The organism is Streptomyces roseicoloratus, from assembly GCF_004117935.1.
In the GTDB taxonomy this organism is placed as follows: domain Bacteria; phylum Actinomycetota; class Actinomycetes; order Streptomycetales; family Streptomycetaceae; genus Streptomyces; species Streptomyces roseicoloratus.
In genome coordinates this window covers 1-47,730 of sequence record NZ_SDOY01000066.1, presented here as the reverse complement: position 1 = coordinate 47,730, position 47,730 = coordinate 1, and the positions used below count along the sequence as shown (strand labels likewise).

Genomic DNA, 47,730 nt, shown 5'->3' with positions numbered 1-47,730 from the left:
CGACCACCCGGATCACCGGCCTCGTCCAAGCCGTGCTCACACTGCATTTGGCCAGCTCAGACCGATGATGGAAAAGCCTCACTGGCTCCGCCTCGGGGATCCGGACGATGAGCCCCGTCTGGCCCGCCTGAAACGCACTGGTGCTGTCATCTGCCATGACACCGCATGGTGTCACCTCTGCCGCAGACAGAACGGCTCCTTTTTCGCTGAACGATCACGTCGATCGCGAGCGGGCCGGCCAAGACTCTGCCGCTATTTCCCGTGAACATCCAGAGTGCCGATGATCACTGAACGCCGCCGGAACCCACGAACAAACGCTGTCGGTTGAAGGTTCTGGCACAGATCTTGGGGAGCCGTCGCAGAGCGTTACCCCGATGCTCGATTGCGAGGAGTCGGCTCGTGCGAGACGGCGTGCGCCTTGCTGTCTGACAGTCGCAACTGACGCGCCATCGGGTTTCTCCCGTTCCCTGCCGTGGTCGGCGGTCGACGGTGATGGTGCTGGTCATGCAGACCGATGCGCCGTTCTGGGACTCGCTGGTCTTCGACGGGATCGACGAGGTGGAGGTCGAGGCGGTCACGGCCGCGTTCGGCACGGTCGAGGTGATGGCGAGAGGTCGCACGGCCGGGGCGGCATGTCCGGACTGCGGCCACTTCTCGGACCGGGTACACGATCGTTACCGGCGCGGACTGAGGGGCCTTCCGCTGGCTGATCAGGGCTTTGTGATCCGGCTGACGGTCAGGCGTTTCATCTGTGGGTCGGGGGCTCCCCGCGCCGGGCGTTTGCCGAGCCGTTCTCCCGGCTGGCCGTCCCGCACGCCCGGTTCACCACGCGTCTCAACCAAGCCCTGGAGCGCGTGGGACTCGCCCTGGCGGGGCGGGCCGGCGCTCGACTGGTGGCCCAGCTGGGCTTCGGTGCGGGACGGATGATCTTGTCACGCAGGGTCATGGCGCTGCCCGATCCGCAGTTCAGACTCCACGCGTGCTGGACGTGGACGACTTCGCGATCCGTCGAGGCCAGACCTACTCCACCGTTTTGACCAGCGTCGAACCGTCGCGTGGTCGACCCTTACCTCGAACGACGATTCACCGAGGGAGGCGCCAGCGCACCCAACTCCACGGCGAACTGGTCGCCGAGCAGGCTCCCGTCACCTACGGCATGGTCCGAGCCCGCATCGCCACCCTTCGCGGGACTCCGTCCGCCGCACCGCCACGGCCGCCGGCGGTACGGCAGGTGACCGGCTGGCTCACCCGCCACCCCGCCACCCCGCCGCCCTGACCGAGGAAGACCGCGTCGGCCTCAAAGGCGTCCTGATCCGCTGCCCCGAACTGGACCCGGCCGCCGGACACGTCCGCGATTTCGGCGAAATGCTCGCCGGCCGCCTCGGCGCCATGCTCCCCGCCTGATCGACGCAGTCGACGCCAGCCGGCTGCCTGGCCTCACCGGCTTCGCACTCCACCTGCGCCGAGACCTTGACGCTGTGACCGCCGGCCTCACCCTGGACTGGAGTTCCGGCAGCATCGAGGGCGCCGTCAACCGCATCAAGAAGATCAAGCGGCAGCTCTACGGCCGAGCTGGCTTCCCTCTGCTCCGGAAAATGATCCTGCTGCAGTAGCCCGGAAGCAGAATCTTGCTGATGCGGGTTCGGCGGGCTAGAACTTCATGTGATCACTTTTGTGTGTGCCGCCTGCGCTCGCCCTCTGACCAGGGCTGTGCAGCTGTCCGAGACCCTGGTCAGGCCCGAGTTCGACGGACGGATCGGACCTGACGGGGACCGTCGGGCCCAGGCCACCATGAACGAGGGGTTCTACGCTCTGGAGCCCGAGCCATGGGGCGCCCCGTTCCTACCCACGGACGAATGCGTCGCAGTATTTCCCGGTGGTCCGGCTGTTGCCGATCCCGACGGAGACGGGTTCCTCACGTCCGCAGGCCCCCGGAATACGATCGTTCTCCATCCCGACGATGCGCCGGACCTGCTGCCCGACCTTGAAGGGGACCACGGAGGCTGCTGCGGGCTGCACGGCCAGGGCGGGCTGAATCGACTGTGCCCGTGCGGCACCGCAGTGGGAACAGAGATCAGCGAGTGCTACACCGCGTACGAACTTCACCTCGACCCAGCACAAGTACATACACGAGACGTGACCATCGGCTGATCACTGTTGGAGGTCGTGGGACAGTCAGCGGATGCAGATCCGAGACTCAGGCTCTCCCGCATTTCGAACACCGTGATGACTCTCCGCGCTGCCTCCCCAAGATCTGTGCCAGAACCCCGTTCTCGTGGACAAGACCAGCTGCGTGGTGAACTCTCGCGGGGTTCGCAGGCAGAGGTCGTGCAGTTCCAGGTGCGCTTGGACGAGGTGACGCACGAAGCGTTCACGTGGGACCTGTGGGCAGCCGCGGACCGGATCCTCGGTGGCTGGTGTTCGGACGACGGGTTCTGCTCCTTCGGCCTGTGGATGGTGGGTCTCGGCCGGGAAGCGTCCTCCCGAGCGGTGGTCCCCGATGCCCTGGCCGATACTCCGGAGGCCCGGCGCCTGGTGGGCCGTCCGCGGGTGGTGTGGGACGACGACTGGCCGGGTTGGGAGTCGCTCGACTATGTCGCCATGGAGGCGTACGGGATCCTGACCGGCGTCGGTGACGAGTGCGCCGAAGCGTTCTACGGGGCCGTCGACGCCGAGCAGAGCGACGAAGAGGGAAGCTCCGGGCCGCTTGGTGAGCGGTGCGACGTGCGCTGCGAGGACGAGGCGGCGCGCAGGCTGCCGAGACTGAGCACGATGTTTCCCCTGCGATCACTCACTCAGAAGGGCAGCTCGCCGGCTTCGGGGAGCGGGGAGTAGTCGCAGGTCCATTGCCCGGGGACGGTCGCGTAGATCGACTCCAGGTCGGCGGCTGTCCTTCCCCGAACGTGCAGCCAGCTGTGGTCACCCTGCCCGTCCAAGCGCAGGAGCTTCCCCGGTGCGGAGAACCAGCGCACGGGGGATTCCTCGGCCCCCGTCCACATCGGGTAGTCGGGCAGGTCGACGTGCGTGTACAGCCCTGGCAGCCCGCGGCTCAGCTGCGCGGGCAGCTCACACGCGTTGTAGAGCGGGTCGCCCCGCAAGAGCGTTTCGCTGAGGACGAGTTCGACCCAGGCGAGGGAGACCCGCTCCAGGAAAGGGATCCAGCCGTCCAGGGATTGGACGAGGACCGGCGGGTCGTCCTGGCGGAGGTCTCGAAGCCGGACGCCCCAGATGGCGCATCCCTGGTTCTCGCTACGGAAGACCAGGACTCCTCCGAGCTCGTCGTGCACGAAGAGCTTGGACGGTGGCAGCAGCGGATCCTGGTTGCCTGTGAGGTCGTGCCGTGTCGCACCGAGGAGCGAGTAGCCCTCGCGCAGCGCCACGGGGAAGCGGAGCCCGAGGGCTGCCTCGGCCCGCTCCAACTCCCGTCCTGGGGTGCCGGAGTCGTCATCCAGCGGTGCCGACCAGGCCGCGGCGAAGTCACGGACAACGTCCCAGGCCTGCCGTCTGTCGCGTATCCCGCCGCGCAGAGCCTGGGCCACGTCCCAAGAGCCGGTCATGTTGCTGGACTCGCCTTCCGCGTCGTCGTGATCGCTGCCGCGTTCCGTCTCAGCAGCCCCGGTTCCTGGTCCGCTCACCGTCCCCGCCCCGGCAGCCCGCTGCCGGCTCCTCCAGGAACGAGGCGGGGCCGCCATTGTCCCCGATCGCGGGGATCGCTCACCGACTGGCCGAGGCGGGCTGGAACGTTGCCTTCACGTATGGGACGCCGTACGACGCGCGCATGGCCTGGGGCATCGAGACCGGCGTCGCGGACACGATCGCAAAGGGCCCCCGGAGCTCTCCTGCGGCCGGGGGCGTGATCTGCGTCGCTGACGTGGAGGGCCGGTGCAGGCACGCTGGGCGCATGAGTGCTGCTTCCCACGCCGTCGCCCGCGTCCGCGCGCGTACCGGCGGTCCCAAGGACGACGGGCCCAAGATCCTCGAGCATCTGCTCGGCTGGACCCTCGTCGTCGTGCTCGCCGTGTTCGTCACCCGGGCCGGCCTGATGTGAGCCGGCCCGGGCCGCGGGTGAGGAGGCGGTCTTACGTGCGGGGCACGTCCTTCACGTAGACGAGGCCGTCGATGTCCGGCAGGTGCGTCGGGTCCAGTGGGGCGTAGCCGAACCAGGGCGATTCGCGCGGTGCCGGCGGGGTGGAACCCAGGGCGGTCGCGAGGCGGTGGGGGTCGACGAGGCCGAGGGGCTCGGGGAGGGCGTACAGGAGGCCTTCGACCGTGTCCGGCGGCGGCGTGTCCACGCCCTGGTGCCGGATCGTGCCGAGGGCCGTGGCCACGAAGCGGTACTCCGCGCCGAGCCGGGTGCTCAGCAGCGCGCCCGCGCTCCACCACTCCAGCGGCGCTCCGCCCATCCGCGTCGTGCTCTTCTCCCGCTGCAGGTGGGAGTTGTGGGCGTAGACGAGGAGGGGACCGCGGTCGGCGAGGGCGAGCAGGTTCTCGGCCATCATCTGACCCCGTATCGCGATCAGGCGGGCCAGCCGCGCCGGTGAGGTGTCGGCCATCCAGTAGTGGTAGCGCAGCAGGCCGAGGGCGGTGCGTGCGTACAGGCGTGCCCGGTGCCCGTCGTCCTCCGAGGCCGTCGCGCGCAGGTGCGGCGCCTGCGCGTCGAGCAGTGCCGCCAGTTCGTCGGCGAGCAGCCGCAGTTCCACGGCGTCGGCCGACCGGCCCACCGACCGGGACGGGTCCCGCATGGCGGCCGGCTCGGTCCAGCGGTCGTCCGCGCCGAGGAGCCGGTCCAGCGTCTCGGCGGTGCACGGCAGCAGACCGGGGTCGCCGTGCATCGCGAGGTGCTGATGGAGGGCCGTGAGGGCCTGCCGGGGGCTCGCGGCGGCGGCGGTCTCCAGCGGGCCGTCGAAACCGGCGAAGCGGACCCGGTCCGATGCGGGGCGGTCGTGGTTGAAGGCTCGCATCCAGCGTACGAGTGCCCGGTTGGCCGCGGATTCGCCCCAGCCGTGGCTGATTCCGCGCGCCACCACCTCATCGAGAGCGCCGGCGCCGGAGGCGACGTGGTCGTCCACGAGGAGACCCGCCAGACAGTCGCTCTCGATCGCGATCGTCCGGTAGCCCTCCTGCTCCACGAGCTCCCGGAAGAGCGCGTTCCGTACGTCGAGCAGGGTGTCCTCGCCGTGGGTCGGCTCGCCCAGGGCGAGCACGCGCGGCCGGGATCCGAGCAGGGCCGTGACGGTGGCCGCGCCCACGGGGCCGACGGTCTGTGCCAGGCCGGCGTCGGGCGTCGCCGTGGGCTTGGTCTTGCGTGCTTCCTTGCGGGGTTCCTTCATCTCAGATGCCATGGTTTCCACCGTATCGTTGAAGGTTCGGTGGAAACTTTTCATGGAGGTGAGCCCTTGTAGAGTGGGATTCATGGGGTCGAACCTTCAAAGCGGTGGTCATCGGCGGCGACTGAGGCCGGTCGACCTCGCTCGTGCGCACGGGCTGTCCACACAGGCGGTCCGGAACTACGAGGAGGCCGGGATCCTGCCGCCCGCCGCCCGAACGCCCCACGGCTATCGCACCTACACCCCGCTGCACTCCCAGGCCCTCGGCACCTTCCTCGCCCTCCTGCCCGGCCACGGCCACCCCACCGCGACGGCGATCATGCGTGCCGTGCACGAGGACGCGGTCGAGGAGGCGTTCCGCCACATCGACGAGAGCCACGCCCAGCTCCTCGACGACCGCCGCACTCTCCGGGCCGTGGAGACCGCCCTGCGAGATCTCGGAGCTGACGGGGAGCGCGTCCCGGGCGGCCTCCTGCCCGCGGCTCCCCGTGGGGCCGCGGACCGCTCCAGGCCCGCAGCTCCGTCCCGGGCCGATGTCCGTCCCTCGGCCGGCGCCCGCTCCGGGGTCGCGGCCGAGGCCGGGTCCGCATCCGGGGCCGACGCCCGTCCCGCGGCCGGGCCCCGTGACACCTTCGTCGGCGCGCTCGCGGCGCAGCTCGGCATCCGGCCCGCCACGCTGCGGACCTGGGAGCGGGCCGGACTGGTGCGGCCGCGCCGCGACCCGCGCACCGGCTACCGCGTGTACGACGCGGACGCCGTACGGGACGCCCGCCTCGCCCATCAGCTCAGACGCGGCGGCTATCTGCTGGAGCAGATCGCCCCGCTCATCGCCCAGGTGCGGTCCGCCGGCGGCCTCGAACCCCTGCGGACCGCCCTCGACGACTGGCACGCCCGCCTGTCCGCCCGCGCCCGCGCGATGCTGACCGGCGCGGCGGAACTGGACGCCTATCTGCGGGAACGGGACGCACACCTACGGGGACGGGAAGCGCACCTGCGGTAACGGGAAACCCACCTGCGGGAAACGGGACGCACACTTACAGGAACGGGAAGCGCACCTGCGGCGACGGGACGCCCACCCGCCTGAACAGGGCAGCTCGGCCGGCGGGTGAGGCGGGGCCGCCGAACGGGCATACTCCTCCCGCCACGGCCCCGCGCCGCGCCCCCGCGCGCCCGCGGCGGGGCAGCATCGGCGCAGTGACCGACCCCGAGAGGGAGGAGTGCCGCCGCATGCCCGACCATGCCCCGCAGCCGCAGCCGCAGCCGCAGCCCGTGGAACGCCGGCTGCCCACCGAGGAGGCCCGCGAGCTGCTCGCCCTCGTACGGGAGATCGCCGAGCGCGAGATCGCGCCCCGTGCCGCCGAGGAGGAGGCCGCCGGGCACTTCCCCCGGGAGCTGTTCTCGCTGCTCTCGGCCTCCGGGCTGCTCGGCCTGCCGTACGACTCCGCCCACGGCGGCGGCGACCAGCCGTACGCCGTCTACCTCCAGGTCCTGGAGGAGCTGGCCGCCGCCCGGCTCACCGTGGCGCTCGGGGTCAGCGTGCACAGCCTGTCCTGCCATGCCCTGGCCGCCTTCGGCACCGAGGAGCAGCGCGCGTCCCACCTGCCCGCGATGCTCGGCGGCGGGCTGCTCGGCGCGTACTGCCTCTCCGAGCCGTCCTCCGGTTCCGACGCCGCCGCGCTGCGCACCCGGGCCGTCCGGGACGGCGACTCGTGGGTGCTCGACGGGACCAAGGCGTGGATCACCCACGGCGGGATCGCCGACTTCTACACCGTCATGGCCCGTACCGGTAGCGACGGCCCGAAGGGCATCACGGCCTTCCTGGTGCCCGGCGACGCGCCGGGGCTCGGTGCCGCCGCGCCCGAACGGAAGATGGGCATGAAGGGCTCACCCACGGCGCAGGTGCACCTCGATGGCGTCCGCGTGTCCGACGCGCGCCGGATCGGCGCGGAGGGGCAGGGCTTCACGATCGCCCTGGCCGCGCTCGATTCCGGGCGGCTCGGCATCGCGGCCTGCGCGGTGGGCGTGGCGCAGGCGGCGCTGGACGCGGCCGTGGGCTACGCGCGGGAGCGCCGCCAGTTCGGCCGGCCCATCGCCGACTTCCAGGGTCTGCGCTTCCTGCTCGCCGACATGGCCACGCAGATCGAGGCGGGCCGGGCGCTGTACCTGGAGGCCGCCCGGCTGCGCGACGAGGGCCGGCCGTTCGGCAAGCAGGCGGCCATGGCGAAGCTGTTCTGCTCGGACGCGGCGATGCGGGTCACGACGGACGCCGTGCAGGTACTCGGCGGCTACGGCTACACCGCGGACTTCCCCGTCGAACGCTTCCTGCGGGAGGCGAAGGTGCTCCAGATCGTCGAGGGCACCAACCAGATCCAGCGGGTGGTCATCGCGCGCCACCTCGCCGGACCAGAGTCCCGTTGACGCGCACGGTGCGGTCCGCCCAGACCGGCCCCGCGGCCAGCCGGCTCCACTCCTGGTCGCGGTGGCCCGGCAGCGTCCTGCCGTGGCTGGCCCAGAGGTCGAGCACCGCTCGGTAGATGGGCGGATCGGCCGGGTGTGTCGGCGCGGGCGCCGGCGGAGTGACGGGGCGCGGCGCCGGAGCCGGCGGGGTGACGGGGTGCGGCGCCGGAGCCGGTGGGAAGGCGGGACGCGGGGCCGGAGCCGGTGGAGCTGCGGAGGCCGGTGAGGAGGCCGGCGCCGGCGCGGGCACGGGGCCCGGCGCGGGCACGGGGCCCGGCGCCGACCCCGGCGGGGCGGCCGGAATCGGAACGGGGGCGGGAATCGCCTGCTGAACCGATTCTTCAGAGTGCGGCTCTGGCTGTCGATGCCGGCCGTATCCGCTGGGTGCCGTATACAGCGTGGTCATGCCCGGACCAACGCTTGGCGCCTGTTTCCGGTCACCGCCGAAACGCGTCGAGCGGAAGTTCGACGCGTCCCCGGGGGCGGGGCGAGGTTCGGCCCGCCGGGCCCCTCGGCCGCACGACTCTGGCCCCCCGTACCGCTTCTGACGTACCGTCAGTTCCTACTCGCCGCCGAGGAGGTCACACGTGTCAGACGACCGGCCCGTCCCGCTCGACGAATACCCCGTGCACCAGGCGCCGCTCTCCATGAAGCACCACGTCAGCGGCGACCGGAACGCCTACGACCGGTGCATCTTCCACGTCCTCGACCACCAGGGCCGCGCTCTGCTCATCGCCGGGCTCGGCGTGTACCCCAACGCCGGCGTGGTCGACGCCTACGCGACCCTGCGCACCGGCGACCGGCTGCACGCCGTCCGGGCCTCCGACGCCCTCGGTGACGACCGGATGGACCTCTCCGTCGGCCCCTTGCGGATCACCGTCGACCAGCCACTCCGGCGGCTCGCGCTGCACTGCGATCCCGACCCGGACGACCCCGACGGGCTCTCCTTCGACCTCCTCTGGACGGGCGACTTCCCCGCCGTCTGGGAGCCGCACCACACCCAGCGCCGCGGCGACCGGCTCACCCTGGAGGGCCGCCGCTTCGTGCAGGCCGGGCACGCCGCCGGCACGATCCGGGCGGGCGGCGAGGAGTTCGCCGTCACGGCGGGGGAGTGGACCGGCACCCGCGACCGCAGCTGGGGCGTGCGTCCGCTGCCCGGCGAAGAGCCGGGCCGCGCCGAGGAGTTCCGGCCCGAGGGCTTCCACTGGCTCTGGATACCGATGCGCTTCGAGGACCGGTTCCTCATGGTCATCGCCCAGGAAGACGCCGACGGCTATCGCACCCTCAACGAGGCCCTGATGGTGCGGAACGGGCGGCGCGACACCCAACTCGGCTGGCCCCGCACCGAGATCACGTACCGCCCCGGCACCCGCGAGCCCGAGCGGGCCGCCGTCCATCTCACCGATCCGGCCGGCAAGGCCCTGGAGGTCGGCGTGGAGATCCTCGCCTCCTCCCCGCTCGCCGTCGGCGCCGGCTACCCGCCCGCCCCCGACTGGCAGCACGGCAGCTGGCAGGGACGCGACTGGACCGACCGCCGTGTCTACGACCTGTCCGACCCGACCGCCCACCCGCTCGCCGCGTACGGCGTCACCGACCACGCCGCCCGCTTCACCCTCGACGGGCACATCGGGTACGGCGTCTTCGAGCACGGCAGCTTCGGCCGCCACGACCCGAGCGGCTTCGCCGACCACACGTCCACCGCCCCGTAGGCAGGCAGCGTCTCCGGCCCCGTCCTTCGGCCGGCCGCTGCGACTTCAGAGGAGGCCCGATGGCCACGGCGCCCCGGCCGCGTACCACCACCCGTGATCCCGAGGAGCTGGGCCGGCGGCTCGGTGTCTGGCTGGCCGGGCGGCTGCCCGGTGCCAGGGTCACCGGGCTCGCCGTGCCCGGCTCCAACGGGATGTCCAGCGAGACCCTGCTCTTCGACCTGGAGCACCCGGACGCGCCGGTGCGCGGCTGCGCGCTCCGGCTCGCCGCCGACCCCGACGCGTACACCGTCTTCCCGGTGTACGACATGGCGCGCCAGCACCGGGTGATGAGCCTGGTCGGCGAGCACACCGACGTGCCCGTGCCGCGGGTGCTGTGGCTGGAGGAGGACCCCGGACCGCTGGGGGCGCCGTTCTTCGTGATGGCGCGCGCCGAGGGCCGGGTCCCGCCGGACGTGATGCCCTACACGTACGAGGGAAACTGGCTGCACGCGGCGAGCGACGCCGAACGGGCGCTCCTGGAAGCCGAGTCGGTGGGCGTGCTGGCACGGCTGCACGACCAGTTTCCGGCGAAGGAGGCCGAGTTCCTGCTGCCCGAGGGCGACGGCAGTCCGCTGCGGCGCCACGTGGACGCCCAACGTGCCTACTACGCCTGGGTGGTGGAGGGACTCGCGCCCTCACCGCTCATCGAGTCGGCCTTCGACTGGCTCGAGGCGCACTGGCCCGCCGACGAGGGTCCCGCCGTGCTCGACTGGGGCGACGCGAGGATCGGGAACATCGTCTACGACGGGTTCACCCCGGTCGCCGTGCTCGACTGGGAGATGGCGGCCTGCGCCCCGCGCGAGGTCGACCTCGGCTGGACGGTCTACCTGCACCGCTTCTTCCAGGACCTCACGGTGGGCTTCGGCCAGCCCGGCCTGCCGGACTTCCTGCGCCGCGACGCGATCGAGCGGCGGTACGCCGAACTCACCGGGCACACCCCGCGGGACATGGAGTTCCACACCCTGTACGCGGCGCTGCGGCACGCGATCGTCATGCTGCGGATCGCGTACCGCCAGGCGCACTTCGGCGAGGTGCGGGTGCCCGGGAACGCCGAGGACGTCGACCGCCTGATCCTGCACCACGCCACGCTGGCGGCGATGGTGCAGGGGCGCTACTGGTGAGCGGGCGACGGCCGGCGGCCGCAGGGCGCTCGTAGCTCAGGGCGGGCGCCGCGAGCAGGGTGTTCGGGGCCTCGGGGCGGGCGCCGCCTCGGGGCGCGCGCAGCGTGAGGCGGCGTCAGGCGGCGCGGCGCAGCTGGACCGGCTTGATCGGGGCCGGCTTGATCGGGCGCGAGCCCGGGCCGCCCACGTGCGAGAACGGCTGCATCCGCCAGTCCAGGCCCTGAGGAAGCGTCAGGAGCAGGGCGGTGTCCTGCTCCTGCGCCTCCAGGGTCTCGTCGGCGGGGCCGGCGTCGGCCGCGGGCCGGCCGGTGCCGGTGCAGACCGTGAGGACGAAGGGATTCCACGGCGTCGGGCACAGCGCGTGCTCCGGCAGGGCGTCCTCGTCCGCCAGCAGCGCGATCGGCTGCTCGCAGTCCGGGCAGATCACCCGGTACATCTCAAAGGTGTCGTACGCGTCGAGCTCGTCGGCGGTGTCGACGGAATCAACAGGCTCCTGCATGGAGAATCTCCCCCTCGGACGGGTCGGCCGGATCTGAGTGGCCGCGACCACAGCAAGCAATTCCCATACGGCCGACCGCATAACCGTGAGGTCACGCCCGAGAGTCCGGTATGCCTGTGGCGTTCGTCACATGCCCGGCGTAAGTGCCCCGCAGATGCGCCGGAGATGCCTCCAAAGGCGCCGCGCACGCCCGTTCGCGCGCCCCGGCACCGGCGCACGAGCCGCCCCGGCTGTGCTCCGGGACCGCCGGGGCAATAGGGTCACCGCATGGAGGAGCTGGATCGTCAGATCGTCGAGTTGCTCGTCAAGGACGGGCGCATGAGCTACACCGACCTGGGCAAGGCCACCGGCCTGTCCACCTCGGCCGTGCATCAGCGCGTCCGCCGCCTTGAACAGCGCGGCGTCATCCGCGGCTATGCCGCCGTCGTCGACCCGGAGGCCGTCGGGCTCCCGCTCACCGCTTTCATCTCGGTGAAACCCTTCGACCCCAGCGCCCCCGACGACACCCCCGACCGGCTCGCCGACATCCCCGAGATCGAGGCCTGCCACAGCGTCGCGGGCGACGAGAACTACATCCTCAAGGTGCGCGTCGCCACCCCGCTGGAGCTGGAGCACCTGCTCAGCCGCATCCGCTCGCAGGCCCACGTCTCCAGCCGCACCACGGTGGTCCTCTCCACCCCGTACGAGGCCCGGCCGCCGCGCGTCTAGGACACGTCCGGCCCGCCCGGCCGTGAACCCTCCCCGCGCCGGGGGCGCCCGGGTGACCCGCCGGTAAGGAGTGCGCCCGGTACGCCCTAGCCTGGAGGGATGAGCGCGAACGAACACCGCACCGTGCTGCTGCGCGGTGGAGAAGTCCACAGCCCCGCCGACCCCTTCGCCACCGCCATGGTGGTGGAGCGCGGGCACGTCGCCTGGGTCGGCTCGGAGGGTGCGGCCGACGCCTTCGCCTCCGGTGTGGACGAGGTGGTCGACCTGGAGGGCGCGCTCGTCACCCCGGCGTTCGTCGACGCCCATGTGCACACCACCGCGACCGGTCTCGCGCTGACCGGCCTCGACCTGTCCGCCGCCGCCTCGCTCGCCGAGGCGGCCGACCGGATCCGCGCGTACGCCGCCGCCCGCCCCGCCGACCGGATCCTCATCGGCCATGGCTGGGACGCCGCCCGCTGGCCCGAGCGCCGGCCGCTCACCCGCGCCGAGCTCGACGAGCTCACCGGCGCCCGCCCGCTCTACCTCACCCGCATCGACGTCCACTCGTGCGTCGTCACCACCGCACTCCTCGACCTGGTGCCCGGCATCCGCGAGCTCGACGGCTTCCACGACGGGCAGCAGCCGCTCACCGGCGACGCCCACCACGCCGTCCGTGCCGCCGCGTACGCCGCGCTCTCCCCGCAGCAGCGCACCGAGGCCCAGCGGGCCGCCCGCGGCCACGCCGCCTCGCTCGGCATCGGCACCCTGCACGAGTGCGGCGGGCCCGAGATCTCCTCCGAGGACGACTTCACCGGCCTGCTGGACCTCGCCCGCAGCGAGCCCGGCCCCCGCGTCGTCGGCTACTGGGCCGACCTCGACATCGAGCGGGCCCGCGCCCTCGGCGCCCTCGGCGCGGCCGGCGACCTGTTCGCCGACGGTTCCCTCGGTTCGCACACCGCCTGCCTCCACGAGCGCTACGCCGACCACTCCGGCACCGGCAGCGCCCACCTCGACGCGGCGGCCGTCGCCGCCCATGTCGTCGGCTGCACCGAGGCCGGGCTCCAGGCCGGTTTCCACGCCATCGGCGACGCCGCCGTCGACGCGGTCGTCGAGGGCATGCGGGCCGCCGCCGAGAAGCTGGGCCTGGCCCGGATCCGCGCCGCCCGGCACCGTGTCGAGCACGCCGAGATGCTCAGCCCCGAGGCCATCGCGGGCTTCGCCGAGCTGGGCCTCACCGCGTCCGTGCAGCCGGCCTTCGACGCGTACTGGGGCGGCGACGGGGGCATGTACGCCGACCGCCTCGGCGTCGAGCGGGCCCGCGCCCTCAACCCGTACGCCGCACTGCTGCGCGCCGGTGTGCCGCTCGCCTTCGGCTCGGACAGCCCGGTCACCCCGCTCGACCCGTGGGGCACCCTGCGCGCCGCCGCCTTCCACCGCACGCCCGAGCACCGGGTCTCGGTACGGGCCGCCTTCACCGCGCACACCCGGGGCGGCTGGCGGGCCGTCGGCCGCGACGACGCGGGCACCCTGGTGCCCGGCGCGCCGGCCGACTACGCGGTCTGGCGCACCGGCGAGCTGCTCGTTCAGGCGCCCGACGACCGGGTGGCCCGCTGGTCGACCGATCCGCGCTCGGGGACGCCCGGTCTGCCCGATCTGACCCCCGGTGGCGATCTCCCGGTCTGCCTCGAGACGGTCGTCTCCGGTCAAACGGTGTTCGTGCGGCCGAACGAGTGATGACGGGACATTTCGATCACTCGGTCGCACTCCGGAGGCTTCGCCCGCGACCTGCGGATCTTCCCCGCTGTCCTGCAGAGACGGTTCATCACCGCAGGTCAAACGGGTGTTGACAGCGGGCCGCCACGGGCCGGTAGGTTCGGCGCGTCCACCACGGACGTCCGACCGGTTGCAAACCTCCACGCAGGCACCGAACGCCGCCCGCGCCTCGGGGGCGAGGGAAGGTTTTTCCGGCGGAGGGTGCGACCCGGGTGGGGCCCCGGCGTTCAGTAGACAACGGCCTCGGCCGGTCCGCAGCCAGCGGATCCCCGGGTCGGCCCGAAGGACGCCGGGCCCCGATCCCGCATCCCGTGCGCACGGCTCGCTATGGTGGGGGCTCGCGTATGTATCCGAAGGGGCAGTAGTGAACGACGGTGGCCAGAGGCGTTACGGCCCGCTCGGCAAGGCCTTGGTGATCATCCCCACGTACAACGAGGCGGAGAACATCAAGCCGATCGTCGCGCGGGTGCGGGAAGCCGTCCCCGAGGCGCACGTTCTCGTCGCCGACGACAACAGCCCCGACGGCACGGGCAAGTTCGCCGACGAGCTCGCCGCCGACGACGACCACGTCCACGTCCTGCACCGCAAGGGCAAGGAAGGGCTCGGCGCCGCCTACCTCGCCGGCTTCCGCTGGGGCATCGACCAGGGCTACGACGTCCTGATCGAGATGGACGCCGACGGCTCCCACCAGCCCGAGGAGCTGCCGCGGCTGCTCACCGCGCTCAAGGGCGCCGACCTGGTGCTCGGCTCCCGCTGGGTGCCCGGCGGCCGGATCGTGAACTGGCCCAAGTCCCGCGAGTTCATCTCGCGCGGGGGCAGCCTCTACTCCCGGCTCATGCTCGACGTGCCGATCCGTGACGTCACCGGCGGCTACCGGGCCTTCCGCAAGGAGACCCTGCTCGGCCTCGGCCTCGACGACGTGGCCTCGGCCGGCTACTGCTTCCAGGTCGACCTGGCCCGGCGCGCGGTGGCCGCCGGCTTCCACGTCGTGGAGGTGCCCATCACCTTCGTCGAGCGCGAGATCGGCGACTCCAAGATGAGCCGGAACATCGTCGTCGAGGCGCTGTGGCGGGTCACCGGCTGGGGCCTCACGGCCCGGGCGCAGAAGGTCGGCAAGCTCCTGGGCCGCAAGTAGCCCTGCCGCCCTCCCCCCGCCGTCCTGCCGGCCGTCCTGATCCTTCCTTTACGACGTTCCCACGGGCGGCCAGGCACACTGGGGGGCATGACGACCGGCGCACCGCCTCCCCTCGCCCCCAAGCGCTCCCGCGCGCGCACGTTCCTCCCGCTGGGCCTCGCGGTCTGGCTGGTCCTGGAGATCTGGCTGCTCACCGCCGTGGCGAACGCGGCCGGCGGGTTCACCGTGCTCCTGCTGCTCGTGGGCGGGGGCGTGCTCGGCGCCGCCGTGATCAAGCGGGCGGGCCGGCGGGCCTTCGCCAACCTCACCGGGACCTTCCAGCGGGCCCAGGAGGCGGCGCAGCGCGGCGAGATGCCGACGGAGCCCGACAAGGCCGCCACGGCGGACCGCAACGGCTTCCTGATGCTCGGCGGTCTGCTCCTGATGATCCCCGGACTCATCTCCGACGCGATCGGCCTGCTGCTGCTCGTCCCGCCGGTGCGCGCCGCCGTCGGGCGGCTCGCGGAGCGCGTGGTGGAGCGCCGGATGGCCGCCGCGCCGCCCGGCAGCCTCCAGGGCGCCTTTCAGCAGGCCCGTATGCGGATGCCGGACGGCAAGGTCGTGCAGGGCGAGGTCATCCGCGAGGACGCGCCTCAGGACCCGCCGTGGCCCCGGGAGTCCCGCCCGCCGCTGACACCCTGAGCCGACGGCGCCGACGCTGATTGACGCCGACGCTGATTGACGCCGACGTCGACGGGGTCGGTACCCGCGCACGCTGCGGGTGCCGGCCCCGTACGCGTACGGCAGGAGCGCCAGGAGCACCAGGAGCACCAGGAGCGCCGGGCGGGCACCGAGAGCCGCCGGAGCGCCAGGGGCAGGCCGCATACGCGCCGGAGCGCGCGAACGCCGCGGGGCCCGGTACACGATGGGTGTACCGGGCCCCGCGGCGTTGCTCCGTCAGGCCGTGCGGCCGCCGGTCGTCCGTCAGGCGGACTTGCGGCTGTCGCGCGGATGTACGGCGATGTTCATGGCGCCGGACCGGAGAACCGCCAGCCGCTCGGCCAGCACCTCCTCCAGCTCTTCGCGGGTACGCCGCTCCATGAGCATGTCCCAGTGCGTACGCGCCGGCTTGCCCTTCTTCTCCTCGGGGCCGTCCCCGTCCACCAGGAGTGCCTGCATGCCGCAGACCTTGCACTCCCACTCCGGCGGAATTTCCGCTTCCACGGAGAAGGGCATCTCAAAACGATGGCCCTTCTCGCATGCGTACTCCACGGCCTGGCGCGGGGCCAGATCGATGCCGCGGTCGGTCTCGTAGCTGGTCACCACGAGGCGCGTGCCGCGAAGAGCTCGCTCACTCATGAATCGTGCCTCCCGGGCTTGTCGCCCACAGGACAGGTGTCGCTGTCGTCGTCATCCGGTCAACGTCCGGTCGGCGGTAAAGATTCCCGTTCCGGGTCATGCGTCGCCCGTCGTGCCGCCCCTTTTTGTACCCACCAGTGCCCGTTTTGTCACATCTGGCAGCAGATGTCACCTAACGTCTTCACCAAGTCAGCACGCAGTAACGGTCCGCCTGGCAGGCCAAACGCGTACACTACCGCCCTTTCACTCCCGCGTCTAAATCCGGGCAGGTACGGGGTTGCCCGCGGCGGCCACCGCGGCCCGTACCGGCACCCTCGCCAGGAGCACGAAGCCGACTCCGAAGAAGATCACCAAGGAGATGATGGCATCCCGGTAGCTCCCGGTCAGCTGATACGCGAGACCGAACACCAAAGGACCCAGCCAGCTCAGTCCGCGGTCGCTCATCTCGTACGCCGAGAAGTACTCCGCCTCCTTGCCGCGCGGCACCAGGTGCGAGAACAGGGACCGCGACAGCGCCTGGCTGCCGCCCAGGACCAGACCGATCGCCGCCGCCAGCAGGTAGAAGAAGAGCGGCGCGCCGGCCGGCAGGAAGTAGCCGGCCGCCAGGATGGCCGTCCACAGTGCCAGCGAGGCCAGGATCGTCCGCTTCGCGCCGTACACCCGCGCCATCCGGCCCATTCCGAGCGCCCCCGCCACCGCCAGGACCTGCACGAGGAGGACCGCGGTGATCAGCGTCGTCTGGTCGAGGCCCAGCTCCTCGGAGCCGTAGACCGAGGCCTGCGAGATCACCGTCTGCACGCCGTCGTTGTAGATCAGGTACGCGAGCAGGAAGGACAGCGTCAGCGGATGGCGGCGCATGTCCCGCAGGGTGGCCCGCAGCTGCTTCCAGCCGCTGCCGACCGCGCCCTCGCCCGCCGCGCCGCCGGTGCGCGCGATCCGCCGGTCGCGCAGCCTGCGCAGCGGCACCAGCGTGAAGGCGCCCCACCACAGGCCGGCCGAGGCCAGACAGATCCGCACGGCCATGCCCTCGGACAGGCCGAAGGAGTCGTGCCCCGAGTACAGGACCAGGTTGAGCACCAGGACCAGCGCGCCCGAGGTGTAGCCGAAGGCCCAGCCGCGCGAGGAGACCTCGTCCCGCTCGTCCGGCTCGGCGATCTGCGGCAGGTACGCGTTGTACAGCACCATCGAGACCGACAGCGAGGCGTTCGCCACGATCAGCAGGAAGGTGCCGAGCAGATAGCGCTCGCCCGCCAGGAAGAACATGCCCGTCGTCGCCGCCGCGCCCGTGTAGGCCGCCGCCGCGAGCAGCGGCTTCTTCCGGCCCGTACGGTCCGCCACCGCGCCCACCAGCGGCATCGCGAGCACCGCGACGACGATCGAGGCCGACACGGCGTACGCGAACAGGGAACCCGCCCGCACCGGCACGCCCAGCGGGTGCACGAACCCCTCGGCGTCCGCCGCGGCCTTCGCCACCGACGTCAGATACGGCCCCAGGAACACGGTCACGACGCTCGTGGAGTAGACCGAGCACGCGAAGTCGTAGAAGTACCAGCCGCGCTGCTCGCGCCGGCGTTCCGCCGGATCGGCGGCGTGGCCGTCCGGCTGCTCGGTGGTGTCGACATCGGTCAAGGCCGCGCCCCCTCGTTCGTCCCCGTGGTGGTCCCGCGCGCGGTTCCCGTCCGGAGTTCTCGGCCGGACGGGAACCGGGGAGTGGCTAGACCCACGTCCCCCGGTCGGTCAGGACATCGCGCAGCGTCTCCAGATGATCGGTCATGATGCCGTCCACGCCAAGGTCCAGCAGGGCATGCATCCGATCCGGTTCGTTCACCGTCCACACGTGGACCTGGAGGCCGCGCGCGTGCGCCTCGCGCACGAAGCGCCGGTCCACCACCGGCAGACCGGCCTGCCGCTCCGGGACCTGCGCGGCCACCGCGCCCGCGCGCAGCGCCGCCGGGATGCCCAGCGAGCGCAACCGCAGCCCGAGCACACCCGTCACGCCGTACGAGGTGGCCAGCCGCGGACCGGCGAGTCTGTGCGCCCGGGCGATGCGTCCCTCGGTGAAGGAACTCACACAGACCCGGTCCCACGCGCCGGTCCTCCGGATGAGGTCGACCAGCGGCACGAGCGCCGACTCGGTCTTCAGGTCCACGTTCCAGCGGGCCTCCGGGAACTCCTCCAGGAGGTCCTCGAAGAGCGGCAGCGGCTCCTTGCCTGCCACCCGGGCCTCCTGGACCGCCGCCCACGGCAGGTCCCGGATCCGGCCGCCGGTGTCCGTGACCCGGTCGAGGGTCGCGTCGTGGAAGGCGACGAGCCGGCCGTCCGCGGTCGTGTGGACGTCGGTCTCGAAGTACCGGTATCCGGCCGCGGCGGCCCGCCGGAAGGCGGCGGCGGTGTTCTCCAGGCCATCCGCCGTGCCGCCGCGGTGGGCGAAGGGGAGGGGCGCCGGGTGGTCGAGGTAGGGGTGGCGTACGCGAGTCACCGCCGCAGTATGGCCTGCTCGGGCTTCTTCGCGGCTATGACGGTGCTCACCCGGTCCGGCTCGGGGACGGCGAAGAGGCGCAGGAAGAACTGGGCGAGCGGGCCGATCGCGATCGCGTAGAGCACCGTGCCGACGCCGACCGAGCCGCCGAGCAGGAAGCCGCTCGCGACCACGAGCACCTCGATCGCCGTGCGCACCAGGCGGATCGAGCGGCCGGTCAGCCGGTGCAGGCCGGTCATCAGACCGTCGCGCGGGCCGGGGCCGAAACGCGCCGCGATGTAGAGACCGGTCGCGACGCCGTTCAGGACGATGCCCGCCGCCATCGTCGCGATCCGCGCGGGCAGCCCGTGCACCTCCGGGAGCACGGCCAGCGAGAGGTCCATCGCCGCGCCGATGACCAGGACGTTGGAGATGGTGCCCAGGCCGGGCCGCTGCCGGATCGGGATCCAGACCAGCAGGATCAGGGCGCCGAGGACGGTCGTCACCACGCCGATGCTCAGCCCGGTCCGCCCGGCGAGACCCTGGTGGAGGACGTTCCACGGTTCGAGGCCGAGGCCGCTGCGCAGCAGCAGGATCGAGCTGAAGCCGTACAGCGCCAGTCCCGCGTAGAGCTGGACGAGCCGGCGGGGCAGGTGCCGGCCGCGGAGACCGGAGGCGATGGACAAGGAACTGCCCTCCTGGGTGACGGCCCGGACGGGGGCCTGGGGGTGGTGCGCCGGGGCGGCCCGGACGGGCCGGTGGTCCCAGGCGGCGGCCCGGATGGGGCCTGGTGCTGAGGGTGCGGATGGGCGGCCCCGACAGGGGCCGGGTGGTGCAGGTGGACTGGCTCATGCCACTCTGTGGCGGGGGACTCCAGGCCAACCATGGCCAATTCGCGGAAGGTGGACTGATTTCCATGGCCCAGTGGACTTCGGCCGTGGGCCCTGCCCAGCTCGCCCGGCAGCTCCAGGCCCAGCAGACCCGGCCCGCCGCATCCGGCGCCCGCAAGCCGCCCGCGTACCGCGCCCTCGCCGACGGCATCCGGCTGCTCGTCCTGGAGGGCCGCGTTCCGGTCGCCGCCCGGCTGCCCGCCGAACGCGAACTGGCCCTCGCCCTCACCGTCAGCCGCACCACCGTCGCCGCCGCCTACGAGGCGCTGCGCGCCGAGGGCTTCCTGGAGTCCCGGCGCGGCGCCGGCAGCTGGACCGCCGTCCCGGCGGGCAACCCGCTGCCCGCCCGCGGCCTGGAACCGCTGCCGCCCGAGTCGCTCGGCTCCATGATCGACCTGGGCTGCGCGGCGCTGCCCGCGCCCGAGCCCTGGCTGACCCGCGCCATACAGGGCGCGCTGGAGGAGCTGCCGCCGTACGCCCACACCCACGGCGACTACCCGGCCGGCCTGCCCGCGCTGCGGCAGATGCTCGCCGACCGGTACACCGAGCGCGGCATCCCCACCATGCCCGAACAGATCATGGTCACCACCGGTGCGATGGGCGCCATCGACGCGATCTGCCACCTCTTCGCGGGCCGCGGCGAGCGGATCGCCGTCGAGTCGCCCTCGTACGCCAACATCCTCCAGCTGATGCGCGAGGCCGGCGCCCGGCTCGTGCCCGTCGCCATGGCCGAGGCGCTCGGCGGCTGGGACCTGCCGCGCTGGCGCCAGGTGCTGCGCGACGCGGCGCCCCGCCTCGCGTACGTCGTCGCCGACTTCCACAACCCCACCGGCGCGCTCGCGAGCGAGGACCAGCGGCGGCAGCTCGTGGAGGCGGCCCGCTCGGCCGGCACCGTCCTCGTCGTCGACGAGACGATGACCGAACTGTTCCTCGACGACGACCTGGAGATGCCCCGCAGGGTCTGCGCCTTCGACCCGGCCGGCGCCACCGTCCTCACCGTCGGCTCGGCGAGCAAGGCCTTCTGGGCCGGCATGCGGATCGGCTGGGTGCGCGCCGCGCCCGACGTCATCCGCTCCCTGGTCGCCGCCCGCGCCTACGCCGACCTCGGCACTCCCGTCCTGGAGCAGCTGGGCGTCAACTGGCTGATGCGCACCGGCGGCTGGGAGGAGGCCGTCGGGCTGCGGCGCGCCCAGGCCCGCGAGAACCGCGACGCGCTGGTGACCGCCGTCCGCAGGGAGCTGCCGGCCTGGGAGTTCGAGGTGCCGCGCGGCGGGCTCACGCTCTGGGTCCGCACCGGCGGGCTGTCCGGCTCGCGCCTCGCCGAGGTCGGCGAGCGCGTCGGCGTCCGGGTCCCCTCGGGGCCGCGCTTCGGCGTGGACGGCGCCTTCGAGGGCTACGTCCGGCTGCCCTTCACCGTCAGCGGCCCGGTCGCCGAGGAAGCCGCCGCCCGGCTGGCCGCCGCGGCCCGCCTGGTGGAGTCGGGCGCGGGGACGGGCGGCGAGGGCCCGCGGTCGTTCGTGGCGTAGCCGCGTACGACGACGCGTGCCGACGGTCGCGTACGACGAGGGCCGGCCGGGACAACGCGAAAGGGCGGTCGCACCCGTGGGTGTGGCCGCCCTTTCGCGTGTACGGGACTCCGGGCGCTCAGCCCTCCGCCGGGACCGGTGACGGGACCGGGGCGGGGCCCGGGTCCTTGTGGTGCGTCGGGGCGATGTCCGTGTCCGGGTCCGGCGCGAAGCCGGGCTCCGGGGCCGGGGCGGGGGCCGCGGTGGGGGCCGGCTCGATCGCGGCGATCGTCGCCGTACGGCGCTCCGGCAGCAGCTCCAGGACGGCGCGGCGGTGTGCCTCGCTGGTGGCGTCGTCGTACGGGTCCGGTGTCGCCGGGACCTGGAGGCGCAGCACCTGGCCGGTGCCGAGGCGGGCGTAACCGCGGCCGGGCGGGACGTCGGGCACGGGCGTGGTGTGGGGTCCGGCGCCCAGGACCGCGGCGATCTGCTGCGGCGCGGCGGGCCCGAGCGCGACCCGGGCCCGGGTGTGGCTCCGTACCGTCTCGCCGAGCGCGTCCAGGCTGTCGAACTGCTCCGCGACCACGACCGTCACGGACGCGGCCCGGCCGTGCCGCAGCGGCACCTGGAGCAGGTCCTGCGGGTCGGGACGGCCGTCGGCGGCGGCCAGGTGGCCGAGCACGCTCGGCCGGTCGAGCAGGATCCACAGCGGGCGGCGGGTGTCCTCGGGCGCGGGACGGCCCGACTGACGGGCGCGGTTGGCGGCGATCAGCCGTCGCTCGGTCTCGTGCGCGGCCCATTCCAGGCTGGCGAGGGCGCCGGAGAGCCCACACTCGACGGCGAGCACGCCGTCCCGGCCGACCAGGCACGCGTACTCGCCGGTGCCGGCGCCCTCGACGATCAGCACGTCGCCGTGCGGCAGCGCCTGGAGGGCGATCGAGCGCAGCAGGGAGCTGGTGCCGCTGCCCGGCTGGCCGACGGCCAGCAGGTGCTGCTCGGTGGAGCGGGGGCCGGTGCGCCACACCACGGCCGGCGCGTCCTCGGTGCCGTCCACGGCGCGGACCGGGACGGTCCGCTGCACGGCGTCCGCGTCGGTGAAGCCGAGCACGGTCTCGCCGGGCACGGTGACGAAGCGCTGGGCGGCGATGGTCGTGGGCAGCGCGGGCAGCACGCGCATGGTGAGCCGGTTGCCCTCCTCGTCCCAGTCGAAGCGGTACTCGCGGCCCCGGCCCGACTTGGCGTGCAGCAGCTGCTCGATCCGGGCCCGGGCGGCCGGCTCGCCGTCGGTGAAGTAGGGAGGGTAGGAGATCCGCAGCCGCGTGATCCGGCCGTCCTCGTCGAAGGCGTGGTCCCCGAAGGCGGCACTCCAGTCGCCGCCGTGGGCGTAGAGCGGCTCGGGGTCGTCCGGCAGCGAGAGGTACGGCACCAGGGCCTCGTAGAGGCCCTTGAGCCGGGCGATCTCCGCGTCGTCGGGCCCGGTCTTCACGACCGGGCGCTCACGGCCCTGCCAGGCGGCCGCCGCCATCAGCGCGACGAGCGCGAGGAGCGGGCCGTACGGCACGAGGGCGACGACCAGGACGCAGGCCGCGACCAGGAACAGCGTAGGACCGCGCCGTTCCTTGGGGGTCGCGGCCCACTTGGCGCGCGCGGTCGCGGCCAGCTTCCGCAGACCACGCGAGATGGTGATCAGCGGGTGGAGCACGTCGGTGGCGCTGTCGGCGGCCGTGCGCGCGATCTCTCGGCTGCGAGCGATCTGTGCGCTGCCGCTGCTCAGAATGCGGGGGAGTGGTCGCCGGGCCACGTCGTACTCCTGAGGTGGTGGAAGGGATGGAGGGCCGTCAGAACTTGATCCCGCCCAAGAGACTGGCGAGGCTCTGGCCGCCGGCCGTGATGCTGGGGGCGATCGCGGTGCCCGCGAGGTAGAAGCCGAAGAGCGCGCAGACGAGGGCGTGCGAGGCCTTGAGTCCGTCCTTCTTGAAGAACAGGAAGCAGATGATGCCGAGCAAGACCACGCCTGAGATGGACAGGATCATGAGGTGTTCTCCTGGTTGAGGGGACAGTCACCTTGAGTCCTTCCAGGTTCACAGCAAGTATCTATATGATTAAAGGTGCATATGGGTGAATCGCTGGTGATTTCACTTGACCGGCGGACGCGGGGTGTCCCTCCGGGTGGCGAAACGCGCCCGGTGCGGTAGTGCACCGGTCAGGGGGCCGGGCGCGGTTGATCCTTGCCGCCGGAGAGCCCCCTCATGTCGTCCGACGGGCAGTACCCTGTCGATTCACTCGTACGGCCGCGCCTGCCGTGCGGGCCGCGCACGAAGGGTTGTGAACGATGAGCGAGAACGAGACGCCGGACCCCGAGGTCGTCGAGCTGGCCTCCAAGGTCTTCGACCTGGCGCGTGCGGGCGACGCGGTGACCCTGGCCGCCTACCTCGACGCGGGCGTCCCGGCGAACCTCACCAACGAGAAGGGCGACTCGCTCGTCATGCTCGCCGCCTACCACGGCCACGCCGAGGCCGTCACCGCCCTGCTCACCCGCGGCGCCGACGCGGACCGCGCCAACGACCGCGGCCAGACCCCGCTCGCGGGCGCCGTCTTCAAGGGCGAGGACGCGGTCGTCCGCGCCCTCCTCTCCGGCGGCGCGAATCCGGAAGCGGGAACTCCGTCCGCCGTGGATACCGCGCGGATGTTCGGGAAGACGGAACTCCTGGAGCTCTTCGGAGTTCGCTGACATCCCTGGTGAACGGCGGGCGAACCCCAGGTGAGACGACGCCGTAAATGTGGTCGCGGTGGCGAAATGGGTGGGTCATCATGACGCCAAGGCCCACAGGGGGCCACCGACGAGAGGCAGAGGAAGATGGTCACGTACAAGCGCAGGACGACGGGCGGCCCGACATGTTGCCGCACGGCCTGACTCCCGGTTCATCCCGGATTCCCCCCGGTCGTGTCGACAGCTTGATGTGAGGCGTCTTCCATGTTCGATCCAGTCATAGCGCCGAGCGGCACCCTGCTCGGTCTGCTGCAGAGGGGCCGCGGCGACGGCACCCTCCACGCGCTCGCCGCACCTCGTGCCGAGGCCCTCGCGGCCCTCCACCACTGCGTGCTCACCGACCCACGCCACGACTGGCGGGTCGAGAACCGCTCCCTGTACTACGCCCGGCTCTACCTGGACCTCCACGGAGGCCTGGAGGAGATCGAGGCGCATCTCTTCTCGGCCGAGGACCACCTCGACGAGGAGGAGTCCAGGACCGGGCTCGCGCTCGCCGTCCTCGGCCACCTCGCGTCCTACGGACGCCATGACGCCCTGCTCCTCCTGCGGCGCTACGCCGCCGGCGGCGCCAACTGGGCCTGGGCCCTCGACGAGCTCGCACTGCGCGACGACGACGCCGGCCTGCGCGCCCTCGCCGAGCCCGTGCTCGCCCGCTTCCCGGCCACACCCGAGGGCGAGGCCGAGCTCGCCGCCACCGTCCGCGACGCCTTCGAGCCGCGGCCCTGGCGCCTGTGGGCCGAGGATCCCCGCGAGTCCGTCGGCGCCCGCGTCCGGGCCGCCCGCGAGCAGGGTTCCTTCGACCGCTGGCAGCGGCAGTTGCGCCCCACAGGGCCCCGGCCCGGCTGGAGCGTCCAGGCCGTCCTCGACTGGGCCCAGGAAGGACACGAGCGCGGTGCCGAGATGCACGGACCCGCCGCCCGCTGCCTGGTCGCCGTCGCCGGACCCGAAGACCGCGACACGATCCTCACGGCCGCCCGCAGCGGCCCGGACGGCGCCCGGTGCGCCGCCCTGCACTATCTCGCCGAGGCAAGCGACCCCGCCGTCCTCGACCTCGTCGAACGCGCCGTGGGCGACGGCTCCCGCGTCGTCGCCGACGCCGCCGTCGCCGCGTACCGGCGGATGAGCGGCGAGGCCGCCGTCGACCGCGCCCGCGGCTGGATCCACCGCCCCGACGAGCTCGGCGCCGCCGCCGCCGGGACGCTCGCCTGCCGCGGCGGCTCCGAGGACTCCCCCCTCGTCCTCGGCGCCCTCCGCGAGACGGTCCGCTCCCAGGGCCCCGACGCCCCCGCCCTCTACTCCCTCGTCGACGGCGCCGGACGCCTCGGCATCGTCTGCGCCGCGCCCGTGCTGCGCCACGTCTACCGCGAGACCGCCTCCTCCCACCTCCGCGGCCGCACCGCCCGTGCCCTCGCCGCCACCGACTCCGGCTTCGCGACCGGCTTCGCCGTCGAGTGCCTGTGGGACTGCGAGGAGACCACCCGCGAGGTGGCCGCACAGCACGCCGAGACGGGCGACGTGCGCGTCGCCGAGCGCCTGCGCAGGCTGGCCGCCGATCCCGCCGAGGAGGCGGAGGTCCAGGACGCGGTACGCAACCGGATAGGGCCGGACCTCGACCTCCAGGTCTGACCGAGCCGGCACGGGGGAGAGGGCGGCCCACAGCGGCCGCCCTCCCGCGTCCTCGCGGCCACAATGAGGACATGACCGGACGCTGGGAGTTCTGGATCGACCGGGGCGGCACCTTCACGGACGTCGTCGGGCGACGGCCCGACGGCCGGCTGGTCACCCGCAAGCTGCTCTCGCACGACCCTGCCCGACCCCACGACGCCGCCGTCGCCGGCATCCGGCTCCTCCTCGGCCTCGCACCCGGCGAACCGGTCCCCGCCGAGCGGATCGCCGTGGTCAAGATGGGCACCACCGTCGCCACCAACGCCCTCCTGGAGCGCCGCGGCGAGCCCACCCTCCTGCTCGTCACCGCCGGCTTCCGTGACGCCCTGCGCATCGCCTACCAGAACCGCCCCCGCATCTTCGACCGCCACATCGTGCTGCCCGAGGCGGTGTACGCGCGCGTGGCCGAGGTTCCCGAACGGGTCGACGCCCGCGGCGACGTCGTCACCCCGCTCGACGAGGCCGCGGTCGTCACCGCCCTGGCCGCCGCCCACCGCGACGGGCTGCGCTCCGCCGCCGTCGTCCTGCTCCACGCCTACCGGCGTCCCGACCACGAACTCCGGGTCGCCGAACTCGCCCGCGCCGCCGGCTTCACCCAGGTCAGCTGCTCCCACGAGGTCAGCCCGCTGATCAAGCTCGTCCCGCGCGGCGACACCACCGTCGTCGACGCCTACCTCTCGCCGATCCTGCGCCGGTACGTCGACGAGGTCGCCCGCGAACTCGCCGGCATCCGCCTGATGTTCCTGCAGTCCAACGGCGGGCTGCGGGAGGCCGCGCACTTCCGCGGCAAGGACGCCGTGCTGTCCGGCCCGGCGGGCGGGGTCGTCGGGATGGCCCGGACCTCGCGGCAGGCCGGGCACGAACGGGTCATCGGCTTCGACATGGGCGGCACGTCCACCGACGTCTCGCACTACGCGGGCGAGTTCGAGCGCGAACTCGGCACCCAGGTCGCCGGGGTGCGGATGCGGGCCCCGATGATGAGCATCCACACCGTCGCCGCCGGCGGCGGCTCCGTGCTCCACTACGACGGCCGGCGCTACCGCGTCGGTCCCGACTCCGCCGGCGCCGTTCCCGGCCCCGCCTGCTACCGCCGCGGCGGCCCGCTCACGGTGACCGACGCCAACGTGATGCTCGGCCGCATCCAGCCCGCGCACTTCCCGGCCGTGTTCGGCGAACACGGGGACCAGCCGCTCGACGCCGGGATCGTCCGCGAGCGCTTCACCGCCCTCGCCGCCGAGACCGGCGGCGACCGCACCCCCGAGCAGGTCGCGGCCGGCTTCCTGGAGATCGCCGTCCTCAACATGGCGAACGCGGTCAGGAAGATCTCCGTGCAGCGCGGCCACGACGTCACCCGCTACGCCCTCACCAGCTTCGGCGGCGCCGGCGGCCAGCACGCCTGCGCCGTCGCCGACGCGCTGGGCATCGGCACCGTCCTCGTACCCCCGCTCGCCGGCGTCCTCTCCGCGTACGGGATCGGGCTCGCCGACGCCACCGCCATGCGCGAGCGGTCCGTCGAGGCCGCGCTCGACGCCCCGGACACCGCGGAGACCGTCACCCGGCTCCGCGACGAACTCGCCGGCCACACCCGCGAGGACCTGCGCGCCGACGGACTGCCCGACGAAGCGATCACCACCCACGCGCGCGTGCTGCTGCGTTACGCCGGCACCGACGCCGGCCTCGCGGTGCCGCTCACCACGCCGGAAGAGATGAAAACCGCGTTCACAGCCCTTCACCGGAAGCGCTACGGCTTCACCACGGACGCGCCGCTCGTCGTCGAGGCCGTCTCCGTGGAGGCCGTCGGCAGAGCGGGACCACACGGGCCCGTCGTCGTCCCGCGAGGCGCACGAGAGGGCGGCCTCACGCCCCGGGACACGGTCACCGCGTACAGCGAGGGAGCACCCGCCCCGACACCGCTGCACCGCCGCGAGGACCTGCGCCCCGGTGACGCCGTCGACGGCCCCGCGATCCTCGCCGAGGCCGACGCCACCACCGTCGTCGAACCGGGCTGGCGGGCCACCGCCACGGACACCGGCCACCTCCTGCTGCGGCGCGTCACGCCCCGCCCCGCGCGCACGGCCGCCGGCACCGACGTCGACCCCGTCCTGCTGGAGGTCTTCGACAACCTCTTCATGGCGATCGCCGAGCAGATGGGCGTGCGCCTGGAGAACACCGCCCGCTCCGTCAACATCAAGGAGCGGCTCGACTTCTCCTGCGCCGTCTTCGACCCCGACGGCAACCTCATCGCCAACGCGCCCCACATCCCCGTCCACCTCGGCTCCATGGGCGAGTCCATCAAGGAGGTGCTGCGGCGCAACGAGGGAGAGCTGCGCGCCGGCGACGTGTACGCCATCAACGATCCCTACCACGGCGGCACCCACCTGCCCGACGTCACCGTCGTCACCCCGGTCTTCGACGACACCGGAACCCGGCTGCTGTTCCTCGTCGCCTCGCGCGGTCACCACGCGGAGATCGGCGGCATCACCCCCGGATCCATGCCCGCCTTCAGCCGCACCGTCGACGAGGAGGGCGTCCTGTTCGACAACTGGCTGCTCGTCCGCGACGGACGGCTCCGCGAGGCCGAGACCCGCGCCCTGCTCACGGGCGCCCCGTACCCCTCGCGCGACCCCGACACCAACATCGCCGACCTGCGCGCCCAGATCGCCGCCAACGAGAAGGGCATCGAGGAACTCCGCGGGACGGTGGACCAGTTCGGCCTCGACGTCGTCCACGCCTACATGCGGCACGTGCGTGCCAACGCCGAGGAGTCCGTCCGCCGCATCGTCGCCGGCCTGCGCGACGGCTCCTGCCGCTACGAGACCGACGACGGCTCCGTCATCCAGGTGACCGTCACCGTGGACCGCGAACGGCGCGCCGCCGTCCTCGACTTCACCGGCACCTCCCCGCAGCGCCCCGGCAACACCAACGCGCCGACGTCCGTGGTCATGGCCGCCGTCCTGTACGTGTTCCGCACCCTCGTCGACGACGACATCCCGCTCAACAGCGGCTGCCTGGAACCCCTCGACGTGCGCGTCCCGCCCGGCTCGATGCTCGCGCCCGTCCACCCCGCCGCGACGGTCGCCGGCAACGTGGAGACCTCCCAGGCCGTCACCGGGGCCCTCTACGCGGCCCTCCGCGTCCAGGCCGAGGGCTCCGGCACGATGAACAACCTCACCTTCGGCAACGACCGCGTGCAGTACTACGAGACGATCGCCAGCGGCTCCGGTGCCGGCGAGGGCTTCGACGGCGCCGACGCCGTGCAGACCCACATGACCAACTCCCGGCTCACCGACCCCGAGATCCTGGAGTGGCGCCACCCGGTCCGGATCGACGCGTTCACGATCCGGGAGAACAGCGGCGGCAGGGGCCGCCGGCACGGCGGCGCGGGCGTCGAACGCCGCATCCGCTTCCTCGAACCCATGACGGTGACCCTGCTCGCCGGCCACCGCCGCGTCCCGCCCTACGGCATGGCGGGCGGCGAACCGGGCGCGCTCGGCGCCGACGCCGTCGAGCGCGCCGACGGCACCGTCGACCGCCTCGCGGGCGTGGACACCACGGACGTCGGCCCGGGCGACGTCCTCGTCGTCCGCACCCCCGGCGGCGGAGGCTACGGCCCGCCGCCCCTGTGAACCGGGTTGTCAGCCGTGCATCCCGTCGTCAGCCGGACGGCTCGTCAGCGGCTCGTCAACGGCTCGTCAGCGGAACGGGACGAAACGCACCGGCGTTCCCGGCACCGCCTGCGCCGCTGCCGCCAGGTCCCGCTCACGGACGACGGCCACGACCGGATAGCCGCCGGTCGTGGGATGGTCGGCGAGGAAGACCACCGGCCGGCCGTCCGGCGGCACCTGCACCGCGCCCAGGGACATGCCCTCGCTGGGCAGTTCACCCGCCACGGCACGCTCCAGGGCGGGCCCCTCGGTGCGCAGCCCGATGCGGTTGCTCGCCGGGGACACCCGCCACACGCGCGTGGCGAACGCTTCCAGCGCGCCCGGCGTGAACCAGCCGTCGCGCGGACCGAGCCGGACACGCAGGACCAGTTCGTCCGGCGGCCCCGGCCAGGGCGGGGCGTCGACCGCTCCCCGTACGACCGGGGCCGCTCCCAGCGGCAGCACCGCCCCGTCCGCCAGCGGCTCCGGCCCCAGCCCGGACAGCAGGTCGGTGGAGCGGCTGCCGAGCACCGGTTCGACGGCGATCCCGCCGCCGAACCCCACGTACGAGCGCAGCCCGCGGACGGCCGCGCCCACCTCCAGGAGCCGTCCGGCGCCCATCCGCACCGCAGCGCCCCAGGCCACGGGCCGGCCGTCCACCCGTACCGGACACGGCGCGCCGCCCACCGCCACCGTCACCGCGCGGCGCGGCCGCACCGCGCACCCGGTCAGCGTGGTCTCCAGGACGGCGGCACCCTCGTCGTTGCCGAGCAGCCGGTTGACGAGCCGGACCGCACCCGGGTCCAGCGCCCCCGAGCGCGGCACGCCCAGATGGGCGTGGCCCGGCCGCCCCAGGTCCTGCACGGTGGTCAGCGCCCCGGCCCGGACGACCGCGACGGCACGGTCGGTCATCGGTCCACCGCCGTGAACCGCACCCGTGTCCCGGGCGACAGCAGCGCGGCGGGCTCGCGGCCGGTGTCCCACAGCACCGCGTCCGTCGTGCCGACCAGCTGCCAGCCACCCGGCGAGGACCGCGGGTACACCCCGGTGTACGGGCCCGCCAGGGCGACCGAACCGGCCGGCACCGCGGTGCGCGGGGTGGCCCGGCGCGGCACCTCGTACCGCGGGCCGAGACCGGTCAGATAGCCGAAGCCCGGGGCGAAGCCGCAGAACGCCACCCGGAACTCGGTGGCCGCGTGGATCCGCACGGCCGCCTCCACCGACACGCCCCACAGCGCGGCGACCCCGGCCAGGTCGGGGCCGTCGTAGCGCACCGGCAGCTCCACGGCCGCCGCCACGCGCGCGTGGAGCTCCGGAACGTCCCAGGAGCGCAGCTCGGCCGCCAGCCTGCCCGGGTCGGCCACTCCGTCGAGCAGCACCGTCCGCGCCGCCGGCACGATCTCCCGGACGACGGGCAGCGTGCCCGCCTCGCGGCGGCGCAGCAGCTCCGCGTGGAAGGCCTCCGTCGCCTCACCGCTCCCCAGCTCGACGAGCAGCCCGTGCTCGCCGGCCCGGAACACCTCGCGGGCGTTCACGCGAACGCCTCGACCCGGATACCGGCCGACTCCAGACCGGAACGCACCCGGCGGGCGAGGTCCACGGCGCCGGGCGTGTCGCCGTGCAGACACAGCGAGCGGGCCCGTACCGGCACCGGCCGTCCGCAGTGCGCGGTCACGACACCGGACCGGGCCATGGAAACCGACCGCTCCACCACCTCGTCCGGCTCGTGCAGGACGGCGCCCTCCTGCCCGCGCGGCAGCAGGCTGCCGTCCGACCGGTACGCCCGGTCGCCGAACGCCTCGCCGACGACGGGCAGCCCGGCCTTCCCCGCGGCCTCGTGCAGCCGCGAACCGGGCAGACCGAGCACCGGGAGACCGGCCGACGCCAGCAGCACCCCGGCCACGACCGCCGCCGCCTGATCCTCGTCGTGCACGACCCGGTTGTAGAGGGCGCCGTGCGGTTTGACGTACGCCACGGCGGCGCCGGCCGCGCGGGCGAACACCTCCAGGGCGCCGATCTGGTACGCGACCTCCGCGGCCAGCTCGTCCGCCGGCACGTCCATGGCACGCCGCCCGAAGCCCGCCAGGTCACGGTAGGAGACCTGGGCCCCGATCCGTACCCCGCGCTCCGCCGCGAGCGCGCACACCCGCCGCATCGTCGCCGCGTCTCCCGCGTGGAAGCCGCAGGCCACGTTGGCGCTGGTCACCACGGACAGCAGCCGCTCGTCGTCGGTGAGCGTCCAGCGTCCGAAGCCCTCGCCGAGGTCGGCGTTGAGGTCCATGGAGACCAGGGTCATGAGGGGTCGTCCTTCCGTGTCCCGCGCGGTGGGGCGGCGCGGCGTCGTTCAATGTAGGGATCGTCCGACCATCCGACAACGCCGTCGTCCACGCCCTGGGACGAGCCGTACCTCAGAAGGAACCGGGAGATCCCGGACAGGGAACCCGGGAGCTTCCGGTCGCCCCGTGGGAGGGGCGGCGGCACACCGCCGTCGGCGCGTGCGAAGCCGCGCGCCGAGGACCGCGCGCCGAGGACCGCGCGCCGAGGACCGCGCGGCAGAGGGAAGCGGCAGGGCGTGTGAAGGCGGTCGTATTGGCGCCGTTTCGACCGGTGTCAGTGCGAGGACCTACTCTGTGCACCGTGACTTCGCCTGCCTCGACGGACCTCGCTCCGCCCCAGCTCAGCGCGGGGCCGCGCCCCGCGCAGGGCCCGGCCGCCGACGAGGGGCTCGCGCGGCGGCTTCGCGCGCTCGCGTGCACCGCCCCGCTGCACGACCTCGACGCGCGCAAGGCCAACCTGGCCGGCGAGTACTCGGTCTACGCGATGGCCGAGGTCGCCCTCGCCGCGATCGACCTGGTCACCCTCAACATGGACTTCGACACCGGCGCCGACAGCGAGCAGATAATCGCCAGGCTGCTGCCCCGCGTCGCCGCCCAGGCCCCCGAGCGCCCCGCCGCCGAGCACGAGCGGGTCGCCCGCTGGGTCCTGGAGAACCTGATCAACGTCGGCAGCGTCGACCGCGGCTTCCGCGCCGTCTACGGCACCTTCGGCACCGACGGCGTCTACACGCGTCGCGACTACGACTTCAAACTCATCGAAGAGGTCCCCGGCTACGGGGGCGGCATCTACCTGCGCACCACCGACGAGGCCGTCAACGTCCTCGTCGGCGCCCTCGACACCGACGTCACCAGCGCCCAGATCGCCGCCGAGGTGAAGCTGGAGGTCCTGATCAGCCGCGGCCGCCTCGCCGACGCGCAGCTCGCCGCCGAGCAGGCCCGCTACCGGACCGTGCAGTACGCGGAGACCCTCCGCAAGACCCTGGAGGCCACCCGGCGCAACGTCCGCGCCGTCGACTGGCTCCAGACCGTCCCCGACATGATCGCCGAGGCGCTCGACCACGTCGCCGACCGCTACCGCCACGAGAACGCGATCCTCACCAACATCCGCAAGGCACGCGACGAGGCCGAGGCCGCCACCGACGCCAAGACCGCCGAGCACAAGCGCCGCGCCGCCGAGCTCGTCGACATCGTCAAGGACTGCATCCGGCGCCACACCCAGCTCCAGTCCCGCCTCCTGGAGGCCGGGCCGCTCTTCCGCGCCGAGCAGGACCGCCAGGCCTTCGCCGCACCCACCTCGTACACCGGCCTCGACCTGTACGGGCAGCTGGTCGCCCCCCTCCTGCCGCTCCCCGTCGAGCAGGCCACCAAGGTCACCGACGCCTTCTTCGCCCACGGCACCGGACTGCGCACCCCCGCCTCCGTCCGCGTCGGCGACCTCGTCGACCTGCTCCTCACCCCGCCCGTGGAGCGCCAGCACCTCGGCGCCGAGATGCCCGAACCCGACCTCATCGCCACCCCCGACGACAGCCGCTTCAGCGAGGAACAGCTGGCCGCCGCCATGGAGCTGCTCGATCTCGAACACGACGCCCCGCGACGGCTCTCCGGCCTCCTCGCCGAAGCCCGCCGCGGCGGCGACCCCGACCTCGCCTACCTCGTCACCCTGCTCGCCGTCCACGCCGCCAGCCCGCCGGTCGGCACCGCCTACCGGCAGGGCGAGGAGCGGCTGCTGTTCGCCGTCGACGACGGCACGCCCCTCGACGACCCCGAGTTCGGCGGCGCCGACCTCATCGTGGGCACCGCCCTCCTGGACGCCCAGGGCATGGCGGCCGACCGCACGGAGGCCTCGTGACGGCCCCGAGCTCCCCGGCGACCGGCCCCGCCGACGAGGCGGAACCGCCGACCGCCGTGCCACCGGCACGGCGCGGCGACGACACCGGCCCCGCCGCCGACGCGGCCCCCGGCCGGGCACCCGGCCCCCGCGTCGCGCGGGTCACCGTGGCACGGCCGGCCGTCGAGGCCCAGGAGCCGGCCGCCGACGGACCCCGCGTGGGCACCGTCGAGACCGGCGCTCCCGCGCCCGCGGACCCGAGACGGCCGTTCGTCCGGGCCGTGCCGCTGCCCGGGAGCGGACGGCCCGCCGCCGCGCCCGAGCCCGTCGCGCCTGCCGCGGTCGCCGCGCCGGCCCTCGCCGTCACCCCCGTACGCCTGCCCCTGTCCCCGCCCGACCCCGCCGCACCGACGCAGCAGCACCGCCCCGAGGAGCCCCAGCCGTGAGCGAACACCACGTCGAGCACACCGACGCGTGGAGCGAGCCCGAGGCCCCGCGGGCGGCGGCGCCCACCGCCCTCACGCCCGCCGACGCCGCCGACGCCGCGCGGCTCGTGTCCTTCGGCCTCCAGCCCAAGCTGCTGCCCGCCCGCGACGCCGAGTACGCGGAGCTGCTCCGCCGCTACCGCGAGGACCCCGGCTTCGCGCGGCTCGCCGACGCCGTCGCCACCGGTCTCGGCCTCGTCGTCCTGGAGGTCTCGCCGCGGGCCGGCATGGCCGTGACCGCCGGCGAGGACTCCGTCTTCGCCGTCCGCATGGGCGACTACGCCCGCCGCGCCTCCACCGACTCCGCCGACCGCTTCCTGCACGGCCTCGCCCACCTCGCCGTCGCCGCCATGGCCTTCCCCCGCCCGGAGGACCTCGCCGACGACGGCTACATCGGCCGCCTCACCGTGAACGGCGTCGACGCCTTCGTACGGCAGGCCTGCCGCCGCCTGGAGGAGCGCGCCGAGGAGCAGGGCGAGAACACCGACCCGGAGACCGACGCGCCCGGCCTGGAGGCCGCCTGGCGGATCTACGCCCGCCGCAGCGCCACCGGCGCCACCAAGGACGCCCGCCGCCTCGCCGGCTCCACCACCGGCATCGTGGGCAAGGCCGTGGCCTTCCTCACCGACTCCGGTTTCCTCCAGCGCACCGGCGACGAGTCCGGCGGTTCCTACCGCACCACCGCCCGCTACCAGCTCCAGGTCCGCGACATGGCGGGCAGCGCCGCCCTGGCCGAACTCCTCGAGCTGGGCGTCGTCCCCGTCAGCGACGGCTCCGCGACCCTCCTGCCGCCGCCCGAGGGCGACGACCTGGAGATCGCCGCCGACGCCGGCCTGCCCTTCCACGCCTGACCCGAGCCACCAGAGAGACGACGAGAGTCCGCCCCATGTACGAGCTGTCCCGGGTACGCCTCTACTCCATCGGCCCGGCCGGTGCCCGCTACGCCGACACCGTCCTGGACCTGCGCGGAGTCGGCGCGCCGGTGCCCCGCCCCGCGCCCACCCAGGCGGAGTTCTTCGAGGAGGAGCCCGTCGGCCCGCCGCGCCGGCCCGCGCCCGCCGGCGTCCTCTTCCTGGAGAACGGCGGCGGCAAGTCCGTCCTGCTGAAGCTGATCTTCTCCGTGATGCTCCCGGGCCACCGCAACACCCTCGGCGGCGCCAGCTCCGGCGTGCTCCGCAAGTTCCTGCTCGCCGACGACTGCGGTCACGTGGCCCTGGAGTGGCAGCACACCCTCACCGGCGAGCTGGTCGTCGTCGGCAAGGTCAGCGAGTGGCGCGGCCGCCAGGTGTCCAACGACCCGCGCAAGTTCGCCGAGGCCTGGTACTCCTTCCGCCCCGGCCCCGGACTCAGCCTCGACAACCTCCCGGTCGCCGAGGCCACCGCGGTCCGCCCGTCCGTCGAGGGCGCCTCCGGCGCCAGCGGACGCCGCCGCACCATGAAGGGCTTCCGCGACGCGATCACCGAGGCCGGCAAGGCCTACCCGCACCTGGAGGTGTACTGGGAGGAGATCCACGACCGCTGGAACGAGCACCTCGGCGACCTGGGCCTCGACCCCGAACTCTTCCGCTACCAGCGGGAGATGAACGCCGACGAGGGCGAGGCCGCCGGCCTCTTCGCGGTCAAGAAGGACTCCGACTTCACCGACCTGCTGCTGCGCGCCGTCACCGACACCCGTGACACCGACGGCCTGGCCGACCTGGTCAGCGGATTCGGCAACAAGCTCGGCCGGCGCGCCGAACTCACCGCCGAGCGCGACTTCACCGCCGGCTCCGTCGACCTCCTGAACCGCATCGTCGAGGCCGCCGGCACCCGCGCCCGCGCCCGCGACGTCCACACCGGAGCCGAGCGCCGCACCCGCACCCTCGCCCGCCGGCTCTCCGCCCGCGCCGCCGCCGAACGAGGCCGCGCCGCCGAACTCGCCCAGCAGGTCACCTCCGCCGCCCACGCCGTCTCCGAGGCCGAGACCGCCCGCGGCCGCAGCGCCCTGATCGCCTCCGAACTCGCCTTCCGGCACGCCTCGCTCGCCCTGGCCGCCGCCGAGAAGGGCGCCGCGGCCCAGCGCCGCGAGCTGACCGACGCCCGCACCCTCCACTCCGCGTGGCAGGCCGCCGAGTCCGTGCTCCGCCACCGCGCCGCGAGCGACCGCTCCGCGCGCGTCGCCGCCGCCATCCGCGAGGCCGAGCGGGACGCCGCCCCGGCCCTCGCCGCCCGCGCCAAGGCCGCCGCCGACCTCGTCCGCGCGCTCGCCGCGGCCGCCGAGGAGGGCGAGCGGCACGCCGCCGAGGAGGAGGAGCGCTCCGCCGCCCTCCAGGAAGCCGGCGAGGCCGCCCACCGCGACGCCACCGCCGCCGCCACCGAGGCCCAGCGCGCCCGCAGCGAGGCCGGCCACCTGCGCCAGCGGCTCGCCGAGGTCGAGCAGGAGACCGCCGAGGCCGTCCGGGCCGGCTGGCTCGACGACACCGCGCCCGACGCCGACCCGGCCCGAGCCGCGCTCGCCGCCAGTGACGCCGAGAAGACCACCGTCGCCGCCTGGGACGCCGCCCGCGAGGCCGCCCGCACCGCCACCGAACGCGCCCGCGAGGCCGCCGCCGCCGAGTCGCGTGCCGAACTCGCCGCCGCCCGCGCCGCCGACGCGGCCGAGGCCGCCGAGAACGCCTACGACGCCGAGCGCCGCGCCGCCGAGTCCCTCGCCACCGACCCGCGCCTCGCCGAGCTCCTCAGCCTGCCGGAGACGCCGGGCCCGTCCGCCCTGCCGGGCCAGCGCTCCGGCACCCGGGACTCGGAGGGCACCACCGGCACCACCGACCACGGTGCCGGGAGCGGCGCCGGCTCCGCTCCCGCCTCCGGCGCGCAGGCAGACGCCCACCGGCCCCAGGGGCCCCTCACCGTCACCGACTTCGACCGCTACGCCGACGAACTGCGCGGACTGCTCGACCGGTCCATCGCCTCCGCCGAGCGCCAGCTCTTCGACCTGCGCACGGCCGCCGCCGACGACAACCGCATCCTCGGCGCCCTCGGCGACGGCGGCCTGCTGCCGCCCGGCCCGGACGTCCTCGCCACCGTCGAGTACCTCGGCGAGCACGGCATCCCGGCCCTGCCCGGCTGGCGCTACCTCGCCCAGGCAGTCGACCCGGCCGACCACGCCGCCGTCCTCGCCGCCCGCCCCGAACTGGTCGACGGCGTCGTCATCACCGACCCCGTCTCGTACACCCGGGCCCGCGAGGTGCTCAGCGGCGCCGCCCTGCTGCCCCGCTCCACCGTCGCCGTCGGCACCGCCGCCGCGCTGCTCGCGCCCGTACCCGATCCCGGCGCGGGCCAGGACGGCGACGTCTTCCTCGTCCCGCCGAACCCGGCCATGCACGACGAGCACGCCGCCGACGAGGAGCGCCAGGCGCTGCGCGCCCGGGCCGCCGCCCGCGACGAGGAGATCCGTACCCTCGCCGCCCGGCTCACCGGCGACCGTTCCCTCGCCGCCCGGATCGGCGCCTGGCGCGCCGACTGCCCGCCCGGCATGCTCACCGAGCTCGCGGCCGCCTCCGCCTCCGCCCGCACCGCCGCCGAGGCCGCCGAAGCAGCCCTCGCCGAAGCCCGTACGGTACGGGCCGAGGCCGACGAGGCCGCCGCCGACGCCACCCGGGTCCGCGACGAGCGCCAGGAGGCCGCCCAGCGCGCCCGCCGCGTCGCCGACGCCCTCGCAGGTCTCGCCTTCCGCCTGCGCGAACGCTCCGCCTGGCAGGCGAAGCTGCGCGAGCTCGCCGACGAGGCCACCGAGTGCGAGGCACGCGCCCAGACCTGCCTGGAACGGGCCCGCGCCGCCGACGAGGACCGCCGCGCCGCCCAGCGCGCCGCCGACGACGCCCACCGCACCGCCCGCGCGCTGCGCGCCGAGCGCGCCGAGATCGCCGGCGCTCCCGAGAACCTGCCGGAGGAGGACGCCGACGCGCCGCGCACCGCGCTGCCCACCCTCCGCGAGGCCTACCGGGCCGCCTCCCAGGTGTACGAGAAGGTCGGCGTCGGCGCCGACTTGCGTGCCGAGCAGGCCCGCGCGGAGAGCGACGAGTCCGCCGCCCTCGCCGAACTGGACCGGCTCACCAACAAGGTCCGCACCCGCGCCGAGCAGCTCCTGGAGTCCACCGACGGCGCCGACGGCCCGTCCCGGCAGGCCGCCGCCGCCCGCGCCGAAGCCCTCGTGCAGAAGCTGGAGACGCGCGCCTCCGAGGCCAGCGAGAAGCTCGGCCGGCTCCGCGGCGAGGCCGAGCGCCTGGCCCCCGAGGACGGCGAGGCGCACACCGAGCTGCCCGAGGAGCTGGTCCCGGCCGACGCCGAGCAGGCCCAGGCCCTGCTCCGCACCGCCACCTCCGAACTCGCCGCCCGCACCGACGCCCTGGAGGCCGCGCGCGCCGCGCACACCGGTCTGCTCCAGGCCCACCGGGCCGCCGAGGACGCGGCCGGCGGCTTCGACGAGACCGCCGCGCTCCTGCGCGACCTGCTCCGTGACCACCCGGAGGAGGAGCAGGAGGAGCCCGAGCCGTACCCGGGCCCGCTGGCCGAGGCCCGTACCTCGGCGGCGGAGGCCCGCCGCTCGCTGCGCGGCTGCGCCGCCGACCTGTCGGCAGCCGACGCCGCCGTCCGCGAGGCCGGCGACATCCTCGTACGGCACGCCAACTCCACCCGCTACGAGCAGGTCCGCACCCCGGCCCGGCAGCAGATCCGCGAACTGCCCGCCGCCGCGCTGCCCGAGCACGCCGCCAAGTGGGCCGAGGCCTTCGCGCCGCGGCTGCGCGTGCTCACCGACGAGCTGGCGCAGCTGGAGCGCAACCGCGACTCGATCGTGGACCGGCTGCGCGGCCTGGTCGAGTCCGCGCTCGCCACGCTGCGCTCCGCGCAGCGGCTGTCCCGGCTGCCCGAGGGCCTGGGGGAGTGGTCAGGGCAGGAGTTCCTGCGGATCCGCTTCGAGGAGCCCGACCAGGCCACGCTCACCGAGCGCCTCGGCGAGGTCGTCGACGAGGCGACCCGCGCGGCCCTGAAGAAGAACTCCGACCTGCGCCGCGACGGCATGTCCCTGCTGCTCCGCGGTGTGCAGGCCGCCCTCGAACCGAAGGGCGTCGCCGTGGAGATCCTGAAGCCGGACGCGGTGCTGCGCGCCGAGCGGGTGCCCGTCGGTCAGATGGGCGACGTGTTCTCGGGCGGCCAGCTGCTGACCGCCGCCATCGCGCTCTACTGCACGATGGCCGCGCTGCGCTCCAACGACCGGGGCCGGGACAAGCACCGGCACGCGGGGACGCTGTTCCTCGACAACCCCATCGGCCGCGCGAACGCCACGTATCTGCTGGAGCTCCAGCGGGCGGTGTCGGACGCGCTCGGCGTCCAGCTGCTGTACACCACGGGCCTGTTCGACACCACGGCGCTCGCCGAGTTCCCGCTGGTCATCCGGCTGCGCAACGACGCCGACCTGCGGGCGGGCCTGAAGTACATCAGCGTGGAGGAGCACCTGCGGCCCGGTCTGCCGCAGCCGAGCCCGGAGGGCGAGACCATCCACGGCGAGATCACGGCGACCCGGGTGTTCCGTCGTACGCCGGCGGACACCGCGCCGGTGACCGTCGAGCAGTAGCGGTCCCGCGACCGCCGGCGCCCGTGGTCGCGGCGGCGAACGGGAAGGGCCTGCCCCCTGGAAACCGCCGTCCGGGGGGCGGGCCCTTCCCGTCCGCCGCCGCGAAGGCCTCAGGCCGCTTCCGACAGGGGCGTGTGCTCCCCCCGGCGCCGCTCGCGGCGCGGGGCGCGCACCGCGCTGCTCGGCTCGGACACCACCCCGTTGCGCTGGCGCCACACCTGACGGGTGATCCACACGTCGAGCACGCTCCAGGTCGCCACCACGGCGCCCGCCAGGGTCGTGACGGTCATCGGGAACGCCAGCCAGGACCCCGACACCGAACAGAAGAAGGCGACCATCGCCTGAATCAGCGTCACCGACGTGATCAGCACGGCCCGCACCGCGGCCCTGCGCACCGGATCCGGCATCCGCCGCCGGCCCTTCTCGTCCTCCACCCACAACTGCCGCACCGGCCGCGCCTCGTGTTCCATCGCGCTGTCTCTCCCCACCACCGACGTCTCCAGGGTGGCTGCTGCCCGTCTTGCGTCGCTTTACGCGGACACAACCCTCCCCGGTACAGAATGACGTACGACAGCGGGAAAAGGTTTCGCCGGGGTACCCTTCGCGCCCTCCCCCGCGCCCTTGCGGAACGCACACTTCCAGCCATCTGTCCGGAGGCGGCGAAACCCCGACTGCCGGGTGTCCTACGCCACACTGCCGGAACCCAACTCCCCGAATACCGGGACATCTCATGATCAACACTCACTCGACCGGCTGAAAATCGCCCGGACGCATCTTCGAGATGGCCGTGATGCAGTAGTAGGCTCGCGCCGCCGTTTGTTGAAACTGAAGGTTGACGCCGCGTGTTGACGCCGGGCGTGACGACGTGAAGACCTCCGTGGCCGCGGAGGCCGAGCTGGGGGAGGCCATGCGCTTTCGCGGGAAGTCCATCCGCAGGAAGATCGTGGCCTTGCTGCTCGTGCCGCTCGTCTCCCTCACCGGCCTCTGGGGTTTCTCCACCGTCCTCACCGGACGCGAGGCCCGCCAACTCCTGGACGTCAGCTACATCGTCGACAAGGTCGGCTACCCCGTCGAGGACACCGCCCGCGTCCTCCAGAAGGAACGCCGGCAGTCCCTCGTCTACCTCGCCGACCCGCGAGCCGTGAACGCCCTCACCGACCTGCGCGAGCAACGCGAGGCCACCGACCGGCAGATCGCGCTGATCCGGCGCAACGCCGCCGACCCCGGCGTGCGCGGCGAGATGACCCCCGTCACCACCCAGCGCCTCAACTCCCTGCTCGCCGCCTTCGACGAACTCTCCTCGCTGCGCCGCTCCGTGGAGAACCGCAGCATCGGCCGCATGCAGGCCCTCGACTTCTACAACCGGCTCGTCGACCCCGCCTACAGCTTCCTCATGACGCTCCACGCCCTGGAGAACGTCGAGATGGACAAGCAGGGCCGCGCCCTCGTCGGCGTCACCCGAGCCCGCGAACTCCTCTCCCGCGAGGACGCCCTCGTCGTCTCCGCGCTCATCGCCGGACGCGTCACCGCCCAGGAAGCCCGCGCCGTCACCGAGCTCGTCGCGGGCCGCAGGGTGCTCTACCTGACCAACCTGGAGATCCTGCCCGGATCCGAGCGCGTCCGCTTCGAGAAGTACTGGTCCGGCGCGAAGACCGCGGCGCTGCGCAAGGCCGAGGAGGCGTTCATCGCCCAGGGCGCCACCGACCGCCCGGGCTCCGTCACCGCCGACCGCTGGCAGGAGCAGGCCACCCCCGTCCTCGACGACCTGGCCCGCGACAACACCGCCGCCGGCGACCGCTACAAGGACCGCGTCCAGCCCGTCGCGTACAGCGTGCTCCTCAAGGCCGGCATCGCCGGCGTCCTCGGCTTCGTCGCCCTCCTCGTCTCCGTCATCGTCTCGGTCCGCATCGGCCGCGAACTCGTCCGCGACCTGCGCCTGCTGCGCAAGGAGGCCCAGGAGGTCTCCGGCGTCCGGCTGCCCAGCGTCATGCGCCGCCTCGCCGCCGGCGAACACGTCGACGTCGAGACCGAGGTGCCGCACCTGCGCTACGGCGACGACGAGGTCGGCCAGGTCGGCCAGGCCCTCAACACCCTCCAGCGCGCCGCCGTCGAGGCTGCGGTCAAGCAGGCCGACCTGCGCCGCGGCGTCTCCGAGGTGTTCGTCAACCTCGCCCGCCGCAACCAGGTCCTGCTGCACCGCCAGCTCACCCTCCTCGACACCATGGAGCGCCGCACCGAGGACACCGAGGAGCTCGCCGACCTGTTCCGGCTCGACCACCTCACCACCCGCATGCGCCGCCACGCCGAGGGCCTCGTGATCCTCTCCGGCGCCGCGCCCTCCCGCCAGTGGCGCAAGCCCGTCCAGCTCATGGACGTGGTCCGCGCCGCCGTCGCCGAGGTCGAGGACTACGAGCGCATCGAGGTCCGCCGACTGCCCCGGCTCGGCGTCGGCGGCCCCGCCGTCGCCGACCTCACCCACCTCATCGCCGAACTCCTCGAGAACGCCACCGTCTTCTCGCCCCCGCACACCGCCGTGCAGGTGCTCGGCGAGCGCGTCGCCAACGGCTTCACCCTGGAGATCCACGACCGAGGCCTCGGCATGAACCCCGACGCGCTGCTCGACGCCAACCTCCGGCTCGCCGAGACGCCCGAGTTCGAACTCTCCGACACCGACCGGCTCGGCCTGTTCGTGGTCAGCCGGCTCGCCCAGCGCCAGAACGTCCGCGTCTCGCTGCAGCCCTCGCCGTACGGCGGCACCACCGCCGTCGTGTTCATCCCGGCGGCGCTGCTCACCGACGCCCCCGAGACCCAGGGCGCGGGCTTCCGTCTGGACCGCAAGAGCCCGGAGCGGCCGCACCTCGACCGCGTCGCGCTCGACCACGACGGCGGCACCGCGGACGGCCTGCCGTCCCGGCGCCGCGCCCTCACCAAGGTGCCCGACCCTGCCCTCGAACCCGCGGGCTCCCTCCTCGACGGCCCCGTCGAGCTGGAGGCCCCGCTGGACTCCGACGGCTTCGCCGGACTCCTCGGCGCCGCCGACCTCCTCGACACCGACAGCGAGCGCGGCGGACTGTTCCGCGCCCGCGAACACCGCCGCCGCGGAGAGCAGCACCAGCAGGCCCCGGTCCACTCCGGCGGCCGCAACGGCGGCGACCGCGACGACGACACGCCCGCCCGGTCCGTGGCGCTGCCCCGCCGCCGCCCGCCGACGCTGATCGTCGACCACGGCCGTCGCCTCGACGAGGAGGACCGCACCCGTCCCGCCGGCGCGCCCTCCGACGAGGCCGCCCCCGGCGGCGCCAGGACCGACGACACCATGGAGCTCGCCCGGGTCCGTCCCGGACCCACGCTCGTACCCGTACCCGAGGAGGACGGCCCGGCGCCGTTCGCCGGGCTGCCCCGCCGCGTACGGCAGGCCAGCCTCGCCCCGCAGCTGCGGGCCACCGGAGACGGCCCCGGCGACCAGCCGGCCGGCCCGGCCGCACCGGCCGCCGCCGACGGAGCCGACTCCTTCGAGCGCGACGCCGAGGAGGTGCGCAGCCGCATGGCCTCGATGCAGCGAGGCTGGCAGCGCGGCCGCCGGCAGAACGCCGAATCGACAGCACCAGGAACGACACCCGAGGGGGACGGTCGATGACCGCACCGAACGCCGCAGCCCACAGCTCCGCCCACGGCAACGGGGAGCTCAACTGGCTCCTCGACGAACTGGTCCAGCGCGTCGGCTCCATCCGCAAGGCCCTGGTGCTCTCCAGCGACGGCCTGCCCACCGGCGCCTCGCAGGACCTCTCGCGCGAGGACGGCGAGCACCTGGCCGCGGTCGCCTCCGGCTTCCACAGCCTCGCCAAGGGCGTCGGCCGCCACTTCGAGGCGGGCAGGGTCCGGCAGACCGTGGTCGAACTCGAGGACGCCTTCCTCTTCGTCACCGCCGCGGGCGACGGCAGCTGCCTCGCCGTGCTCGCCGACGCCGACTCGGACGTCGGCCAGGTCGCCTACGAGATGACCCTCATGGTCAAGCGGGTCGGCGCCCACCTCGCCACGGCGCCCCGGACCGGGCTGCCCACCGGAGGATGAGGGAAGGGGGGACGGCATGACCGAAGCAGACCAGTCCCGCGAGGCGCCGGCCGCCCGCTGGTTCGACGACGAGGCGGGCCCGGTGGTCCGCCCGTACGCGATGACCCGCGGCCGCACCAGCGCCGCGACCCGCCACCGGCTCGACCTGATCGCGCTGGTGGTGCCCGAGCCGGCCGCCGACGACCCGGGCCGCGACCAGACGCTGTCCCCCGAGCACGTGGAGATCGTCGAGCGCTGCTCCGAGCAGCCGCAGTCGATCGCCGAACTCGCCGCAGGACTCGACCTCCCCGTCGGGGTGGTACGGGTCCTCGTCGGCGACCTCGTGGACGACGAGCTCGTACACGTGACCCGCCCCGTTCCGCCGGCCGAGCTGCCGGACGTGAGCATCCTTCGCGAGGTGATCAATGGCCTTCGGGCGCTCTAGTTCCAGCCGCAGGCAGCCGCCGGTCGAGCCGGTGACGCTGAAGATCCTGGTCGCCGGCGGCTTCGGGGTCGGTAAGACCACCCTGGTCGGCTCGGTCAGCGAGATCCGGCCGCTGCGGACCGAGGAGATCCTGAGCGAGGCGGGACGGCCGGTCGACGACCTGCACGGCGTCGAGGCCAAGTCGACCACCACCGTCGCCATGGACTTCGGCCGGATCACCCTGCGCGAGGACCTCGTCCTCTACCTCTTCGGCACTCCGGGACAGGACCGTTTCTGGTTCCTGTGGGACGAGCTCGCCCAGGGCGCGCTCGGCGCGGTCGTGCTCGCCGACACGCGGCGCCTGGAGGACAGCTTCGCCGCCATCGACTACTTCGAGCGGCGCGGCATCCCGTTCACGGTCGCCGTCAACTGCTTCGAGGGCGCCCGCCGTTACCCGCCGGAGGCGGTGAGGGGCGCGCTCGACCTCGACCCCGAGGTGGAGCTGGTGCTCTGCGACGCCCGCGACCGCGAGTCGGTCAAGAACGTCCTCGTCGCGGTCGTCGAACACGCGCTGGTCCTGGCCGGCCCGGACCGGGCCCCGGTACCGGGCTGACGGACGCCCACCGGCGTCCGCCGGGGCCTCAGCGCACCGCCACCACCGCCGAACCGTGGCCGAACAGGCCCTGGTTGGCGGTGATCCCGGCCCTCGCACCCGGGACCTGGCGGTCGCCCGCCGTGCCGCGCAGCTGCCAGGTCAGCTCGCAGACCTGGGCGATCGCCTGCGCCGGCACCGCCTCGCCGAACGACGCGAGCCCGCCGCTCGCGTTGACCGGGATCCGGCCGCCGAGCGCCGTGGCGCCCTCCCGCAGCAGCTTGGCGCCCTCGCCCCGCGCGCACAGCCCGATGTCCTCGTACCACTCCAGTTCCAGCGCGGTGGACAGGTCGTACACCTCCGCCAGGGACAGCTCCTCGGGACCGAGCCCCGCCTCCTCGTACGCGGCGCGGGCGATCGACGAGCGGAAGGAGCGCCGGGGCGCAGGGACCGCCGCCGCCGAGTCGGTCGCGACGTCCGGCAGGTCGAGCACCGTGCGCGGGTAGACCGGGGTGACCGTGGACACCGCGCGGATCCGGACCGGGTCCGGGTGCCCGTGCCGCCGCGCGAAGCCCATGCTCGACAGCACCAGGGCCGCGCCGCCGTCGGACGTCGCGCAGATGTCGAGCAGCCGCAGCGGATCGGCGACCACCGCCGACGCGGCCACCTCCGCGGCGCTCACCGGCGTGCGGTAGCGGGCCAGCGGATTGAGCGCGCCGGCCGCCGCGTTCTTCACCTTCACCTGGGCGAAGTCCTCGGGAGTGTCCCCGTACAGCGCCATCCGGCGGCGCGCGTACAGCCCGAAGTACGCGGGGTTCGTCGCCCCGAGCACCCGGAACCGCAGCCAGTCCGGGTCGTCGGGACGGTCGCCGCCCGCCGGGGCGAAGAAACCCTTCGGCGCCGCGTCCGCGCCCACCACGAGCACCACGTCCGCGAGCCCGGCGAGGATCTGCGCCCGCGCCGTGCCGATCGCCTGCGCCCCGGACGCACAGGCCGCGTACACGCTGGTCACCCGCGCGCCCTGCCAGCCGAGCGCCCTCGCGAAGGTCGCCCCCGCCACATAGCCGGGGTAGCCGCCGCGTACGGTGTCCGCGCCGACCACCGAGCCGACGTCACGCCAGTCGAGCCCGGCGTCGGCGAGCGCGGCCCGGGCGGCCGCCGTCCCGTACGACACGAAGCTCCGGCCCCACTTGCCCCACGGGTGCATTCCGGCCCCGAGCACGGCGACGTCGGTCACGCGCCCGCCTCCCCGCTGCCGTCGGCCACCGGCCGCCAGTGCCAGGTCGTCCAGACGTGCTCCGCATCCTCGTGCAGGACGCCCGGCACGACCTCGACCTCCATGCCGACCGCCAGATCGGCCGTCCGCACGCCCGGTGCCGCCTGCCCGAGCACCACCATGGCCTCGGCCGCCAGCTCCACCGCCACCAGGGTGTACGGCTCCCAGGGCGCGTCCGGGTCCGAGACGTACGGCGCGGGCGGCCGGTAGCGGCCGTCGGTGTACGACCAGACCCGGCCGCGCCGGGACAGCGGCGTCTCGACCAGCTCGCCGCCGGGGCAGCCGGGATTGCGGCACCAGTCGTCCTCGCGCGGGAAGAAGACCGAGGCGCAGGCCGTGCACCGGGTCCCGAGCAGCCGGAACCCCGCGTGCGGGACCGGCGCGGCGGCCACCCCGGTCCCGTCGGTCTTGTCGGAACCGGCGGTTCCGTCGGCGGTCCGACCGGTGGAGCCGTCGGCGTCGCCGTCCGTGAACCATCCGGCCACCACGGGCCTGCGCGTCCGTGCCATCCGCCACCCCTCACTCCGAAGCGAGTTCTGACGATGCGTCAGAAAGTGTGCGGCAGAAGTCTGGCACGGGCGGACGGACGGCGGAAGACGTCAGTGCCCCGCCACCGACCGCCGGGCCACAGGGAAGTCGAAGAAGGTCGAGGGGTACGGCTCGGGCTTGAAGGTGAAGTGCCACCACTCCTCGGGCAGGTTGACGAAGCCCTGCTCCGCCAGCGCACCCCGCAGCAGGTCGCGGTTGGCCCGCTGCACCCCCTGGATCCGCGGATCGTCGGTGTGGGACAGGGTGTCGAAGCAGTCGAAACCGGTGCCCATGTCCAGGGAGTTGTCCGGGAAGCGCTGCTCCTGCGGTCGGAAGCACTCCACCTGGGGCCCGCCCGGCACGTACGGCCCCGTGGGCGCCGCGGGCAGCCGCACGACCGTCACGTCCACCGTCGAACCGCGGCTGTGCCCGGACTTCTCCGCGATGTAACCGTCCGCGAACAGCCGGGACTTGTCGACCAGCGGATAGAACTCCTTCTTCATCCGCTCGTCGTCCAGGTCCTTCGCCCAGCGCACGAAGTGGTCCACCGCCCGCTGCGGCCGGTAGCAGTCGTACACCTTCAGCGTGTAGCCCCTCGCGAGCAGCCGCGCCTGCGCGCGGTGCAGAGCCTCGGCGGCCGGCCGCGTCAGGATGCACACCGGCCGGCGGTAGCCGTCGATCGGCTCGCCCACGAAGTTGTGCTCCGTGGTGTAGCGCATGTCCTGAAGGATCGTCGGGTCCACCCGGTCCAGCGCCACGAAATCCTTCGGCGCCTTGGGCTCCGGCGCGGCGGGGAGGGCATCGGCACGCGCGGCATGCCCGGTGGGTGCGGTGGGTGCGGCGTGCGCGGCGGGAACGACGGTGGTGGCGGCGAGCAGCGCGGCGAAGGCCGACGCGCCGAGAGCACGGAGCGCGGAGGCGGGTCCTGTCAGTCGCTTCAGTCCTGTCATGGGCACCGTCTACCAGTTCCGGCAGCGGCGGGAAAGACGATCGCATACGGTCGGGCCCGTGACCGACTTCGCCCCGCACTCCCACTGCTCCTCCTGCGGCGCCCGCCACGTGGCCGAGGCCGGCTGGCCGCGCACCTGTGCCGCCTGCGGCTTCACCGTCTACCGCAACCCGCTCCCGGTCGCCGTCGCCCTCCTGCCCGTGACCGACACCGACGGCACCGCGCTCGTCGTCATCACCCGCACCATCCCGCCGCAGTCCGGGCGGGTCGCCCTCCCCGGCGGCTTCGTCGACTTCGGTGAGGACTGGCGGGAGGCCGTGGCACGCGAACTGCGCGAGGAGACCGGCATCGAGGCCGCCGCGAAGGACGTACGGCTCGCCGACGTCCTCAGCTCCCCGGCCGGCCACCTCCTCGTCTTCGGCCTGCTCCCGCCCCGCCCGGCAGCCGACCTGCCGCCGTCGGCCGCGACGGACGAGACCAGCGGCCACCACCTGCTGCGGGCACCCGAGGAACTGGCCTTCCCGCTCCACACGGAGGCGGTACGCCGCTTCTTCGCGGGGGACTACGCATGACCCCGGGCCGTGCTGCCCGTGCCCGCGCCGGGCGTCCGCACGCGCGCCGGGCTGCCCGCGCC

General features: G+C 73.9%; 41 protein-coding genes. 25 read left to right on the top strand and 16 right to left on the bottom strand.

The annotated features are described in order from the left end of the window. The first annotated feature begins 504 nt into the window (after positions 1 to 504). From ESG85_RS35725 to ESG85_RS05925, 3 genes are all read left to right on the top strand, one after another. Positions 505 to 927 carry a transposase family protein gene (locus ESG85_RS35725; protein WP_246094825.1) on the top strand — a complete coding sequence of 141 codons (423 nt, stop codon included), beginning with the start codon at positions 505 to 507 and terminating at the stop codon, positions 925 to 927. 389 nt (positions 928 to 1,316) lie between these two features. Beyond that, a complete protein-coding gene (locus ESG85_RS36875; RefSeq protein ID WP_246094826.1) occupies positions 1,317 to 1,613 on the top strand; it encodes a transposase in 297 nt (98 codons plus the stop codon). A 613-nt stretch (positions 1,614 to 2,226) separates the two neighbouring features. Next, positions 2,227 to 2,835: a DUF4240 domain-containing protein gene (locus ESG85_RS05925; protein WP_128976964.1), complete on the top strand. Its 609-nt coding sequence runs from the start codon at positions 2,227 to 2,229 to the stop codon at positions 2,833 to 2,835. Here ESG85_RS05925 and ESG85_RS05920 read toward each other — a convergent pair. After that, positions 2,796 to 3,557, bottom strand: a complete 762-nt coding sequence (locus ESG85_RS05920) for an SMI1/KNR4 family protein (protein ID WP_128976963.1) — start codon at positions 3,555 to 3,557, stop codon at positions 2,796 to 2,798. The genes ESG85_RS05925 and ESG85_RS05920 overlap by 40 nt on opposite strands. A 344-nt stretch (positions 3,558 to 3,901) precedes the next feature. On the opposite strand from ESG85_RS05920, the gene ESG85_RS05910 reads away from it, so the two are divergent. Next, a complete protein-coding gene (locus ESG85_RS05910; RefSeq protein WP_128976969.1) occupies positions 3,902 to 4,048 on the top strand; it encodes an SCO1431 family membrane protein in 147 nt (48 codons plus the stop codon). Positions 4,049 to 4,079: 31 nt separating this feature from the next. Here ESG85_RS05910 and ESG85_RS05905 read toward each other — a convergent pair whose 3' ends face one another. Continuing rightward, entirely contained in the window at positions 4,080 to 5,342 is a 1,263-nt protein-coding gene (locus ESG85_RS05905) for an erythromycin esterase family protein (RefSeq protein ID WP_246094823.1), read from the bottom strand. A 70-nt stretch (positions 5,343 to 5,412) separates the two neighbouring features. Here ESG85_RS05905 and ESG85_RS05900 point away from each other — a divergent pair, with 70 nt between their 5' ends. From ESG85_RS05900 to ESG85_RS05880, 4 genes are all read left to right on the top strand, one after another. Then, complete coding sequence (locus ESG85_RS05900; protein ID WP_128976961.1) at positions 5,413 to 6,327, top strand: TioE family transcriptional regulator; 915 nt, start codon at positions 5,413 to 5,415, stop codon at positions 6,325 to 6,327. 227 nt (positions 6,328 to 6,554) lie between these two features. Continuing rightward, positions 6,555 to 7,745: an acyl-CoA dehydrogenase family protein gene (locus ESG85_RS05895; protein ID WP_128976960.1), complete on the top strand. Its 1,191-nt coding sequence runs from the start codon at positions 6,555 to 6,557 to the stop codon at positions 7,743 to 7,745. Between the two features lie 626 nt (positions 7,746 to 8,371). Continuing rightward, positions 8,372 to 9,493, top strand: a complete 1,122-nt coding sequence (locus ESG85_RS05885; RefSeq protein WP_128976958.1) for an Rv3169 family protein — start codon at positions 8,372 to 8,374, stop codon at positions 9,491 to 9,493. A gap of 59 nt (positions 9,494 to 9,552) precedes the next feature. Beyond that, a complete protein-coding gene (locus tag ESG85_RS05880) occupies positions 9,553 to 10,653 on the top strand; it encodes a phosphotransferase family protein (RefSeq protein ID WP_128976957.1) in 1,101 nt (366 codons plus the stop codon). Positions 10,654 to 10,768: 115 nt separating this feature from the next. On the opposite strand, the gene ESG85_RS05875 is transcribed toward ESG85_RS05880, so the two are convergent. Then, entirely contained in the window at positions 10,769 to 11,152 is a 384-nt protein-coding gene (locus tag ESG85_RS05875; protein WP_128976956.1) for a hypothetical protein, read from the bottom strand. 267 nt (positions 11,153 to 11,419) lie between these two features. Between ESG85_RS05875 and ESG85_RS05870 the strand changes: the two genes are divergently transcribed. The 4 genes from ESG85_RS05870 to fxsA all read left to right on the top strand — a co-directional run bounded on the left by ESG85_RS05870 (position 11,420) and on the right by fxsA (position 15,428). After that, positions 11,420 to 11,860 (top strand): Lrp/AsnC family transcriptional regulator, encoded by a 441-nt coding sequence (locus ESG85_RS05870; protein ID WP_128976955.1) that lies wholly within the window; start codon positions 11,420 to 11,422, stop codon positions 11,858 to 11,860. 99 nt (positions 11,861 to 11,959) lie between these two features. Further along, positions 11,960 to 13,573, top strand: a complete 1,614-nt coding sequence (locus tag ESG85_RS05865) for an amidohydrolase (RefSeq protein ID WP_128976954.1) — start codon at positions 11,960 to 11,962, stop codon at positions 13,571 to 13,573. Positions 13,574 to 13,976: 403 nt separating this feature from the next. Beyond that, positions 13,977 to 14,747 (top strand): polyprenol monophosphomannose synthase, encoded by a 771-nt coding sequence (locus ESG85_RS05860; RefSeq protein WP_128976953.1) that lies wholly within the window; start codon positions 13,977 to 13,979, stop codon positions 14,745 to 14,747. A gap of 87 nt (positions 14,748 to 14,834) precedes the next feature. After that, a complete protein-coding gene (fxsA, locus tag ESG85_RS05855; RefSeq protein WP_128976952.1) occupies positions 14,835 to 15,428 on the top strand; it encodes an FxsA family membrane protein in 594 nt (197 codons plus the stop codon). Positions 15,429 to 15,710: 282 nt separating this feature from the next. On the opposite strand, the gene ESG85_RS05850 is transcribed toward fxsA, so the two are convergent. The 4 genes from ESG85_RS05850 to yczE all read right to left on the bottom strand — a co-directional run bounded on the left by ESG85_RS05850 (position 15,711) and on the right by yczE (position 19,229). Beyond that, positions 15,711 to 16,085 carry an RNA polymerase-binding protein RbpA gene (locus ESG85_RS05850; RefSeq protein WP_128976951.1) on the bottom strand — a complete coding sequence of 125 codons (375 nt, stop codon included), beginning with the start codon at positions 16,083 to 16,085 and terminating at the stop codon, positions 15,711 to 15,713. A 255-nt stretch (positions 16,086 to 16,340) separates the two neighbouring features. Further along, positions 16,341 to 17,714, bottom strand: a complete 1,374-nt coding sequence (locus ESG85_RS05845; protein ID WP_128976950.1) for an MFS transporter — start codon at positions 17,712 to 17,714, stop codon at positions 16,341 to 16,343. Between the two features lie 85 nt (positions 17,715 to 17,799). Next, the gene (locus ESG85_RS05840; RefSeq protein ID WP_128976949.1) at positions 17,800 to 18,564 is read right to left on the bottom strand and encodes a glycerophosphodiester phosphodiesterase family protein; all 765 of its coding nucleotides are present in this window, start codon (positions 18,562 to 18,564) and stop codon (positions 17,800 to 17,802) included. Beyond that, a complete protein-coding gene (gene yczE, locus ESG85_RS05835) occupies positions 18,561 to 19,229 on the bottom strand; it encodes a membrane protein YczE (protein WP_128976948.1) in 669 nt (222 codons plus the stop codon). Before yczE ends, ESG85_RS05840 begins: the two co-directional genes overlap by 4 nt. Positions 19,230 to 19,459: 230 nt before the next feature. Here yczE and ESG85_RS05830 point away from each other — a divergent pair, with 230 nt between their 5' ends. After that, positions 19,460 to 20,959: an SCO1417 family PLP biosynthesis transcription factor gene (locus ESG85_RS05830; RefSeq protein WP_128976947.1), complete on the top strand. Its 1,500-nt coding sequence runs from the start codon at positions 19,460 to 19,462 to the stop codon at positions 20,957 to 20,959. A gap of 118 nt (positions 20,960 to 21,077) precedes the next feature. Here the strand turns inward: ESG85_RS05830 and ESG85_RS05825 are convergent, their stop codons facing one another. Beyond that, a complete protein-coding gene (locus ESG85_RS05825; protein ID WP_128976946.1) occupies positions 21,078 to 22,739 on the bottom strand; it encodes a hypothetical protein in 1,662 nt (553 codons plus the stop codon). 37 nt (positions 22,740 to 22,776) lie between these two features. Beyond that, the gene (locus tag ESG85_RS05820; RefSeq protein ID WP_128976945.1) at positions 22,777 to 22,971 is read right to left on the bottom strand and encodes a hypothetical protein; all 195 of its coding nucleotides are present in this window, start codon (positions 22,969 to 22,971) and stop codon (positions 22,777 to 22,779) included. Positions 22,972 to 23,270: 299 nt separating this feature from the next. Between ESG85_RS05820 and ESG85_RS05815 the strand changes: the two genes are divergently transcribed. The 3 genes from ESG85_RS05815 to ESG85_RS05805 all read left to right on the top strand — a co-directional run bounded on the left by ESG85_RS05815 (position 23,271) and on the right by ESG85_RS05805 (position 28,999). Then, positions 23,271 to 23,669: an ankyrin repeat domain-containing protein gene (locus ESG85_RS05815; RefSeq protein ID WP_128976944.1), complete on the top strand. Its 399-nt coding sequence runs from the start codon at positions 23,271 to 23,273 to the stop codon at positions 23,667 to 23,669. Positions 23,670 to 23,912: 243 nt separating this feature from the next. After that, on the top strand, positions 23,913 to 25,334 hold the full coding sequence (locus tag ESG85_RS05810; RefSeq protein ID WP_128976943.1) for a HEAT repeat domain-containing protein: 1,422 nt from the start codon (positions 23,913 to 23,915) through the stop codon (positions 25,332 to 25,334). Between the two features lie 71 nt (positions 25,335 to 25,405). Then, on the top strand, positions 25,406 to 28,999 hold the full coding sequence (locus ESG85_RS05805) for a hydantoinase B/oxoprolinase family protein (RefSeq protein WP_128976942.1): 3,594 nt from the start codon (positions 25,406 to 25,408) through the stop codon (positions 28,997 to 28,999). Between the two features lie 66 nt (positions 29,000 to 29,065). On the opposite strand, the gene ESG85_RS05800 is transcribed toward ESG85_RS05805, so the two are convergent. Genes ESG85_RS05800 through ESG85_RS05790 form a run of 3 tightly spaced genes read right to left on the bottom strand, consistent with a single transcriptional unit; the run spans position 29,066 to position 31,313 of the window. Beyond that, a complete protein-coding gene (locus tag ESG85_RS05800; protein WP_128976941.1) occupies positions 29,066 to 29,929 on the bottom strand; it encodes a 5-oxoprolinase subunit C family protein in 864 nt (287 codons plus the stop codon). Beyond that, complete coding sequence (locus ESG85_RS05795; RefSeq protein WP_128976940.1) at positions 29,926 to 30,552, bottom strand: 5-oxoprolinase subunit B family protein; 627 nt, start codon at positions 30,550 to 30,552, stop codon at positions 29,926 to 29,928. The genes ESG85_RS05800 and ESG85_RS05795 overlap by 4 nt, the downstream gene beginning before the upstream one ends. Further along, positions 30,549 to 31,313 (bottom strand): LamB/YcsF family protein, encoded by a 765-nt coding sequence (locus tag ESG85_RS05790; protein WP_128976939.1) that lies wholly within the window; start codon positions 31,311 to 31,313, stop codon positions 30,549 to 30,551. The genes ESG85_RS05795 and ESG85_RS05790 overlap by 4 nt, the downstream gene beginning before the upstream one ends. A gap of 341 nt (positions 31,314 to 31,654) precedes the next feature. Between ESG85_RS05790 and ESG85_RS05785 the strand changes: the two genes are divergently transcribed. From ESG85_RS05785 to ESG85_RS05770, 4 genes are read left to right on the top strand one after another with little or no spacing between them, the layout of a single operon-like run. Then, complete coding sequence (locus tag ESG85_RS05785) at positions 31,655 to 33,202, top strand: hypothetical protein (RefSeq protein WP_128976938.1); 1,548 nt, start codon at positions 31,655 to 31,657, stop codon at positions 33,200 to 33,202. Beyond that, positions 33,199 to 33,627: a hypothetical protein gene (locus ESG85_RS05780; RefSeq protein ID WP_128976937.1), complete on the top strand. Its 429-nt coding sequence runs from the start codon at positions 33,199 to 33,201 to the stop codon at positions 33,625 to 33,627. Before ESG85_RS05785 ends, ESG85_RS05780 begins: the two co-directional genes overlap by 4 nt. Next, complete coding sequence (locus ESG85_RS05775) at positions 33,624 to 34,517, top strand: hypothetical protein (protein WP_128976936.1); 894 nt, start codon at positions 33,624 to 33,626, stop codon at positions 34,515 to 34,517. Before ESG85_RS05780 ends, ESG85_RS05775 begins: the two co-directional genes overlap by 4 nt. A 35-nt stretch (positions 34,518 to 34,552) precedes the next feature. After that, the gene (locus ESG85_RS05770) at positions 34,553 to 39,277 is read left to right on the top strand and encodes a coiled-coil domain-containing protein (protein ID WP_128976935.1); all 4,725 of its coding nucleotides are present in this window, start codon (positions 34,553 to 34,555) and stop codon (positions 39,275 to 39,277) included. Between the two features lie 110 nt (positions 39,278 to 39,387). Here the strand turns inward: ESG85_RS05770 and ESG85_RS05765 are convergent, their stop codons facing one another. Further along, on the bottom strand, positions 39,388 to 39,747 hold the full coding sequence (locus ESG85_RS05765) for a hypothetical protein (protein WP_342781150.1): 360 nt from the start codon (positions 39,745 to 39,747) through the stop codon (positions 39,388 to 39,390). Between the two features lie 437 nt (positions 39,748 to 40,184). Between ESG85_RS05765 and ESG85_RS05760 the strand changes: the two genes are divergently transcribed. The 4 genes from ESG85_RS05760 to ESG85_RS05745 are packed head-to-tail and all read left to right on the top strand — an operon-like array spanning position 40,185 to position 44,364. Then, positions 40,185 to 42,914 (top strand): sensor histidine kinase, encoded by a 2,730-nt coding sequence (locus tag ESG85_RS05760; protein ID WP_128976967.1) that lies wholly within the window; start codon positions 40,185 to 40,187, stop codon positions 42,912 to 42,914. After that, positions 42,911 to 43,348, top strand: coding sequence for a roadblock/LC7 domain-containing protein (locus ESG85_RS05755; protein ID WP_128976934.1), 438 nt, complete (start codon positions 42,911 to 42,913; stop codon positions 43,346 to 43,348). Before ESG85_RS05760 ends, ESG85_RS05755 begins: the two co-directional genes overlap by 4 nt. 16 nt (positions 43,349 to 43,364) lie before the next feature. Beyond that, complete coding sequence (locus ESG85_RS05750) at positions 43,365 to 43,772, top strand: DUF742 domain-containing protein (RefSeq protein ID WP_128976933.1); 408 nt, start codon at positions 43,365 to 43,367, stop codon at positions 43,770 to 43,772. Next, positions 43,753 to 44,364, top strand: a complete 612-nt coding sequence (locus ESG85_RS05745) for a GTP-binding protein (RefSeq protein ID WP_128976932.1) — start codon at positions 43,753 to 43,755, stop codon at positions 44,362 to 44,364. The genes ESG85_RS05750 and ESG85_RS05745 overlap by 20 nt, the downstream gene beginning before the upstream one ends. 28 nt (positions 44,365 to 44,392) lie before the next feature. On the opposite strand, the gene ESG85_RS05740 is transcribed toward ESG85_RS05745, so the two are convergent. The 3 genes from ESG85_RS05740 to ESG85_RS05730 all read right to left on the bottom strand — a co-directional run bounded on the left by ESG85_RS05740 (position 44,393) and on the right by ESG85_RS05730 (position 47,079). Further along, positions 44,393 to 45,580 carry a lipid-transfer protein gene (locus tag ESG85_RS05740; RefSeq protein WP_181018973.1) on the bottom strand — a complete coding sequence of 396 codons (1,188 nt, stop codon included), beginning with the start codon at positions 45,578 to 45,580 and terminating at the stop codon, positions 44,393 to 44,395. Further along, positions 45,577 to 46,128, bottom strand: a complete 552-nt coding sequence (locus ESG85_RS05735) for a Zn-ribbon domain-containing OB-fold protein (protein ID WP_128976931.1) — start codon at positions 46,126 to 46,128, stop codon at positions 45,577 to 45,579. The genes ESG85_RS05740 and ESG85_RS05735 overlap by 4 nt, the downstream gene beginning before the upstream one ends. Before the next feature lie 90 nt (positions 46,129 to 46,218). Further along, positions 46,219 to 47,079, bottom strand: a complete 861-nt coding sequence (locus tag ESG85_RS05730; RefSeq protein ID WP_128976965.1) for a M15 family metallopeptidase — start codon at positions 47,077 to 47,079, stop codon at positions 46,219 to 46,221. A gap of 16 nt (positions 47,080 to 47,095) precedes the next feature. Between ESG85_RS05730 and ESG85_RS05725 the strand changes: the two genes are divergently transcribed. Beyond that, on the top strand, positions 47,096 to 47,668 hold the full coding sequence (locus tag ESG85_RS05725; protein WP_128976930.1) for an NUDIX domain-containing protein: 573 nt from the start codon (positions 47,096 to 47,098) through the stop codon (positions 47,666 to 47,668). The last annotated feature ends 62 nt before the right edge of the window (positions 47,669 to 47,730 follow it).

What these genes read in the sequence shown, in the direction of transcription:
- ESG85_RS05900 (WP_128976961.1), top strand. Translation starts at nt 5,413, where the DNA reads ATGGGGTCGAACCTTCAAAGCGGTGGTCATCGGCGGCGACTGAGGCCG.
- ESG85_RS05895 (WP_128976960.1), top strand. Translation starts at nt 6,555, where the DNA reads ATGCCCGACCATGCCCCGCAGCCGCAGCCGCAGCCGCAGCCCGTGGAA.
- ESG85_RS05725 (WP_128976930.1), top strand. Translation starts at nt 47,096, where the DNA reads ATGGGCACCGTCTACCAGTTCCGGCAGCGGCGGGAAAGACGATCGCAT.
- ESG85_RS05770 (WP_128976935.1), top strand. Translation starts at nt 34,553, where the DNA reads ATGTACGAGCTGTCCCGGGTACGCCTCTACTCCATCGGCCCGGCCGGT.
- ESG85_RS05755 (WP_128976934.1), top strand. Translation starts at nt 42,911, where the DNA reads ATGACCGCACCGAACGCCGCAGCCCACAGCTCCGCCCACGGCAACGGG.
- ESG85_RS05920 (WP_128976963.1), bottom strand. Translation starts at nt 3,557, where the DNA reads ATGACCGGCTCTTGGGACGTGGCCCAGGCTCTGCGCGGCGGGATACGC.
- ESG85_RS05810 (WP_128976943.1), top strand. Translation starts at nt 23,913, where the DNA reads ATGTTCGATCCAGTCATAGCGCCGAGCGGCACCCTGCTCGGTCTGCTG.
- ESG85_RS05925 (WP_128976964.1), top strand. Translation starts at nt 2,227, where the DNA reads ATGACTCTCCGCGCTGCCTCCCCAAGATCTGTGCCAGAACCCCGTTCT.
- ESG85_RS05830 (WP_128976947.1), top strand. Translation starts at nt 19,460, where the DNA reads ATGGCCCAGTGGACTTCGGCCGTGGGCCCTGCCCAGCTCGCCCGGCAG.
- ESG85_RS05870 (WP_128976955.1), top strand. Translation starts at nt 11,420, where the DNA reads ATGGAGGAGCTGGATCGTCAGATCGTCGAGTTGCTCGTCAAGGACGGG.
- ESG85_RS05800 (WP_128976941.1), bottom strand. Translation starts at nt 29,929, where the DNA reads ATGACCGACCGTGCCGTCGCGGTCGTCCGGGCCGGGGCGCTGACCACC.
- ESG85_RS05875 (WP_128976956.1), bottom strand. Translation starts at nt 11,152, where the DNA reads ATGCAGGAGCCTGTTGATTCCGTCGACACCGCCGACGAGCTCGACGCG.
- ESG85_RS05750 (WP_128976933.1), top strand. Translation starts at nt 43,365, where the DNA reads ATGACCGAAGCAGACCAGTCCCGCGAGGCGCCGGCCGCCCGCTGGTTC.
- ESG85_RS05880 (WP_128976957.1), top strand. Translation starts at nt 9,553, where the DNA reads ATGGCCACGGCGCCCCGGCCGCGTACCACCACCCGTGATCCCGAGGAG.
- ESG85_RS05815 (WP_128976944.1), top strand. Translation starts at nt 23,271, where the DNA reads ATGAGCGAGAACGAGACGCCGGACCCCGAGGTCGTCGAGCTGGCCTCC.
- ESG85_RS05820 (WP_128976945.1), bottom strand. Translation starts at nt 22,971, where the DNA reads ATGATCCTGTCCATCTCAGGCGTGGTCTTGCTCGGCATCATCTGCTTC.
- ESG85_RS05760 (WP_128976967.1), top strand. Translation starts at nt 40,185, where the DNA reads ATGCGCTTTCGCGGGAAGTCCATCCGCAGGAAGATCGTGGCCTTGCTG.
- ESG85_RS05765 (WP_342781150.1), bottom strand. Translation starts at nt 39,747, where the DNA reads ATGGAACACGAGGCGCGGCCGGTGCGGCAGTTGTGGGTGGAGGACGAG.
- ESG85_RS05905 (WP_246094823.1), bottom strand. Translation starts at nt 5,342, where the DNA reads ATGGCATCTGAGATGAAGGAACCCCGCAAGGAAGCACGCAAGACCAAG.
- ESG85_RS35725 (WP_246094825.1), top strand. Translation starts at nt 505, where the DNA reads ATGCAGACCGATGCGCCGTTCTGGGACTCGCTGGTCTTCGACGGGATC.
- ESG85_RS05735 (WP_128976931.1), bottom strand. Translation starts at nt 46,128, where the DNA reads ATGGCACGGACGCGCAGGCCCGTGGTGGCCGGATGGTTCACGGACGGC.
- ESG85_RS05850 (WP_128976951.1), bottom strand. Translation starts at nt 16,085, where the DNA reads ATGAGTGAGCGAGCTCTTCGCGGCACGCGCCTCGTGGTGACCAGCTAC.
- fxsA (WP_128976952.1), top strand. Translation starts at nt 14,835, where the DNA reads ATGACGACCGGCGCACCGCCTCCCCTCGCCCCCAAGCGCTCCCGCGCG.
- ESG85_RS05790 (WP_128976939.1), bottom strand. Translation starts at nt 31,313, where the DNA reads ATGACCCTGGTCTCCATGGACCTCAACGCCGACCTCGGCGAGGGCTTC.
- ESG85_RS05865 (WP_128976954.1), top strand. Translation starts at nt 11,960, where the DNA reads ATGAGCGCGAACGAACACCGCACCGTGCTGCTGCGCGGTGGAGAAGTC.
- ESG85_RS05910 (WP_128976969.1), top strand. Translation starts at nt 3,902, where the DNA reads ATGAGTGCTGCTTCCCACGCCGTCGCCCGCGTCCGCGCGCGTACCGGC.
- ESG85_RS05805 (WP_128976942.1), top strand. Translation starts at nt 25,406, where the DNA reads ATGACCGGACGCTGGGAGTTCTGGATCGACCGGGGCGGCACCTTCACG.
- ESG85_RS05745 (WP_128976932.1), top strand. Translation starts at nt 43,753, where the DNA reads ATGGCCTTCGGGCGCTCTAGTTCCAGCCGCAGGCAGCCGCCGGTCGAG.